The organism is Roseburia sp. AM23-20 (genome assembly GCF_003470905.1).
Classification (GTDB): Bacteria; Bacillota; Clostridia; order Lachnospirales; family Lachnospiraceae; genus Roseburia; species Roseburia rectibacter.
In genome coordinates, this window is sequence record NZ_QRHS01000016.1 from 1 (window position 1) to 57,671 (window position 57,671).

A 57,671-nucleotide genomic window follows, 5' to 3' on the forward strand; every position below is an offset into this window, starting at 1 on the left:
ATAGAAACTATGTGGTTTTCAGCCACTTTCACGGCTGTGCCGTGAATAATATAGGATTAGTATTCTTCTTCCTCTTCTTTTTCACTGATATCATTTACCGGGCGCTCTAAGCCTTCGATCCTGATACCATTCTTCTCTGCATAATCCCAGAGTGCTGCATGGATTGCTTCCTCTGCAAGCAGGGAACAGTGTACTTTTACTGGTGGAAGTCCGTCTAATGCTTCCATAACTGCTTTGTTGGTAACTTCAAGTGCTTCCTGGATTGTTTTTCCTTTTACAAGCTCAGTTGCCATGCTGCTGGTTGCAACGGCTGCGCCGCATCCGAAAGTTTTAAATTTTGCTTCTTTAATGATTCCATTATCATCAATATCAAGATACATTCGCATGATATCTCCGCATTTTGCATTACCAACGGTACCAACACCGCTTGGATTCTCCATCTCTCCAACGTTTCTCGGATGATTAAAATGATCCATTACTTTCTCACTGTACATATCTGATTTCTCCTTCTTTATCTCTCTACGCTCAATTTGTTTTTAATTATACAAATCCATTTTTTGCTCTTGCAATTTGTTTTCATTTTGCAAATTTAAATTTTTTACTCTTACAGATCTGCTCTGATTTTATTTATTCTGTTCTTTTACAAAATCCTCATATAATGGGGACATGCCGCGCAGACGCTCAATGATCTTCTTTAACTCATCTACTGTGTAGTCGATCTCTTCCATCGTGTTCTTCTCGGATAAAGTCAGACGCAGGGAACCATGTGCGATCTCATGCGGCAGACCGATTGCAAGAAGTACATGGGATGGATCTAATGATCCCGAAGTACATGCAGAACCACTGGAACCACAGATTCCTGCCTGGTCTAAGAGAATCAGCATGGACTCTCCCTCGATGAAACGGAAGCAGAAGTTTGCATTGTTCGGCAGACGGTCTGTACGGTGTCCGTTTAATCTGGTATAAGGAATTTCTTTTAATATACGCTCGATCAGATGATCTCTTAATGCGATCTCTTTTGCACTGCGTTCTTCCATATTTTCTTTTGCAAGTTTTGCAGCTGTACCGATTCCAACGATACCCGGAACATTATGTGTACCGGCACGACGTTTTCTCTCCTGTGCACCGCCGTGGATAAAGGAACGGATCTTAACACCTTTGCGGATATACATCACACCGATACCCTTTGGTCCGTTGATCTTATGACCACTTGCACTTAACATATCAATGTTCATCTCTTCCACGTCGATCGGGATATGTCCGAATGCCTGAACTGCATCTGTGTGGAATAATACACCATGATCATGTGCGATCTTTCCGATCTCTTTGATCGGCTGGATTGTTCCGATCTCATTATTTGCTGACATAATGGATATCAGGATCGTATCCGGGCGGATCGCTTTCTCTAATTCCTCAAGGCTGATCTTTCCGTCTTCATCGACATCCAGATAAGTTACTTCATAACCTTTCTGCTCTAAGTATGCGCAGGTATGAAGGATCGCATGATGCTCGATCTTGCTTGTGATGATATGTTTTCCTTTTGACTCATATGCCTCTGCAGTTGCCTTTAATGCCCAGTTGTCTGACTCACTGCCGCCGCCGGTAAAGTAGATATCCTCCGGTCTTGCATTGATCAGATCTGCAACATTTGCTCTTGCCTCATCAACTGCTTTTTTGCTCTCTCCTGCGAAAGAATAAATAGCGGAAGGGTTGCCATAATGCTCTGTAAAATATGGGAGCATTGCATCTAATACTTCCTGATATACCTGTGTGGTTGCTGCATTATCTAAATAAATTAATTTTGCCATGATATCGTTCCTTTCTTTGTCCTTATCTTATCCATTTTATACGGTACTCATACTCGCCAAAACCCATATATTCTGTATGTATCCATAATCAGCCCGTTTTATTTCCTAGTTTGTTGATATGATATAAGTATTATACATCATCAATTCCTATTGTCAAGATAGGAATTGCAATTTTTTGTGCAAAAACAAGAACAATCTGTTTCCACTAAAGCGAGTGACAACCTTCCTATATAATGCTATAATAAAGCGCTGAGTGCAACAGGTATCTTTATATTTTAATAGATAATTTTACTCAGGAAAGGTTTTACAAACAGAATTTATTTGATGCACAAAATGGTGCAGGAAATGAGGATTTTTATGAACCAGCTATTTTCACCGGAACTGATCCCGGATTATATGCACGCGCACCCGGAGTACGGGGTAAAGCGTATTTTAACTTATACTGTGTATCGTTTTTTATCTTTTGCCGGAGAAGAAGATGATACACTTGCAGCTTATTTAAAAGATACGCTGTTTCCAATGGACGAAACTCTCGATTTTTCCCTGATCGATGATTATCTGGATTTAGATCCTTATTTCTGCCCGGTACTAAAAGAGGGCAGCTTTGACGTATTTTTCTTATATACTGCGATCAGCATTTTAGAAAATGCCTTTGACGAATTTGCTTTAGGCGATGAACTTGCCATCATAGATGACCTGATCTTAACAAAATATCCGGTGCTTGGCTCCGTATCATTAGATGATGCAGGTATCCGCCTGGATGCACTGATCGGCAATGGAGCCGAATTTTACGCTGTTTTGTATCTTGCCCTGACAAGATATCCATCTGCCCTTGGCAGTCTGCTCCCACAATTTGGTGCAGCTTACCACGACAGCTACCAGTTCACCGGTGACGATACGGCACTTTACGATTTCATGGACGAATATTTTGAAACAAAAAACTGTCTGCTTCAGCCGTTTTTTGCAGAGCTTTCCAATACACTCGTTGCCGCGACACTCGGCTATTACAAAACAGACTTAGAAACACTCCTCGCAACAGAAATTCCTGGAATTTTAAACGGATCTGCTTCCCGCTTTGCCATACAGAAACGTTTTGGTGCACTCGGACTTACCAGACTGCCGGATCATGACAGTTGTCTTGCACTGTTGTCGGAGTCTTTCCGCTACGCAGCACTTTATGAACTGCGCAGCAACCTCTTTGACTATCATCTTGAGGAAGATCGACTGGTTACAGCAGATAACTGGAAAGATACGATCCGTTTTCATTTTGTACAGTACCAGCACATCTACGAACAGGCGCTTGACGGATTTTATGCGGCTGTCCTTTCACGTAAGCTGCTGCTTGCAGAATTTTCGGAGGAATTGAAAAAACTGGGGTTCTGATCCCCCAGTTTTTTTATTCTTTTCCTTCTTCCGATTCCGGTTCTCTCAGATCACGGATACGCACCTGTTCGATCCTCTTGCCGGACATCTCAGTCACTTCTATCTCAAGTTTAAATTCTTCATCCACATGAAAATCTCCGGCTTTCGGAATACATTCAAACTGTTCCATTACCCAGCCACTGACCGTCTGCACGTCAAATTCTGCCTCACGGTCCAGACATTCAAACAGTTTCTCAACTTTTGTTTTTCCGGCGACCAGATATTCATTGTCACTGATCCGCTCAATCTCAGTTTCCACCTTATCGTGCTCATCCCAGATCTCGCCGACAAGTTCTTCTAAGATGTCCTCTAACGTAATGATTCCTGCCGTTCCGCCATACTCATCCATCGCAACCGCAATGTGCAGTTTTTTCTGCTGAAGTTCCCGCAAAAGATCATCGATCTTTTTATTTTTTGTTGTAAAAATCACCGGCCGCACAGACTCACGAATTGTCACATCCGAGTGGTAAATAAAGTTGTAAAAATCTTTCTGATATAAAATACCAATGATCTGGTCAATATTTTCCTCATAAACCGGAAGTCTCGAATATCCCGTATCCGCAAATATTTTTGCAATCTCATCTTTTGGCATATCCACTGGAATTCCGACAATATCAATCCGTGGTGTATAAATATCCACCGCTTCAAGTTCATCAAATTCGATTGCACTGCGGATCAGCACACGCTCATCCTCTCCGATACCTCCGCCTGCCTGCGCCTCATCAACAATCGTAAGCAGTTCTTCCTCTGTGATTCCTGTCTCTTCCTCTGATTTAAAGATATGTGATAACAGTTTTTTCCACTGTGCAAACACAAAATTAAGCGGCGTCAGGATTTTTACCAGCACTGAAATGATCGGTGCAGAAAACAGAGCAAATTTGTCCGGCGATTCCTTTGCAATACTTTTCGGTGAAATTTCGCCAAAGATCAGGACAAGCACTGTTGTAACGATCGTTGAAACACTTGCTCCCTTTGCATCCCCAAGTATCTTTACAAACAAGATTGTTGCAAGTGAGGACGATAAAATATTTACGATATTGTTTCCGATCAGGATCGTTGACAAAAGATTGTCATATTTTTCTTCCAGTTCCAGTACCAGGGCTGCCCGTTTATTTCCTTTGTCCGCCATATTTTTCATGCGGATCCGGTTCAGAGATAAAAAGGCTGTCTCTGTCGCCGAAAAATAAGCTGACATGATAAGACATACCGCGATAATGATAAAAAACAATGAGTCACTTCCCATAAAAAAATAATTCCTCTCTTTCCACGCAAAAAAGCATAGCTGCAACTGTCTGCTTCTCCAGACGGCAGTTATGCTTTCTTATATTTATATATTGATATCATAAGTCTGTTATTCTGATTCGGGTAAGGATCCGCGTCCCCGTCCGCACTGTCTGACATAGTACTCTCCATTCCTGCATGTGAATAACTTTACCTTCACACGAATTTCATATAAATTGTGTTTTAGATGTATTATATCAAAATGCCTCTTACATAGCAAGGAATTTTTTTCCAGTTTCCATTTTTTAATTTTCCCTGTTTTCAGTCGGTTTTTCCTCTCCCAGATACATGAACGGTAAAAATAACGTTTTCAAAGATTCCGATTTTGACCAGTCAATTTTAGAAATAAAAGTTCCAAAGGATCTCATCGCATTCTGGTGATTTCGAATACTGAAAAAAGTTCCGACTGCAGCCTTATTCGCTTTATTGATTATTCTTCCAATTTTTGCATCCGAATCTTCATCTCTGTCTGTGACAACCATTAATGAAGATATGTCCTGCTCAATAAGCATATTATTTACACGATGTTGTTTCACAAAATGCGCAAATTTACCATTACCGCCAACCCCACATAAGACAAGCTGATTTCCATCTTTCGAAAGACTCTCAATGTGCTCATATTCATCAAGCGGGACTATCCCAAGTCTGTTACTTTTTTCGAATTTCCATTCATACACATAATACTTTTCTGTTTTCGTACACATATTTACCCGTAACATTCCGGGCAGCTATGTTACTGCCTTTATCTGAATCAACTTTTTTTAATATAATAACCTTAATTGGATCATTGATATCATGATTATTTTCATAATCACCATATCTTAATATTGCATCAATAGCTTCAATACTATGAGTTGCTATGAATAATTGAACGTTCAGTTTATTTGCAAGTGCAAATACAACGTGAAACAATGTATCGTAATATTTTTTATGCAGCCCCGTTTCTATTTCATCGATCATTAGTATCGAGTCTGCGGCATCAACCAATTTATTAAGAATATATAATATTTTTTTAATACCATCGCCATAAACAGAAAACGGCATATTTACACCATTCTTTGTGATAATGGACTCTAAATATGATCCATCATCTGCTTTTGTATAACAAATATCTGCAATCGAATCATCGAACTGTCTTAAAATATCAATGACAAGTTTCTTGTATTCTGTATTATCTACAATATTCTTTAGTAAATCATAACGCAAATGTCCAAAGGATGGGATATAATGAACCTCTCTTTTTATCATAGATCCTGTGATCCCAGTGTCCAAAGAAGTGCCGTTTACAACTTTTTCTACTGGCTTATTTTCGATTTTGGTAATAATGCTTCCTGTAAATAATTTCGCTGTTTCAGGGATAAAAGCTGACTGCCTTCGATACAGTGCCATCTGGCGGGGCGACCGCGTTGACTGTTGAAGCGCTTCATCACTGGAAATAGTTCGTTCATATCCTCTCAATTTAAACTCAAGCGGTCCACTATTACTGTCCGCATAAATATCAACGCCCAATTGTTCTTTGTTTTATTTAATCATCTCCCTCGATATCTTCAAAACATATTACCAGTCTTGTGTGCGTAGCCGATGCAATCTTTTGCAATGTTTCTATTCTGGGAACTACTTTACCATTTTGTATTTTGCTAATATTAGATTGGGACATATTCGTAATACGGCACAAATCCTCCTGTGTAAAATTATTTTCATCCAGCACTCTCTGTATTTCCTCCGATACTCCACTCAGAACTTCATGCAAAGTATCCTGTGAGTTATCTATCATTTCTTCTCTCGATTCAGAAACAGGTTTTTTTAAGTTGTTGATCTGTTCGAATATAGACTTCATATCTTCGTTACTCATAACAACAGCCTCCTTATATGTTAAGTACAACATATATTGTTAAAAATATCCATTAAATTGTTATACGTGACATATTTCAAACTTACCTTTCAATACCCCGAAAATACAAATAAAATTTGCTGTCAGCTCCGAATTATGGTATACTATAATAAATATATTTTAAGCGGGGCACATTTCCCCTGATAGGATTCCGTTTCCTGTCAGGGGATCATCCTATAGACAGAAAAGAGGTATTTTTATGCAGGTTAACGAATCATCTGAGAACTATTTAGAGACCATCCTGATCCTTAGCAAACGTAATCCGGTCGTACGTTCCGTTGATATCGCTGAAGAGCTTGGTTTTAAAAAATCAAGTGTCAGCGTTGCAATGAAAAACTTACGCGAGAAAAATAATATCACCGTTACCAAAGAAGGATATATTTATCTGACCGATTCGGGTCGTGAAATTGCAGAAATGATCTATGAACGTCATGAACTTTTAACAGACTGGCTGACACGTCTCGGTGTTGATCCAAAGATCGCAGCCGAAGATGCATGCCGCATGGAACATGTCATCAGTAAAGAAAGTTTTGATGCGATCAAAAAACATATCAAATAAATTGATACATAGTACTAAAAATAAGAGGTTCTCACCGGAACAACTTCCGGGAGCACCTCTTATTTTTATAACTTTTTTATTTCTGTGCTGTTTTTCGCACTATTTATATTGTCTGCGGAACTGTACCGGCGTCATCTCATACGCTTTTTTAAACAAACGGTTAAAATGTTCCACATTCTCATATCCAACGCTTGCTGCGATTGATTCCACCGTCTGATTTGACTCTTTTAAAAGTCTTCTTGCTTTTTTCATTCGCGCAGCTTTTACCGCATCCTGGAATGTCATACCGGACTTTTCCTTGATATACTTGGAAAGATACGGTTTGGAGAGTCCGAATTTTTCAGCAAGTACATCCATCGTCACATCCACATAATTATTCTGAATGTAATTCATGATCTCCATAATGCGCTCATCTCTGCCCTCAATGATATTTTCACTTTTCGCCATCTTATTTGTGGCAGAAACCAGTGCTGCAATAGAACTCTTGATGATATCTTCATCCACACCAACACCCCAGAAATGTTTTCCCTGGCAGATGATCTCCACGTAAGCTGCTGCCTTTGAGGAAGATCCCTCTGAAATCGCATGCTCCTGATAGGCTGCCAGCTCATAACTGATGCCAAAATACATCTTTATCGCATTGCTGACTGCATCGAGACGTCCATTTCCGGTTGTCTCGATTACTCTGCGCTCACCGTTCTGTTCAATCGTCACACTTGCAGCAATACCATCTTTCTGCTCGAAGTGACAATCAGGCACATCAAATACATCTTTGATGTTGATATAGTGTTCATTAAATATCTGATAGATCATATCCGGAGTCAGTTCCTCATGTCTGTGATCAGATACACCTTTGATCAGGTAACCAACTTCTTCTTTCATCTTATCCGGCAGCGACATACCAAAGTTCTGCTTTAATACGAACGCAACCCCGCCCTTACCGGACTGGCTGTTGATACGGATAACATCAGACTCATACTCTCTTCCAACATCCTTCGGATCGATCGGCAGATACGGAACATCCCAGCGTTCACCGCTCTTTCCTGCTTCTCTCCATGCCATACCTTTTGAGATCGCATCCTGATGGGAACCGGAAAATGCGGTAAATACAAGATCTCCTGCATATGGAGTACGTTCATAAACTCTCATTCTGGTAAAACGCTCATATTTTTCACGGATTGCTGCGATATTGGAAAAATCAAGTTTCGGATCTACACCATGACATACCATGTTCATTGCAAGTGTTACGATATCCACGTTTCCGGTACGCTCTCCGTTTCCAAACAAAGTACCCTCTACACGGTCAGCTCCTGCTAACACACCAAACTCAGCGTCACTGATACCGCAGCCTCTGTCGTTGTGCGGATGTACGCTTAAGATCACGTTGTCTCTGTATTTCAAGTGTTTATGGATATACTCGATCTGACATGCAAATACATGCGGCATTGCGATCTGTACCGTAGTCGGGATATTGATGATCGCCTTATGCTCTGCATCCGGTTTCCAGACATCCAGTACTGCATTGCAGACTTCCACCGCGTAATCAACCTCTGTTCCCGGGAAACTTTCCGGACTGTACTCAAATGTAAAGCTTCCATCTGTCTGTGCTGCAAGATCTCTTAACAGAATTGCTCCGTCCACTGCCAGTTTCTTTACTTCTTCCTTGCTCTTTTTAAACACCTGCTCTCTCTGTGCAACAGAGGTGGAATTATAAAGATGGATCACTGCATGCGGTGCACCTTTGACTGCTTCAAATGTTTTTTTGATGATATGTTCACGCGCCTGTGTTAAAACCTGTACGGTAACATCTTCCGGGATCATGTTACGCTCGATCAACGCACGCATAAAATTATACTCTGTCTCTGAAGCTGCCGGGAAACCAACCTCGATTTCCTTAAATCCGATATCTACAAGCATCTGGAAAAATTCGATCTTCTCCTCTAAGCTCATCGGCTCGATCAGAGCCTGATTACCATCACGCAGATCCACGCTGCACCAGATCGGCGGTTTTTCGATCGCATCCTTCTTTACCCAGTCATATGTAACTTCCGGCGGCATAAAATATGCCTTTCCATATTTTTCTGCAACATTAAAATTCATATTCATTCTCCTTATCCTGTTTTAACAATGATTCTATTTTCTGTGTGTCACTTTCTGTTTTCTGTCCGGAGAGCTTTTTGTGTAAGAAAAAATGTCATAATAATTTCTCATGATACAAAAAATCTCTGTATGCAAAACCTGTGTGGTTTTGTCATACAGAGACGCAAAATTTTCTTCACGCGGTACCACTCTGTTTCATGAATGACCTGTATCGTCATGCATGCACTCATCCGGCACTATCATGCCTTTTCCCTCTTACGGCGGGCGATCCGTCCAAGCCTACCCAATATCATCTGCTCATTCATAATGCATCCGATTCCTTCAGCCGGCAGCTCCAAGGCGAGTTCACAACTTCACTCTGACTGCCTCGCACCTTCCGGCAGTTCTCTGATTTCCATTCCGCTGTTACTATTCCTTTTCATTGCATTTCATTTTCTGTTCTACATAATAACATACCTTTTTCGAGTTCCGCAAGGTGTGATTTTATCAATTTTATTGATTTATTTTAATCTTCTATATTTTAAAACTGAAAATCTTCATAATCTTCCGGTGTAAAACGATGATAGATCAGATGGCAGCCCTCATCCGCGATGCAGTAACGGTAATCATCCGGCACCCCATCCTCAAAGTAAACCAGATAATCAAATTCTCCGTGTGTCGTCCGTTCTACATGTACATGATCCGAATATCTGTGAAACTGCTGTAAAAGCTCGTCTATCGTGCAGCCATGTTTTCCGATTGTTTCTATAAAACTGGAAATGAACTCACTTCCGTTCGTGTGTTCATGCACATAATCAACACCGCTCGGCGGAATTGCAATGCAGAAACGCTCACCTTTATTGGAGATTTCCACCCCGCCAAGTGTCTGCACCGTCTTTTTTGAAAATTCTGCAAGCAGTTCTGACATCTCTTTTTCTGCTACATCGGTATGGAAGAAACGGTTCAGCGAGGTAATCGGATAATATAACCGGATCAGTTCACTCCGGTAACCAAGTTTTATCTGTTCTTCCTGTATGACCTCGATGATATTTTTTTCAAGTCCCGTAAAATCCACTGCCTTTTCCATTTCTTTCTTCCTTATTATTTTACTCCCACTGTGTCAGACCGATAAATTCCGGCTTATTATTTTACTTCCACTGTGTCGGATCAATCCATTCCCACGCTTCTTATTTTCTCATAAAATTCAGATTACATACTCGCCGGCACGCTGTCTCTCGTAGTCCACTAAATCTGCGAGTGTGATACTGTCAACAACCTGGTTGATCGCCTCGTTCATTTTTTTCCACACCAGAACTGTTGCACAGTCATTCATCTTATCACAGGTGTCTTCATCCTCGACGCATGCCACCGGTGCAAGGCTTCCCTCTGTCAGGCGTAATATCATTCCGACGGTATATTCTTCCGGTCTTTTTGTCAGAATGTATCCTCCCTGTGCACCACGAATGCTCTTTACATATTTTGCCTTATTTAAAACGGAAATAATCTGCTCTAAATATTTATCTGAAATTTCCTGACGTCTCGCAATATCCTTTAAACTGATCGGCTCTCCGGTATTATTCAGTGCAAGATCCAGCATCAGGCGTAACGCATATCTTCCTTTTGTTGATATTCTCATATTTTCCTCATTTCTGCGCTGTTTTTCATATTTTAGGCTTGCGGATGCAGCGCAGCCGCAAACTTATGAATAAACGATTCTTTTATCATCGTATTAGAAGTATATCCGACTATTCATACCATGTCAATAGGAATTAAAGTATTCGTTAAAATATCTCTTTGCGCCACTGATATTTTGAGAGATCAACACATCCGTCTTTTACCTCTATGCCATCCGCTTCCAAAAGTCCGATCTGCCTGTTTTCGCCACCAAATGCAAAGGCCTCCGAAACTCTCCCCTCACGGTTTACTACCCGGTAACACGGGATTCCCTCCGGATCCGGATTTACATGCAGCGCATAGCCGACCACCCTGGCCCACCTTTTGTTGCCCGCAAGCGCTGCCACCTGTCCATAGGTTGCAACCGTACCGCGTGGAATCTGTTTTACAATGTCATATATTTTTTCGTAGGAATTTTTCTGTTCCATGCTGCTCCTTAAGTATAGACTATGATTCGCTCAGCAGTCTTATTATATCATGAAGCCCGGCTTCATGATCGTGATCTACACTCGCTCTGCTCGGCAGTCTTATTATACCATGGATTACTTTTTTGCGCCATTCACCTTGCAATCATGTTAAGAACATGCTAAAATTTTAATTTGTGTTTTTATAAATTTTTAATACTTTTTATACTTAGGAAAGAATTGGAGTACAAAAGACCTATGAACGAACTAAGACCAAAACTATTTGACGTAATGAAGGGATACACAAAAGAGCAGCTCATCAAAGATATCCTTTCCGGTATCATTGTGGCGATCATTGCTCTTCCACTTTCTATCGCACTTGCGATCGCTTCCGGTGTCGGTCCGGTACAGGGACTCTACACTGCGATCGTTGCCGGATTTTTTATTTCCTTTTTCGGAGGAAGCCGTGTACAGATTGGCGGACCAACTGCCGCATTTGTTGTTATCATCTATGGCATCGTGACCACTTACGGTACAGACGGACTGATTGTCGCAACAATCATGGCAGGTATCATTTTATGTATTATGGGTCTCTGCCATTTTGGTTCCCTGATTAAATATATTCCTTATACGATCACGACAGGTTTTACCTGTGGTATCGCAGTCACCCTGTTTGTCGGACAGATCAAAGATTTTCTTGGACTTGATATGGGTGCTGTTCCTTCTGAATTTATTGAAAAACTTGGCGCCTATGCTGCAAATATCACAACCATCAATCCGGTTACCGTCGCAATCGGTGCCGTTGCACTTGTGATTTTAATTCTGTGGCCGAAAGTAACTGACAAACTGCCGGGATCCCTGATCGCAATTATCGTGACAACTGCCATCGTTTATTTTGCTAAACTGCCGGTCAACACGATCGGAAGTGTTTACGGAGAACTTTCCTCCGAATTTCCGTCTTTCCACATGCCGGCATTCAGCTATAAACTGGTACAGGAACTGATCTCCCCGGCATTTACGATCGCGATTTTAGCCGGTATTGAATCCCTGCTTTCCGCAGTCGTATCTGATGGTATGATCGGTGACACCCACAAGTCAAATGCCGAACTGATCGGTCAGGGACTTGGAAATATTTTTTCCGGCCTGTTTGGCGGAATCCCTGCTACCGGAGCGATTGCCCGTACTGCTGCAAACGTAAGAAACGGCGGACGTACCCCGATCGCAGGTATCACACACTGTATCACTTTAAGCATTATTTTAGTTGTTTTAATGCCGCTTGCTTCCCTAATTCCTATGACAACATTAGCCGCAGTGCTTTTAGTCGTTGCATGGAACATGGCAGACTGGACTTCCTTTTTCCATCTGTGCAAAACTGCTCCAAAGAGTGATATGATCGTACTTGTTGCAACATTTTTCCTGACTGTATTTTTTGACCTTGTCGTTGCCATCGAAGTCGGTGTCGTACTTGCCGCACTTTTATTTATGAAACGTATGGCAGAAACTGCCGATGTCACTGCCTGGAAATATGCAGATGAGCCGGATGTGACCCCTGGCGAAGCCGAGAAAATGCGCGACATTCCACACTCAATCCGTGTATTTGAGATCAGTGGACCGCTGTTTTTCGCCGCAGCCGATGAAATTCTTACAATTACCAGTGACAAGTCAACCAAAGTCATCGTTATCCGTATGCGAAGTGTTCCGGCAATCGATGCGAGTGCAATGCGTTCCCTGCGTGACCTTGCTGCCCGTGCGAAGAAAAAACATATCACTTTGATCTTCTCACATGTCAACGAACAGCCGATGTCCGTTATGAAAAAAGATCACTTTATCGAGCTGATCGGGGAAGAACATTTCCTTCCGAATATTGTGGAAGCTCTCGATTATGCGGAAAATATGGTCGCAGATTCCGGTCATAAGGCTGCGAAATAACAGAATTTATTTATTCTTATGATGATATATCGGATTAGGATGGCTGCACACTTCCTTTTACTGTGTCAGCCATTCTATCTCCGCGTCCTCTGTCGATGTTTCCATCTCTGCCTGACCTTCCCCTTCTTTTAAAACGATGCAGTTGTGATTGTCATCCACCTGAACCTGATAAAAATATTTCAAATCGTCGCTGACACCATTACTGTACTGATATTCCACAAAATACTGCGCTTGTGCCGGTGTTTCGGCAGGTTCGAAACCAAACGACGTCTCTTTGATCTCACAATCCGAATCATATTGATCTAAATACTCCTGAAAAATTGGATCTGTGTATCCTCTTGCAATCTCACTTCGATCATACAGCTCCTGCATCACGGCATCTTCCTCTATACCGGCGGATCCGCTATTTGCTCCACATCCTGCCAAAAACATTCCCATGATAAGCAGCAAACCTGTTATTTTACTCCTGCGCATCGTATGTATACCTCCCCTGCAGAGTCTCATACTCTGCATGCCCGGTGCTCCAGGTTCCTCCTTCCACCAGAAGAGACACTGCCTTGGCATCATAGGCGTCCAGATAAGTATTGACTACGCTTCCAACTGTCGCGTACTCTCCTGCCGTTCCCATCTGATTTACATATTCCTCAAATGTTTTCGACAGATCAAGCGTTATGGTATCCTCTTCCTGTTTAAAATCAAGCACTTTCACATCCGACGGAACCACACCGGCATCGATCAGCGCAGCCATGATATTTTCAGGCGTAAGCGCATCGAGCGATACCGTTTCTGTGTCAAAACCATCTGCATTTTCATTGCTTTTATATATGGTAATATTATTGTCTTCTTTATCAGCATTTTCCCGCCTGCCACAGCCTGATGCTGTCATAAGAACTATCGCTGCTAAAATCAATGCCATTTTCCGTGTTACACTTGTTCGTTTCATATTTTGCCTCCTCTTTTCCATCATTTTTCCTTTCAATCACGATTCATTTTTACCTTTTGGGTATATATGAAAATTTTGCTCGGAAAATACCCATAATTTTCCCTTAAATCCGCGTTTTTTGAGGATTTTTTTGTGATAATGGACATACACAGATAGTTTTTCATGCTATATGCCTTATACTCGCTTCGCTCGGCAGTCTTATTATATCTTATCTCATTTTGTTTTTGTTAAACCTTCGTCTAAATTAAGAAAATCTTCCATATTTCCAACCATAAAATACACGTTCTGCGAACACTCTATGATTAAGTGAAACAGCAGTCTTCACAGTTCATCCATATCTCCCCCGCAGATGCGCACCGATATCTCCGTCACATACTCCTCCACCGTCTCCGCCATCAGCTGATCCACCGTGTAAACTTCCAGGAACTCTTCCGCCAGTGTAATCTGATGTTCATCTGCATAAGCAAGAAGTTTCCGGTAAGCCTCCCCGATGTTTCTCCAGTGCCCTTTAAAATAAGTTGTCAGATATTTCCCCGCAGGCATAAAATGGCAGGACATGCCGCCCGGCTTATGTTTCATCAGCAATATTACGTTGCTGTAATTTGCATAGATCTGCCGCCTGACATCTTTTGCATACTGGATGTAACCAATCTCATAACAGATGCTTTTGCTGTTGTTCTCATAAAAATTGATCAGTTCCGCTGTGCGCTCCGCAAATTCTGATTCCGAAACGTCTAAAAATGCATCCATCAGATAATATCTGCCCGGTTTTTCACAGACAAATATTTCATCTTTTTCTTTCTCTAAATATGCCCTGATTTTTTTACTTTTTTCTTCCATCCACTGCCTGCGATCCTTTAACAGCCGGATTTTTTCTGCCAGAATCTGTTCCTCTTTTTCAAACAGCTCCAATAATTTTTCCGGAGTCCGGTCACTTAAAAAGGTCTGGATCTCTTTTAAAGACATACCAAGTTCCTTTAGCATAATGATCGCTTCGAGCACTTCGATCTGATGGATCGAATAATAACGGTACTCGTTATCAAGCACGATCTCCGGCGAAAACAAGCCGATCTTATCATAATGAAATAAAGTGTTTTTGGTGACGTGCATGAGCTTTGCAAGCTCACCAGTTGTCAGATATTGACTTTTGTCCACTTTTAATCTCCCCTCACGAAAAAAGTTCTTGACTATATGGTAACAATATAGTTTATGATAGCATTTGTGTCTCAAAACCGCAATTTCCATCCGCGCTGACACAACATTTAAAAATATTTCAAAGGAGGAACCCATTATGGCACAGTCCATTGGTCAGAAATTCACACCTGTCACTTTATTAAAATTCGCATTACCATCCATGGTCATGATGGTACTCATGTCCTGTTATACAATCACGGACGGGATTTTTATCTCGCGCTTTCTTGGAGATAATGCGCTGTCCGCAGTCAATATCGTCTATCCGGTCATCAATATCGTACTCGCCATCGGCGTCATGCTCGCAACCGGAGGAAGCGCCGTCGTTGCAAAGAAAATGGGCGAAGGGAAAGACGATGAAGCAAAAGATAACTTTTCCATGCTCGTGTTTACCGGTGTTGTGGCGAGTGTTGTCATCCTGATACTGACGATTTTATTTTTAGAGCCAATCTGCCGCGCTCTCGGTGCAAATGATTCATTACTTGCAAACTGCAAGGCATATCTTTTTACCGTTGTTTTATTTGCCCCGGCGTGCATGCTGCAGAGCCTGTTCCAGACGTTCTTCGTGACAGCGGGAAAACCACACATTGGCATGACGTTAGTCATCAGTGCCGGTATCGCAAACGCCGTGTTGGACTATGTATTTTTATCTCCTCTTGGATTTGGCATTGAAGGAGCCGCCTTAGCCACCGGTATCGGTCAGCTCATACCTGCAGTCGTGGGACTCTTCTACTTTTTCTTTGTCAGGGGAGATCTTTATTTTACAAAATTTCATTTTCATGGAAGTGTCCTTTCTACTGCAAGTTTTAACGGTGCATCCGAGATGGTAACGAATATTGCAAACGCTGTGATTACTTATGCATTTAACAAAATCATGCTGCGCCTTGCCGGCGAAAACGGTGTTGCCGCAATCACGATACTGCTTTATTCCCAATTTTTATTTAATGCTCTTTTTCTTGGATTTTCCATGGGTGTTGCACCTGTGATCAGTTACAATTACGGTGCAAAAAATACAGGCGGACTGAAAAGCGTCTGCAAAATCTGCAGACGCTTCGTGATCGTTTCTTCTATTATAATTACTATTTGCTGTAACCTGCTCTCCGAGCCGATCGTACTTTTGTTTGTGGGTGGAAAAACAGCGACTTATGACCTTGCCGTCAGCGGTTTTTCGGTATTCTGTGTGACCTTTTTGTTCAGCGGTTATAACATTTTTTCATCCGCTCTCTTTACGGCACTCTCAGACGGTAAAACCTCGGCAATCATATCCTTTACAAGAACCTTTGTTTTTATCCTGCTGTCACTCCTCACACTGCCAGTCATTTGGGATGTGACCGGTGTGTGGCTCGCAATCCCGGTGGCAGAGTTTGTGACACTGTTTTTATCGATTTTTTATCAGCGCCGCAAACGGACGGTTTATCATTACGCCTGAGCAGCCGCTTTCTTTCCAAGGTATGCCAGAACATCTTTTCTGGTTACGATTCCGATAAATACCCTTTTATCATCTACAACAGGAACGAAGTTCTGGTTCATTACCTTGTCAAACAGATTCTCCATGGATTCATCGATCTTTACCGCCTGATTATCCCTTCTACGCTCAATCGACGTGATCGGCATATCCTCAAGCAGTTTCAGATCCGGGAAATTGCGGTCCTTTAAAAACCATAGTAAATCACCTTCTGTGATCGTACCGATATATTTTCCTTCCACGCTAAGCAGCGGAATAGCTGTATAACCATGATGTTCCATTTTCTCAAGCACCTGACGCATGGTGTCCGTTTCTTCCACATGTGCTACGTCTTCCTTCGGTGTCAGAAAAAATAAAATGTTCATATGTGTTGCCCCCATTTGTTTATTGATTTGTGTGTTTTGATTATACTACCATTTCGGGGGTTGGACAACAAGGGAGTTATAACCTTACTATTTTCATTCCTCATCCACTAAAATCATTTCAAATATTTCATCACTTACCCTAAGTTCATGCATACTCTGGTTCTTCGCCAGATATGGTAACACCATTAATTTCTGTTGCACTTTTCCTTTATTATCAATTTCAAAATCATACTCAGAAAGTTTTGATTCCAGGCAAGCCGCATAAAATTGTTGTGCAGACAATCTTGTTTTCACACCAGTCATATGTAAAAAGTTCATATCCCGAAATCCTACATTTACTGTCTTTATATCTTTCCTTTCCCGATATATGATTAGAAACTGTTTATCATTCAGTTTTTCTTCGTATTGCTTTACAGCTTCTATCATAATCTTTAAAGCTGCTTTCTTGTCATACTTTGCCATCCATACCCCATTAACTTGAAAAAGGCTGCCCTTTCGGACAACCTTTTCTCTTTTCTTTTAATGCTGATTTTCTGTTGTCTGCCAGCCTACGAACTGGCTAAAATGTCAGATTTTTAAGGTGTCAGCGCACCCAGACAGATTTATCTGTCTGGGTACTATTATTATATGAACACCGTCTTTTTATGTCAAACAAAGCAAATTCTTTTCTGAAAATTTTGTGCATAATTACAACATCTGCACTAGCTACCCCTAATACAAATAAAACCCCCGTATACTACCGTTTCCAGCAATATACGGGGACATTTTTCAATCGTTATTTAGCTGTAATCGGGACTTATCTGCTAATTGATTAGCAAACACCCTGAGCTAACATAGCGTCTACAACCTTCTCAAATCCGGCAATATTTGCACCGGCAACATAGTCAGTCTGTCCACCAACAGTTGCATTGTATCTCTTTGCAGCGTCAGAAATGTTAGCGTAGATCGTCTCCATGATTCCTTTGAGTTTTCCATCAACTTCTTCGAATGTCCAGGAAAGTCTCTCGGAGTTCTGGCTCATCTCAAGTGCAGATGTAGCAACACCACCGGCATTGGCAGCTTTACCACCTACAAAGAGAACACCTTTCTCCTGTAAGTATTTGGTAGCTTCCAGTGTTGTAGGCATGTTAGCACCCTCTGTTACGGAAGTAACACCGTTTGCAACTAACATCTTAGCATCCTCAAGGTCTAACTCGTTCTGTGTAGCACATGGAAGAGCTAAATCTACTTTGTACTGCCATACACCGTGCTCACCGTTTTCTTTTGCATGATACTCTGCAGATGATTTTGCAGCTGCGTACTCTGTCAGACGTGCACGTTTTACTTCTTTTACTTCTTTTAATAATGCAACATCGATTCCTTCCGGATCATAGATCCAGCCTGTAGAATCAGAACATGTTACAACTTTAACGCCTAACTGCTGTGCTTTCTCGATTGCGTAGATAGCTACGTTACCAGATCCGGAAACTGCAGCTGTCTTGCCTTCAAGGCTCATACTGTGATCTTTCCATAATGCGTTTGTCAGGTATAACAGACCATATCCTGTAGCCTGTGTACGGGCAAGTGATCCACCGTAAGTAAGTCCTTTTCCTGTAAGAACACCTTCGAAGGAACCACGGATTCTCTTATACTGTCCGAACATGAAACCGATCTCTCTTGCACCTGTTCCGATATCTCCGGCTGGTACGTCGACGTCTGCACCGATGTATTTTGAAAGCTCTGTCATAAAGCTCTGGCAGAATGCCATGATCTCTCTGTCTGATTTGCCCTTAGGATCGAAATCAGAACCACCTTTACCACCACCGATTGGAAGTGTTGTAAGTGAGTTTTTGAAAATCTGCTCAAAACCTAAGAATTTGATAATACCAAGGTTTACAGATGGATGAAGTCTTAAACCTCCCTTGTACGGTCCAATTGCATTGTTGAACTGTACACGGAATCCTCTGTTTACCTGAACCTGTCCATTGTCATCTACCCACGGAACGCGGAACATGATCTGACGATCCGGCTCTGTAATTCTCTCTAAGATTGCATTCTTTCTGTATAACTCTTCGTTTGCATCAATAACAGGTCTTAAGGAATCAAGAACCTCTGTTACTGCCTGTAAAAATTCAGGCTGATCTGCATTTTTTTTCTTTACTACTTCGAGTACTTCATCAACGTATCCCATTTTACAATCTCTCCTTACTTATAGTATATACTCCATACAATGCCATTTACACTGCATGATCCTAACGGTTCTCCCGCTGGTTTCGTTTTGACACACTTATTTTATTATAAAATGAATCCATGTGCAATATTTTTTTCTTTATTTCACTAAATTATTAAAGTTTCACAGTGTAACAAGCCATTTTTTGCAGGATTCCAGGTTCAATTATTCATTTTCCACAAAAAATTTTATATCATCTAAGTATCGTTTTCTTGTCTATTTTTTTGTTATTACGGTTTTTACGTCACTGTAAGCGCCTTTTATATTCTTTCCACCGGATTTTTTATAGGAACAGATTCTGACATAATATTTTTTACCGGCTTTCAGCTTTCCAATCTTCTTCGATGTCGTCCTGTTACTTGAAACTGTTGTGCTTTTCACATTCTTCTCAAAACGTTTATCGGTAGAATATTGTATGATATAGCCGGTCGCCTTCTTATCCTGTTTCCACTTTAACGCAAAACTGCCCTTTGCAGTCGATTTCAGCGAACCCGTTTTTGCTTTTACCGGCTTTACCGTCAGCGCGATCGTCTTTTCAGCCGCCTTATAATTACCACTTGCAGCTACACGGATCTTAATTTTTGTTTCTCCGTAATTTTTAAGTGTAACTACCCCGTTTTTACTTACGGTGGCGATTTTTTCGTCCGCAACCTTATACGTCATCTTCCCTTTTCCATTCGTTTTCGCATTGATGGAAAATGTTGTGGTGCTGAAGGTTTTTGTGATGTTTTTCGCCGTGATCTTCGATTCTTTCTGCTTTTCATCTGACTCCGCTGAACTGTTTACAGAAAAGAAATTCACTGTATAAGATACTTTCTGGTCAAGTCCTGTAATTTTTACCTCAAATGTATCTCCCGGCTGATAACTCAGATTTTCCGGACGGAAAATAATACATCCTTTCTGTCCATAATTACTGTTTTCCACGTTAAAATAGCCATCGGCTTTCTTTTCTGAAAAAGCCCATTTTTTCTGATCCGACTGCCTTATGAGAGTCACTTTCACAGCAAATTTGTCCACATCTTTCCCCATGCTGATGCTCCATGGATAACTGCTGCCAAAAAACTCTACCGGCATATTCTGGGCCGGCCATGCCACACCATAATAATCCGTCGGTTCATACCAGTTGTCAAATGCATACATCGCCGCATAAGTTCCATGTGATCCATATACCCAGCCAAATCCTGTTTTTTCCATCGGCGGATTTAAAATCCATCTTCTGTGTCCGACGCGGTCTATATTGTAATCATCACCATCATTCATCCATGCTTTTACCAGATGATACCCGAGTCCGCATTTCCAGCTTGCATAGGAAAGATTGCCACTGGATGCACCGGATGCCCCCAGTTTATAAAGGCTGTCGTCCATTCCTGCCGGTTTTGATGGAAAATGTGATAAGGTTCCATTTGCTGAGTTAACCAAAGCTGCCGCCTGTTCCATTTTGGTATAAGAAGAATCAAGCCCCACTGCATCAATTCCTGCAATATAACGGATCGCATTCATGGTATTTAATGCTGATTTCTGACTGCTCTCACTGATCGTACCCGCCTGATACGGCTTTACATCCGATGCCTTCTTACTGTAGGTCGTCTCTGCGTCAATATTTACCTTTTTACTTTTCAGGTAATCCTTAATTTCCTTCTGGCTGTGATAATTGACATTGATCCCCGTACTGGTGGCTGCATAACAGTTGACGGAACCAATGCAGAATATAACGATTGCCAGCATCACTGCATTCTTTAATAATAATTTTTTCACCCGAATTCCCCCCTTGTGATATTTTTTTACTATAACACAGTCCGTTTTGATGAACAATCATCTGGCATTAAAAAATGCAGGCGCCCCATCTGCACCTGCATTTTAAACTTTTATTTTTTATAAAAACCGATAAATAATAATTGCGATTAATACACCAATAATGCTTGCGATCGTAATCTTGATACTGAGTCCGAATGTAATGATCAGGATTCCAAGATCCAGCACGATTGGATTTGCAAATCCAAATGTCTGTCCATAATTAAGCCAGCTTAAAAACGGCACTCCCGCCGCAAGGCTCCCGATAAAACCTCCAAGTACGATCCCTGCCAGCAAAAGTAAAAACAATGCCCAGTTATTTTTTCCCGCAATTCCTCTGCTCATACCGTTCCTCCGTTTTCCTTCGTAATATGCCCTCTATTTTATCACGGAAGCCGGCTGCAAACAACTAATAATCATATACCTGTCCAAGCTCTGTAATATCAATCTCCGGATCTGACTGCGCACCTGGCGCTGCTTTCATGCCAGCTTTTCCGGATTTACGCGTAAGAATAATTAAGTAACGATATACCTCTCCCTTTGAATTTTCCGCATCAATTTTCACAGACGTGTACTCCTTCTGGATCTTTACAGAATCTCCATTTTTCATTTTTTTATCCTTGGTCATCGTATACCTTAAAGTTTTGGAATCCCGATAATGATCATTACTGAACATTTTTTTCAATTTCCATCCCTTTTTCAATTTATAACTTACTTTTACCTTGAATTTATCTGAGAAATAGCTGCAAATCTTGGCTGTGCCGCCCTTATATACATTTTTCCCATTTAATTTGACATAAGAAAACGGATCTGCTTTTTTTACTGTTATATTTTTGGATAATGTATAAGTTTTTCCACCCTGCTTTACTTTACAGCTTATCTTGCATTTTCCGGCTTTTAATGGTCTGCAGTCAATTCCCTGATTAACATTATGCATACCGGCATACTCAAGCACCGACGGATTTGAAAATTTAATATTTGTCACCTTTGCTTTTGATGAAACATTAACAAATTTGATCGAATCCACATAGCTATCCTCGTCCCCTACAAAAACAATCTGCTTTGTCTTGTCAAATGCAGGCACTTTTTTTGATGCTGCCATTGCATGCTCCTGTGGTACCACCAAAAGTAATGTACACAACAGTGCAAATACTAAAATTCCTGTCAACCAGCTCTTTTTTTCTCTTATCATAACTTTCCTCCCATGATGATATTTATTTGATAACAGCCTGCTCGCTTTGCAGGCAATTACAAAACCTGTTCTGCCATCTCTTTTAAGATCTGCGCTGATTTCCGGAGCTGTTTCTGCTCATCCTCATCTAAAGAAATCGGAACCTGTCTCTCAATTCCGTTTTTTCCAACGATCGCCGGCATACTTAAGACAACATCCTCCACACCATACATTCCATGGATCATACCGGAAACCGGAAGGATCGATTTTTCATCGCGCACGATTGCCTCGCAGATCCTCTTTACAGACATCGCAATTCCATAATAAGTTGCATTTTTCTTTGCAATGATCTCATAGGCACTGTTGCGCACATTTGCAGCAATGCGTTCCATCGAGTCATCATGATTGAAATGTCCGCGCATCTCGCAGAATGTATTTAGCGGGATTCCCGATACATTTGCACTGCTCCATGCAGCGATCTCACTGTCACCATGCTCCCCGATGATAAATGCATGCACGCTCCGGCTGTCCACACCAAGATGCTCTCCCAGCTCATATTTTAAACGTGCCGTGTCAAGCACCGTACCGGAACCGATCACGCGGTTTTCCGGCATTCCGCTCAGCTTGTGTGCGGTGTATGTAAGAATGTCGACCGGGTTTGATACGATAAGCAGGATTCCCTGATAATCTCTCTTTGCGATCTCCGGGATGATGCTCTTAAAAATGCCAACATTTTTCTGTACCAGATCCAGCCTCGTCTCGCCCGGTTTCTGGTTTGCACCGGCTGTCACAACGATGATTGCCGCATCCATGATATCGTCATAACCGCCCGCATAAATTTTCATCGGTCTTGCAAACGGGATTCCATGGGAAATATCCATCGCCTCCCCTTCCGCTTTCTCTGTATTTGCATCAATCAAAACCATCTCGGAAAACAATCCGCTCTGCATCAGTCCAAACGCTGATGTCGCTCCTACAAATCCGCATCCGATCACTGCCACTTTTCTGTTGTTTAATTCTAACTGTTTCATGAAAACCTCCATTCTTGCGCTGCTTTTGCGCATCTTAAGTTTGTGCGCAAGCACAAATCCTGCGTGTGAAAAATCTTATTTTTCACACTGATGTCCTTGTCTCTGGTATCATATTAATTTATTTCGGTCAGATTGTATGTTGTAATTACAACATTTATTTGAGAAAATATATCATGACTGTGTTATCAGAAAATTGAAAAGCACTATCTGCCCTGGCATTCTTCTATAAAGAAAAAGGATGCCTCCCGTTTCCGAAAAACATCCACAAATATCTATATAATATCCATAACTTTGTCCAAACCCTCTACGATTCTTCATTCTCCCCGTATACCTGCTGGAAAAAATCCACCAGTTTTGCCAGTGAATAGATCAGTACCGTTGTCTCCTGTGTGTTAAGTTCTCCCTTAATGTGGTCGATCATACGGTGATGAAACTCTTCATGATGCAGATAAGCTGCCTTTCCTTTTTCGGTCAGGCATACCCAGACAACACGCTTATCCTGCTTGCTGCGCTCCCTGACAACATATCCCTTATCGGTCAGACCGTCCATCGCCTTTGTCAGCGTTCCGGTCGTAACGTTCATCAGCTTTGCCACCGTGCTCATGCTCTTTGGCTCTGACATTCCAATCGCTTCTATTACATGAAAATCATTATAGGTAAGATCCTTAAATTCATCCGTGAGCAGCGATTTCCCCTCGATCTCCATAATGTCTTTAAACAATTTTACCAATAATTCATTTAATGTTTCATCTGCCGTCATTCAAATATACTCCTATTCATGGCAGTACAGATTGCCTTTCACATATATGTAAACTGCAGCCAGTCTGTTTGCTGCTGCCTTTACCATACCAAAACCGTCGCGCCCCATGTCAGCCCGGCTCCAAATCCTGCCAAAACTATTTTTTTACCTTCACATATCATACCACGTTTATTGATATTATCAAGCAAAATCGGCACGCTCGCCGCGGAAATATTGCCGCACTCTTCCAGATTGGTAGGAAACTTTTCCATCGGCTGATGCAGTCTTTTTGCAACAGACTCAATAATGCGCAGATTTGCCTGATGAAGTACGAACAGATCAATATCCTCCACTTCAAGTCCCGCTTTTTTCACTGCCTCTTCTATCACCTTTGGCACCGTTTTGACTGCAAATTTATATACTTCCTGACCATTCATCGACACATAGGAAAGTTTCGTATCGTTGACCGCAAACGGATTATTGACCGGACGGTTATCACAGCGGAGGACTTCCCCCCGCGCGCCGTCGGAACCCTGTACCATGCTTAGAATGCCGCTTTTGTTTGCTGCACCCGGCTGCTTTGCTTTACAATTTGTTTCGGAATCCACCTCAACGACCGCCGCCCCTGCACCGTCCCCAAACAATACACAGGTGCTTCTGTCATTCCAGTCCATGATCTTTGAAAGAGTTTCCGCTCCAATGACCAATGCATTTTTGTATACACCATTTTCCAGATACATCTGAACCGTATTTAACGCAAACAAAAATCCGGAGCAGGCAGCGTTTAAATCAAATGCAAATGCATTTTTTGCTCCAAGCGCACTCTGCACTTCACAGGATAAGTTCGGCAGAAACTTATCCGCCGTAACCGTTGCTGCAATGATAAGATCAAGTTCCTCCGCAGTCACTTCCGCATCTTTTAACGCTTCCTTTGCTGCTGCGACAGCAAGCCCTGTCGTCGTCTCCTCCACCGCAAGATGTCTTGCACCGATTCCGGTACGGCTTCTGATCCACTCGTCAGAGGTGTCCATCAGTTTACTTAAATCATCGTTTGTCACCCGAAGTTTTGGAACCGCACTTCCGGTTCCCTTGATTTTGATTTTCATACTTTTTCCTCATTCCAGAGTTTATTTTATTTCCATCTGCCCTCTGTAAAATAATCCAGTAACCTTTTTATCAGAACGCACGGAATCTCGCATAGCGCTCCTCGGCAAGCTGCTCTCCTGTCTTGCCATTCTGACGCTCTAAAAATTCTTTCATATGGCCTTTCATATATCTTGAGATTGACTCACATGCTTTTTCGTCTGCCGTGCCATACTCCGGGATTACCTGCTCCACAATATTTAACGCATACAGATCATGCGCCGTGATCTTCATGACCTCGCTGGCTTCTTTTGCACGTTTTCCATCTTTCCAGAGGATCGATGCAAATCCTTCCGGCGAAAGTACCGAATACGTTGCATTTTCAAGCATCCAGACTTCATTGCCGACCGACAGTGCAAGCGCACCGCCGCTTCCGCCTTCTCCGATCATCAGACAGAGGATCGGAACTTTGATGGCTGACATCTCATAGAGATTTCTTGCGATTGCTTCACCCTGTCCGCGTTCTTCCGCTTCTTTTCCGCAGAATGCACCGGATGTGTTCACAAATGTGATGATCGGACGGTTGAATTTTTCTGCCTGTTTCATCAGACGCAGTGCTTTTCTGTAACCTTCCGGTGACGGCATTCCGTAATTGTGACGCATGCAGTCTTTTAAATCTTTTCCTTTATGAATACCGATCACAGTGACCGGCTGGCCGTCAAGGTAGGCAACACCGCCCACAATCGCAGGATCATCCGCGAACTGTCTGTCTCCGTGAAATTCCATGAAGTCGTCAAAAATATTGTCGATATAATCCACCGATGCAAGCCGGTCTGCACGTCTTGCCGCACGCACTTTTTCCCATGCGGAAAGAGGCTGTGCCTTTGTGGCGCGCTCTTTCATGACCTCTGTCGGCTCGTAACAGTCATCGCTGCGCAGCGGATCAAAGTTTGCATATCCTTCCGTTTTCTGATGCATCTTTAAAATGCGGTAAAGTGTCATTTTTAAATCTTTACGCTCCACGATCGCATCCACAAAACCATGCTCTAACTGAAACTGCGCTCTCTGGAATCCCTCCGGCAGTTTCTCTCCGATCGTCTGCTCGATGACACGCGGCCCTGCAAATCCGATCAATGCTCCCGGTTCTGCAAGGATGATATCTCCTAACATTGCAAAACTTGCCGTCACACCTCCGGTCGTAGGATCGGTTAACACCGGCACATATAAAAGTCCTGCCTCGGAATGTTTCTTTAAAGCAGCTGCTGTCTTTGCCATCTGCATCAGGGAAACGATTCCCTCCTGCATTCTTGCACCACCGGAACAACAGAATAAAATAACCGGAAGAGAAAGTTCTGTCGCACGCTCCACCGCAAGTGCGATTTTTTCTCCCACAACATGCCCCATACTGCTCATCATAAACCGGGCATCACACACGCCGATCACCGTCTCAAGTCCATAGATCCTGCATTTTCCGACTGTGACTGCCTCATGCAGTCCTGTCTTTTCCTGTGCGGCTTTGATCTTCTCCGGATATCCCGGAAAATCAAGCGGATTTTTTGACTCCAATTCCTCAAACCACGGCTCAAAGGTATCCTTATCCGCAACCATGCGGATCCTGTTTTTGGTACGGACGCGGAAATAATTGCCGCACTCATAACAGACATATTTATTTTTTTCCGCAGTTTTCTTATTGATCTCTCTGCCACAAGCCGGACAGACGATCGTTGCCGGCGGCTCTGTATTAACTGTCTCTGCGTCTTTTTTTGCTGCCTCTGCCGTTTTCTGTGGTTCTTCCACTGTCTCTGTTACTTCTTTATTCTTTTTCCAAAAAAATGCTGCCATAGTTTCCCCTTTTTGCCTGTTTACAGTGATTTATCAAACCTATGCTGTTCCAGACTCTCTTAACTTCAACTGATCGCAAATGTGAGTTCCGCGATGCATGCAATACTGCCATCCACCTTCGCCGTGGCGCGGCCGACTCCGATCGGACCTTTTTGTTTTATGATCTCCGTTTCTAATGTCAAAACATCACCCGGCACTACTTTCCGTTTAAATTTTGCTGAATTGATTCCCGCAAAATATGCCGTTTTTCCACGATTTTCTTCCACCGAGAGAATTGCAACCGCTCCGGTCTGTGCCAGTGCTTCAATGATCAGCACGCCCGGCATGACCGGTTCATTCGGAAAATGTCCGCCAAAGAATGGCTCATTATAACTGACACATTTTTTTGCAACTGCACGCACGCCGGACTCTAATTCTTCCACTGTGTCGATCAGCAAAAATGGCTGGCGGTGCGGAATGATCTCCATAATCTGTTTCGTTGTTAAAACGGACATAATTTCCTCCCTGTTATTCACTGTATTTTTTCAGCAGGATACTTGCATTGTGTCCGCCAAAACCGAGTGAGTTGCTGAGTGCATACGGCACATCCATCTGTACCGCCTCTTTACAGTAATCAAGATCAAGTTCTTCATCCGGTGTTGTGTAACCAACGGTCGCATGTACAAAATTATCCTGCATTTCCTTGACACAAGTTACAAATTCGATGGCGCCTGCTGCACCGAGCAAATGTCCGACCATAGATTTCGTAGAATTGACCTTCATATCATACGCATGATCACCAAAAGCAAGTTTGATCGCGCGTGTCTCAAACAGATCGTTGTGATGTGTAGAAGTTCCATGTGCATTGATATAGGTAACTTCTTCCGGACGAATGCCCGCATCTTCCACCGCATTTGTCATGGCACGGGCAGCACCTGCACCATCCTCAGCAGGAGAAGTAATGTGATATGCATCGGATGATGTTCCGTATCCGACTACCTCTGCGTAGATTTTTGCTCCACGCGCTTTTGCATGTTCTAATTCTTCTAACACAACGATTGCCGCTCCTTCTCCCATCACAAAACCGCTGCGGTTTTTATCAAACGGAATGGAACATTTCGTAGGATCACTTTCAGAGGAAAGTGCCGTCAGAGATGTGAATCCTGCAATTCCAAGCGGGCAGATCGCGCCCTCTGTTCCACCGGCAACCATCACATCTGCTTCACCATACTGAATACTCCGGAATGCCTCACCGATACTGTTTGTTCCGGTTGCACATGCTGTTACCACATTGATACTCTTTCCTTTCAGTCCAAATGCAATGGAAACATTTCCGGCTGCCATGTTGGAAATGACAAGCGGTACGAACAGCGGATTCACTTTTGACGGTCCTTTTTCCAACAGTCTTTTGTGCTCACGCTCAATTCCCCCAAGACTTCCGACTCCGTTTCCGACTGATACGCCGACGCGGTAAGGATCTTCTTTTTCCATATCTAATGCTGCATCTGTGATCGCCTCTTTTGCAGCTGCCACCGCGTACTGGCAGAACAGTTCCATACGTCTTGCCGTCTTCGCATCCATATACTGTTTTGCATCGAAATCTTTTACTTCGGCTGCAAGATGACATTTATATCCTTCTGTATCAAATTTTGTGATCTCACCGAAACCGGTTTTTCCTTCTTTTACGGACTGCCAGAACTCCTCTACACTAAGTCCGATCGGAGTGATCGCGCCCATTCCTGTTACCACTACTCGTCTGCTCATAACTTTTCCTTTCCATTTTCAAGCCCCAAATTCAGGCTTTTCCTTTTTGATCCGACACAATACCATGCAGTCAAAATGTTTTTACTGCTTATATGCTCATACCGCCGTCCACGGAAATTACCTGTCCTGTGATGTAGGATGCTTTCTCCGAGGTTAAAAATGTCACTACCTCCGCAATATCATCCACTTTTCCGACTCTGCCGAGCGGGATCTGCGTTTTCACTGCTTCCTTTGCATTGTCTGTCATCTGCGCTGTCATTTCCGTATCAATGAATCCCGGCGCAACCGCATTGCAGGTAATCCCACGGGAAGAAAGTTCTCTCGCCACACTTTTGGTCAGTCCGATCACGCCCGCCTTGCTTGCACTGTAATTTGCCTGTCCTGCATTTCCAAGAATACCGGATACGGATGATAGATTGATGATCGTTCCGGAACGCTGCTTTAACAGATAGCGTGAAAAATGACGGATCGTGTTAAAAGTTCCCTTGAGGTTTGTCGCAATGACCGCGTCAAATGCTTCCTCGCTCATTTTCATCAAAAGATCATCCCGTGTGATACCGGCATTGTTGACCAGAATATCCAGATGACCGTATGTCTCCATGATGTCTTTTGCCATTTTTTCACAGGCACTATAATCAGATACATTGCAGCCGTAAACTGCCGCTTTGCCGCCATCCGCTGTGATTTCTGCCGCAACAGCATCGGCACGCTCTTTGGAACCGTTGTAATTGATGATGACAAATGCACCTTCTTTTGCAAGACTTTTTGCGATCGCAGCTCCGATGCCGCGGCTTGCACCGGTGACCAGTGCTGTTTTATTAGTTAACATAACTTCTCCTTTTTTCTGATAGCTGCCAAACTTTTTTCACATCAAAATATGTGGCATATCTTATTTATTTTTGCTCTCAGCAACAAATTTCTCAAAGTCTTCATATTTATCAATATTGACTGCAGCTACATCACGGTTGATCTTGCGCATGAATCCTGTCAAGGTTTTCCCCGGTCCGATCTCTACAAATTTGTCTGCTCCGTCTGCGATCAGACGCTCGATCGTCTGCTGCCAGCGGACAGATGAGGACACCTGTTTTTCCAGTAATGGTTTGATCTCCTCTTCTTTTGTCACATAGTCTGCTGTCACGTTTGCGACATACGGGATTGCCGGTGTATGGACTGTTACATGTTTTAATTCCTCGCCAAGTTTTTCTCCGGCACCCTTTAACATTGCTGAGTGGAACGGTCCGCTGACCTTTAACGGAACAACACGTTTTGCTCCGGCTTCTTTGCAGAGCTCTCCGGCTGCCGCTACGGCTTTTTCTTCTCCGGTAATGACGATCTGTCCCGGGCAGTTATAGTTTGCGATCGATACAATGCCCTCTGTTTTTTTACAGGCTTCCTCAATCTGCGCGGTATCCAGTGCCAGGACTGCTGCCATGGCTCCGCCCTCCGGCACCGCCTCCTGCATGTAGATCCCTCTTTTGCGCACCAGTGCAAATGCATCTTTTCTGCTCAGTGCTCCGCAGGCGATCAGTGCACCATATTCTCCCAGGCTTAAGCCTGCAGTCACATCTGCTTTATAGCCTTTTACCTCCAATGCACGCAGGATCGCAGCCTCGGCGGTCAGCATACAGATCTGTGTATACTCCGTGATATTGATCTTGTCGTTTTCCTCAAAGCATAACGCAGCGATATCAAGTGCTGACGCCTCGGATGCCTCCTCAAATACCTCCCTGCATTCCGGGATGGCATCGTAAAAATCCTTTGCCATTCCTATGTACTGTGCTCCCTGTCCCGGAAACATAAAAACCGTCTTTCCCATGTTAATCTCCATTCTTGCGCTGTCTTTTGCGCATCTCAAGTTTGTGCGTAAGCACAAATCTTGCGTGTGAAAAATCTTATTTTTCACACTAACCTCCGTTTTTTGCGCTTATTTTTGCACTATCTTCCAAGCAGTTTCTCTGCCTGTGTCACAACATCCTCAATGATCTCTTTACAGGTCTGCTCTTTTTTTACCATGCCCGCGCTCTGTCCTGCCATCAGGCTTCCGTTTACCACATCACCATCCATGACTGCCTTGCGCAGGGAACCAAGTGTAAGGTGCTCTAACTCTTCAAAGGATGCTCCCTCTTTTTCCAGTTTCAGATATTCGCGGCTCATCTGGTTGCGCAGCACGCGGATCGGATGTCCGGTACTCATACCTGTCACTTCCGAATCAATATCCTTTGCCTTAATGACACGCTCTTTGTAATTCGGATGCACGATGGATTCTTTCGCGACCACAAATCTGGTTCCCATCTGTACACCTTCGGCGCCGAGCATAAATGCTGCTGCCATGCCTCTGCCGTCTGCAATTCCCCCTGCGGCAATGACCGGTATCTGTACTGCATCTGCCACCTGCGGAACGAGTGTCATGGTCGTCTGTGCACCGATATGTCCGCCAGACTCCATTCCCTCTGCAATGACTGCATCTGCTCCGCCACGTTCCATCATTCTCGCCATTGCAACACTTGCAACAACCGGAATCACGACAACGCCTGCCTTTTTCCAGTCATCCATAAATTTTCCAGGGTTACCGGCACCTGTGGTCACTACTTTAACGCCCTCTTCAATGACGATCTGTGCAACCTCAGCCGCATTCGGATTTAATAACATGACATTCACGCCAAACGGCTTGTCCGTCAGCTTTTTTACTTCCCTGACCTGTTCTCTTACCACTTCAGGCGGTGCACTTGCAGCTCCGATGATTCCTAACCCTCCGGCATTTGAAACTGCCGCCGCAAGATGATATTCCGCAACCCATGCCATACCGCCCTGGATGACCGGATATTTTGTTCCCAGCAGTTTGCTTACCCTTGTCTCCATACTTAAGCCACACCTTTTCCTTTTAAGTACTCGACAACATCATTGACAGTTACGATAGAAGGTAAATCCTCAGATGGGATCTCCACGCCAAACTCTTCCTCAAGAGCCATGACAAGTTCAAATAAATCTAAGGAATCTGCTCCTAAGTCATCTTTGAAATTGGACTCTGCCTTGATTTCAGACTCATTCACATTTAACTGCTCTGCAATAATCGGGATCATTTTCTCTAACATATTTTTCTCCTTTTCTGCGCATACCTTATTATTTTTTCAGCGCCTTGCCCTTATTTCTATTGTGGGCTGATTTTCTTTTCTTATTTTCTGATTCATGTAATCATTTGCCTTTCAAATAGTTTGATAGTCAAATAATTAGCTTTTCAAAGTATATGTCTGATGGAAATATTTGTCAAGGTAATTTGATAAAATTTTGCAAAATGGTACTTAGGTATCAGGAACCATAAATAGAAAAAAAGAACAACCATAAACACTGTGTTTATAGCTGTTCTTACATTAATTCTTTTAAATTTTTTAATCTTTTATTTCCGAAAATAACAGGAGCAATCACTTTCTGACCGTCACAGTTTTCACCTTACTATAAGCTCCCTGCACTCTTTTCCCGCGGGAATTTTTATAAGAGCATACGCGGACATAGTATTTCTTTCCCGGCTTTAATTTTGTGATTTTTTTGGTAGTGGTTTTGTTTTTTGTGACAACAACTTTTTTTACATTCTTTTTGAATTTCTTATCCATGGAATACTGAACGATATAACCGGATGCTTTCTTGTCCTTTTTCCATTTTACTTCAAATGTCTTTGCCTTTTTGGATTTCAGAGAAGTAATCTGGTTCTTCACCGGTTTTACCGTTAAAGTAATCGTCTTTGTTGCTGCCTTATATTTTCCTTTTGCAGCCGCTTTGATTGTGATTTTTGTCTGTCCGTAACTCTTTAATTTGATTTTTCCGGTCTTACTTATGGCTGCGATCTTTTTATCTGCCACCTTGTAGGTCAGTTTTGCCCCACAACTTGATTTGGCACCTATGGCAAAAGTTTTTGTGCTGTAGGTCTTTGTAATATTTTTAGCTTTTATGGTCTGTTTCTTTTTCTGCTGTGTGGCATTACCGTTCTGGTCTGACGGCTTATCCGGCTGATTCGGAGTATCTGTCTGCCCCGGCTTTTCTGTCTGATCCGGCTTTTGTGTCTGCCCCGGTTCATCTGTCTGATCTGTTATTTTTTCTACATTTAACGTAACTATTTTCTTCGCTGCCGCACAGGTATCTGTCTCTGATGCCGAGATAATAATTTTTACTGTCCCGGAACCTAAAATATATCCTTTTCCATCTGCATCTATTTTTACGATTTTTTCGTTTTCTGACCGGTAAGATATCTTACCATCCCCATCCGACTTTGCGTCAAGATAGAAAATATTCAGATCCTTTTTATCTGCCTGATAAGAATACGTGATCTTTTGCACACGCTTTTGATCCGTTTCTTTATTTTTTATTGTAATATAAATTTCTGTCTGCGCCATTTTACAATTTTGCGTCGCAGATGCCGTGATCACAATATTGGTCGTACCTGCTCCGATGATCTTTACAGCTCCATTTTCAGATACCTGAATGATATCTTCGTTTCCCGAATAAAAACTTAGAGTTCCATCCCCGGTTGTTTTTGCAGTGATCTTAAAATCCGGATCTCCAACCTTTTTTTCAATGTTATCATTATCTGTCGTAATCGTCTGGGTTTTCCGTTCGTCAGCTACCTTACTTTTTATATTGTTATTTTTCGCATATTTTTTTGCAGCAGAACCTGAACTACAGTATATCGTTAAATTGCTGCAATACGAAAACGCATTGTCTGCTATTGTTTTTACCCCGTCCGGTATGGTAATACCGGTCAGATTTGTACAGCCACCAAACGCATTATCCGGAATATCCGAAATATTTTTGGAAATTGTTACTTCTGTTAACGCATCACAATACCGGAAAGCCCATGCCCCCAAATCTTTAACACTGTCCGGCAGATGTACCTGCTGCATGGAATCACACCTATAAAAGGCATAGTTTCCTATATCCGTAAGCTGATTTGAGAACCGGACTTTTATAAGCGAGGAACAGGATTTAAATGCATCTTCGCCAATGCTCTTTACGCTGTCCGGCATATCTACCGATGTGATCTTTTCACAGTTACTGAAGGAACCGTCAAGGATTCCCACCGTCCCCTCTAAGATCTTCACGTTCCCTTTTTTCCCGGCAGGACAATTAATCAACACGAGTCTGCCTTCCTCTGTGCCATACAATATGCCATCCTCTGATCTGTATATCGTATTCCCTGCCGCCACATTGATCGTCTCTAAGTGATCACAGCTGCCGAACACATTGTTTCCTATTTTTGTTGTCTTAGCCGGAATTGTGATCTGTTTTAAATTTTGGCAATAAAAAAATGCTTCTTTTCCGATCGACTCCAGATTCGCCGGAAGTATCATCGTCTCCATTCCGGTCGAAAAAAATGCCCGTTCTCCAATACTTTTTACACTATCAGGAAGTGTAACTTTCGTTGTAAGACAATCCCAGAATGCAAAATCTCCGATATGCTCTACTCCATCCGGCACATTCATATCAGTCTTACGGCCTGCCGGACAATAACAAACTGTTTTTCCATTCTTTTCATATAACACGTTATCTTTAACCTGATATCTCGTATTATTGCCTGAAACCTTTATCTCTGTCAGCGCAGCACAGGAACCTATGATATCACCATTAATATTATAAGTGCCCTCTGTAAAATCAATACTTGTCAGCCGATTGCAGCTTGTAAACACAAGTCTATCCATTTTGATTATGGATTTGGGAAGAACAACACTTTTCAAATGAGTTTCGGAAAATGTCTGCATACCAATCTCTTCTACACCTTCTGCCATTGTGACACTTTCCAGATTGCTGCATCCATAAAATGCCAGCATTTCAATTTTCCGTACATTTCCCGGAATGATTACGCTTTTGATGTATTTATTATTCTGAAATGCTGACTTGCCAATTCTACTGACATTTGAAGGGATTGTAACCGTCTCTGCTGTTCCGGTATATTTTGTCAACAGACCGTTGTTGATCGTAAATTCACCCGTATCTGCTGTTTTTGTATCTTCTTCAGTTTCAAACACCTGTTTTTCTGCATTTTCCGGCTCTGCTGCTTCTGTTTCCTCTATGTATTCTGTCGCAGCTATATATTCCATCACTCCTGCATTTTCTGCCGCCTGTACGGACAATAGATTTACGCCTGCAGCTAAAATAGCTGCTCCCAGCATTCCAGTCAGTATTCTTTTCATTTTCATAACGTTTCTCCATCCTTTACCACTTTTATGCCGATGCATATCACTTCAATTTTACACTTTTTACCGTACCATAACTTCCCTGTACTTTTTTTCCGTGAGAATTTTTATATGCACACACACGGACATAATATTTCTTTCCCGGTTTTAATTTCGTGATCTTTTTCGTAACGGTCTGGTTTTTTGTGACAACAGCTTTTTTCACATTCTTTTTGAATTTCTTATCTGTGGAGTACTGAATGATATAACCGGATGCCTTCTTATCCTTTTTCCACTTTACCTGTAACGTCTTTGCCTTTGGCTGCTTTACAGAGGTTACTTTTACCTTTACCGGTTTTACGGTTAATGTGATCGTCTTTGTTGCTGCCTTATATTTTCCTTTTGCGGCTGCTTTGATCGTAATTTTTGTCTGTCCACAATTTTTCAGTTTGATCTTTCCGGTCTTACTTATGGTCGCAATTTTTTTATCTGCCACCTTGTATGTTAATTTACCTCCACCATTTGTCTTTGCTCCGATGGAAAATGTTTTTGTACTGTATGTCTTTGTGATATTTTTTGCTTTTATGGTCTGTTTCTTCTTTGTCTGCTGACCATCTGTTGTCCCAGATGTATTGTTGCCGCCATCAGAAGGTTTTTTATCCTCTGTTGTCTGTGAATCATCCTTCGACACGTTATCCGATGGTTTTTTCCCCGGATCTGTATTGCTCTGTGTCTTTTTGGGCTTCACAGTTACTGTGACGATTGTCTCTGATGCATGATACAATTCCGTTTCTGATGCAAGAACAGTAATATGTGCTGTCCCCTGTTTTATTCCACAGACTTTTCCGGAAGCATCCACGCTTGCAACCGTTTTATCATCTGACACATAAGAAATTGTTCCGTCCCCATCCGTTGCAGCGTCTAATGCTACCGTATTTCCTTCATAGATACTGATAATATCCGCGACGGTGATCGTCTGCGATTTTTTCTTCACCACACCCCGGACACTGATATGGATCGTTTTCGATGCCCACTCGTAAGCGTCTGTTCTTGCAGCCGTGATCACGACATCTGTTGTTCCTGTTCCTTTGATCGTGACTTTTCCGTCAGCGCTTACCGTAACCACAGACTCATCCTTTACCTTATAAGTCAGCTTTCCATCTCCGTCTGTAGCTGCCTGAATATAAAATGACTCATCTCCATACATTTTTTCAAAGTCATTCGCTGTGATCGTCTGCCGTTTCTTCGCTGTGTTTCCATACGCATAAGAAATATCATTTTCTTTTGCGTAGCTTTCTGCACAGGTTCCCTCCTTACAGTAAATGAGCAGATCCCTGTCTCTCCGGCCGGTTTCAAATGCACCATCCTCTATGCTGGTTACGGACGCCGGAATGATCGCATACTGTAAATTATCACAGCCATCAAATGCCCTGTATTTTATACTGGTTACCCCTTCTGGAATCACGATATTTTCCAGAGACTCACACCCCGCAAACACTGCCTGATCAATGTCCGTTAATCTGGCTGGTAATTTGACACTCTTTAACGCTGTACAATCTTCAAATGCATACATTCCAATTTGCTCGATATTATCCGGCAGTTCAATTTTTTCCAGCGCACTGCATCCTTCAAAAGCACTGCTGTTGATTGTCTCTAAACTTTCCGGCAGTCTGACTTCTGTCACATATTTACAGTCATGAAATGCCTCCGTACCAATCTCATGCATTCCGTCTGCAACCGTAACAATTCCCTGTTTCATCGCAGGACATACCATCATTCTCATGTATTTCTTCTTTTCATATAAAATACCGTCCACACTTTTAAAATATGTGTTTTCCGGTACAACTATAATCTCTTCTAATGCCTTACAGTCCCTAAATACATAACTTCCAACACTTGAAATTTTCGAAGTCAGCTCCAGTTTCTTTATCTTCTCACATCCCCACAGTGCCATATCATCAATCTTCCATAAGGTCTGTGGCAAGGTTATATTTTCAATATTTTTGCAGTTATAAAAAGCTGCTTTTTCAATAACCTCAACGCCCTCCGGCAGTATGACCTGCGTTTTGCTGCTTCCCTGCGGAAAATAGTATAAATCTTCAACTGATTTATCATACAATATGTTATCCTGGACTTTGTATTTTGTACTGCCGGTGGCTTTTACTGTATTCACATTGGGCAGATCTACAATACGGTTAGAGATAACTGCCGTAGAAGTCGTTATATCCAGTTCCGTAATTAAATCACTTCCGCCAAAAGTAAAATCTTTCATCTCCGTAACGCTGCCCGGTATCATTACCGTTCCTTTTTTCGCAGAGGTACCGGAAACTGTTATGCTTTCTAAATTTTCACAACTTCTGAATGCATATGATGCGATCGTCTGTAAGGTCTTTGGCAGTTCCACAGACTTTAATTTCGTACAGTGATAAAATGCTCTATATCCTAATGCAGTAACCCCATCCGGAACTTTGACGCTCTCAATATCTTTTCCCTCAAATGCCGACTCACCGATGGAAGTTACCCCTGCCGGAATCGCAATCTCTGTTTCATACCCTCTGTAATCTGTTAAAACTCCATTTTCAATTACAAAACCATTTTTATCTTCTAGTGCATTGCCCACAGAAAATACATGCTCTGTCTCCGCCGCATCCTCCTCTGCTTCCATGATTTCTGTCACGTCCCTGTCTGCGTACAGATTCTGTGCCAACACAGGGGAAGCACTTATCTCTCCTGATAGCATCACTGCCGCTAATACTCCTAATAACATTTTCTTACTCACGCAATACTCCTCCAGCTGCCTGCTGCAACCTCATTTTCTTTTAAAAAAATCATTTTTCACAATATTTTTATCTTATCGTATCATTAACATTTATGTCAATTGACGGTCTAGTCCTCTGGTACCATAAAACAAAAAATAAGTGTGAAAAAATTTTCTTCCACACTTATTTTTGTCTATGATTTTATTTTTATGATTCGATCACAAGCTCTTCTTTTGTGACCTCTCCTTTTTCGATATGGAAAGAATTAAGTACAAGTTCCTCCGGATTCATCAGCGAAAGGATAAGATAGTTCATCTTCGGATCATACGCTAAGCGGATGTCTTCCTGGGACGGGCGTGACGGCGATTCCGGATGCGAGTGGAAATTACCGAGAAGCACGCCTTTTTTCTGGCGGATATCTTTGATCGCTGCTAGCTGCTCTGCCGGGTCCATGGAAAAATGTTCCCTGCTCTCGTCTACATTGCGAAGCAGATACACGTCTGTTACCACACGTTTTTCCCCTTCCACATAGCCGCCAAGCAGTCCGCATGCTTCATTCGGGAGTCCGTTTTTTGCGTGATCTACGATCTTATTGTAATCTTCCTGTTTTAAAATCAGCATATGCGCCTCCTAAATTAAATACCATCTGTGCAGACAACCTGCTCATAATCGATCAGTTCTGTGATTGTCGGATGCTTTCCACATACTGCACAGCCATCTGTATTGGATGGCAGTTTCACTTTATGAAATTCCTGGTTGATCGCATCGTAGGTCAATAAATAACCGGTCAAAAGTTTTCCTACACCAAGAATGTATTTGATAGCTTCCATTGCCTGTAAACTTCCAATCACACCGCCCATGGCACCGATGACACCTGCCTGTTTACAGGTCGGCACTGCATCCTTTGGTGGTGGATTTTTGAATACACAGCGGTAACATGGTCCCTCTCCCGGAACATAAGTCATAAGCTGTCCTTTAAAGCGGATGATTCCTGCATGGGAAAATGGTTTTTTCGCCATAACACAGGCATCATTGATCAAAAATTTTGCCGGGAAATTATCAGTTCCGTCGATAATAAAATCATAATCTGCGATCAGATCCATAATGTTTTCGCTTGTCACAAACTGACGATATGTTTTTACCGTTACATCCGGGTTCATTGCATTAATCGTCTCTTTTGCGGATTTTACTTTTGCTTTTCCAATATCGGCTGTGCCATGGATGATCTGACGCTGTAAATTAGAAAGATCGACCTCATCTGCATCTACGATACCAATGGTTCCCACACCTGCTGCACCAAGATACATTGCTGCCGGTGCTCCAAGTCCGCCTGCTCCGATAATCAGAACTTTTGCATTCAAAAGTTTTTTCTGTCCCTTTGCGCCGACTTCTTTTAAAATAATATGTCTTGAGTAACGCTCAATCTGCTCATCTGTTAATGCCATAGCTGCCTCCTCCCATGAAATATAAAAATTCTACGTTGTCACCATCTTTTAATACCGTTGACTGCACCTGGTCAGATGGAACAAATTCCTCATTGATGGAAACGGTAACATACTCTGGTGTCTCCACCTGCTCTAACTCAAACAGTTCTGTTAACTTCAAATCATCTTTTACTTCTTTTTTGTTTCCTGCCACTGTGATCTGCATATTTCTCCTCTTTTCCGCGGAAATTTTTTTCTACCCGCTATTTTTCTCATCTTTATTTTGCATTATTTTTCTGCGTATGCAAAAAAATCTAAACTGCTTTTTAACGCCATCAATGTAAAGTTTATGCGTTCAATGCTTCATCAATCCAGGCTTCAATGTCAGCTTTTCCTGCTGCACCGGCTCTCTCTGCTTTGACTTCGCCCTGCACAAACAAACGCAGTGCCGGTACACCCATGACATCATACTTTTCTGCAAGCTCCATGTCATAATTGACATTGACTTTGTATACGGAAAGTGTGTCTTCGCGTTCGTCCTCAATATCCCCAAGCACCGGTGATAACTGCTTGCACGGAATACAGCTGTCTGAATAAAAATCAACCAGAACAGGCAGCGGATTTTTCAGGACTTTTTCTTCAAAATTGTCTTTGTTGATTCGCTGTGCCATGTTTCCTCCTATCCCTCTACCTTACGGACGATCAGATTATAAGTTCCGTCTTCGTTGTCTACCAGTTTTAAGATCTGATGCCCTTCTTCTTTGACGCTGCGCGGTACATTCTGTACCGGTTCACCATCATTCATACGGATGGCAATGACTTCACCGTCATCTAATTCTTCCAACGCTACTTTTGCTTTTACAAAAGTGAGCGGACATACTTTATCGGTAATATCGACTGTCTCGTCGATTGCAATTCCTGCGATTTCCATTTCTTCCCTCCTGTTTCTTCTTATTATATATGCTGCATTTTTGATTGCTCCAGATTGTTTTCTGTATGCATGCTTTTGCTGCATCTATTTGTTTACATGCTTATTTGTTCTTGCATGCATATTTTTTTGTGACATATCTATTTGTTTTTATATACAATTTTTTCCTGCATGCATGTTTTTCTGCCCGAAATCCTTACTTTCCCTCGTAGGCTTCTTTGATCTTCTTGCGGAACTCTTCCTCGCCGACGCGCTGTAACGTCAGGCGGAAACGCTCGCCCGGATTTGCATGGTCTCTGAAAAAGTCGATTGCCGCATCCGTGACACGGAACAATGTTTCTTTGTCATGTACGATCGGTAAAAGCTGTTCGCCTTTATAGATCTGATTGCCGAACAATCCACCGAAAGAAACCAGATATCCGCTGTTTCCTTCCCACGCATCGGTCGGGCAGGATTTTACGCAGCGTCCGCAGTAATTACACCTATCACGGTTGATCGTCACTTTATTTCCTTCACATTTGATCGCACCCTGACGGCATGCCTTTTCACAGACTCCACAGCCGATACATTTATCCTCTGCCCAGGTAACCTCCATACCGCCTTTGATTCCGATATCATTTTCCTCTGCCTTTAAGCAGTTATTCTGGCATCCGGTCACACCAAATTTAAATTTGTGAGGAAGCTCACGTCCAAAATAATGTTCATCTAATTCCTGTGCCAGTGAGTAGGTATCAATACATCCGCTTGGACAGATCTCTGATCCCTGACAGGCTGTAACGGTACGGACTCTCGGCCCACAGACACCCGGTTTCACACCGCCTTTTGCAAGTTCTGCCTTTACTTCCTCGATATTTTCAAAATTGACAAATGGAATCTCGATTCCCTGTCTTGAGGTCATATGTACATAACCTTTGCCATACTTTTCTGCAACCTCAGCCACAGTCTTAATATTTTCTGCTGTCAGATTACCTCCGACTACCTGGATTCTGAGTGAGAAAAATCCTTTCTGCTTCTGTCTCATGAATCCACCTTTTTTTAATGCTGCATAATCGACTCCCGCCATCTTTACACTCCTTATCTTTTCTGTTTTATATCCTAGTATTTTACTGTGCTTTTCTATTGTAACACATTAAAGTGCCCGTTTTAAAGTGTTACTGTAAAATTCGATATATTTTTCAGGAAAGGCTCTCAATCGCCTGTTTAAAATCCCAGATCAGATCATCTATATCCTCGATTCCGACGCTGATGCGCACCAGATCATCAAATACACCGCCTACCCGCTTTTCTTCCTCTGTACTGTGTACGCTGATGGTCGATTCCGGATGAATGACAAGCGATTTGGTATCACCGATGTTCGATACCTTAAGCGGATATTTTAATGCATTGATAAATGCAAATGCCCGCTCCTTGCTGCCAAGCCTTAAGGTAAAGATGCCGCCGTAGTGACCGTCAAACTGGCTTGCTGCAATTTCATGCCAGCTGCTTGATTTCAGTCCTGCATAATTTACTGTGATATCTTTATAATTTTCTTCGATATAAGCCGCAAGCTGCATTGCATTGTCGCAGATACGCTCCATGCGAAGTCCCAATGTCTCAAGCCCAATGCTGTTTAAAAATGCATTTTGCGGCGAAAGACAGGCTCCGGTGTTGCGGAACAGTCCGTTTCTGAGCTTTGCTGTATATGCAAACGGTCCGAATTTTACAAAATCACGCATGCCTGGATATTTTTCCGTATCCCACTTAAAGGTTCCGCCGTCTGTGATCACTCCACTGATGGAATTGCTGTTTCCATTGATATATTTCGAAGAAGAGTTCACAACAATGTCTGCTCCCAGAGAAAGCGGTTTTACCAGATACGCAGTGGCTGCCGTGTTGTCGATGATCAGCGGTACGCCATTTTCATGTGCCAGCTTTGCAAGTGCCTTAATATCTGTCACATCCAGTCTTGGATTTCCGAGTGTCTCCGCAAAATAAAGTCTTGTGTGTGCATTGGTTGTCTTGCAGAATGCATCAAGATCGTTATTCTCCACATAATGTGTTTTGATGCCAAATGCTTCCAGATCCCGGAAAAGATCAATGCTTCCACCATAAAGGCTCGCGCTTGATACGATCTCATCGCCTGCCTGTAAAATATTTGCAAATGCATTAAACATTGCAGCCATTCCGGATGCACAGGCAACGCTTGATTTACCGCCCTCTAACACAGTCATCCTTTTCTCAAATGCCTCAACGGTCGGATTATTGATCCTCGTATAGGAAAATCCCGGAGCCTGATTATGAAATATCTTTTCCAGATGCTCCGCCGATTCCTGTTCAAATGCACTCGACTGATAAATTGGTGTTAATGTTGCTCCCGTCTGCGGGTCCCCCCGAAAAGCACCGTGCAGCAAAGATGTATTAAATTTCACTGTATCGCTCCTTTCATTTCCTACTTGTCGTATAGGAATAATATGTTTTAACTGAGTATAGCAGTAAAGATAATAAATTGCAAGAAGTTTTTTCCACATTTTTCTATTTTTGCGGATTGGATGACTGGAAGCGGTGTCGGACATTACGAATGATATGATTCATGGGCAGGATTGAAATTGTATGCATTCGTTCTATTGAATGATATAATGAAGAGAATAAAATGGAAGTTGTGGGAATAAAAAATATGGAATTAAGACTATTGCGCTATTTTTTGACAGTGGCAAAAGAACAGAGCTTTACAAAAGCAGCAGAAATGAAGCCTGGTGACTGTATCAATATTCCGGCAGAAGTGAAACACTGGCATGGTGCCGCACCGGATGAATGGTTTTCTCATCTGGCAATTGAAGTACCTGGTGAAGAGATATCGAATGAATGGTGTGAGCCGGTTGCCTATGAAATATATAAATTGCTCCGATAACTTCAAGTTTGCCAGATTCATATCTAACAGGTAGAACAGATTTTTTTATGGATAAGATGATGCTGGGGCAAATAAAGTTTTTTATCGTTCTATCATTGATAGTACCTTGAAAAATTGCACAAAGATCGGACTTTTTTTGTGACTTTGGGAGAAAATCAGAAAATCTTAGTATGCCTGTTAATTTAAAAAATTCTGAATAATAACTTCCTGAATAATAACTTCCTCTGCTTCTTCCTCTGTAAGTCCAAGTGTACGAAGTTTCAGAAGCTGTTCATCTATAATGGCATAATGTTAATGGCTTACCGCCAATGTTTGTTAGTGATTTCCCGCACAGCCATGCTTGTCCTCGCCACAATGATGCTCTCCGCATGAATGACCATCCTCATGATCGTGGTGTGTACAGTGAACATCCGGATTGTATGTCAGATTGCCTTCAAGATATGCTTTTACAGCTTCGTCTGCATCACCTGATACTCCACCGAACAGTTTTATTCCCGCAGCAGCAAGTGCAGCCTGTGCTCCTCCACCGATGCCACCACAGATCAGAACATCTATATCTGTTGAATTAAGAAATCCTGCAAGTGCACCATGTCCCTGTCCGTTTGTGTCCACAACCTGTGTGTTAACAATTTTGTTGTCCTCAAGATCGTACACTTTAAACTGCTCTGTGTGTCCGAAATGCTGAAAAATCTGTCCGTTTTCGTATGTCACTGCTATTCTCATTTTATCCTGTCTCCTTTATGATTTCTGTTTTACTGCTTATTATTATAGTTACATATCACAATCCTATCTGTGATAGTCACATTTCTGGCACTGTTTCATCTCATTTTCCACATCTTCCTTATAGAAAATATCTGACCACCGGCAGATACTCTGCAATATCGGAACAACCGAATTTCCTTTTTCCGTAAGTGAATACTCAACTCTCGGCGGTATCTCATCATATGATTTCCGGTCGACAATACCATCGGCTATGAGATCTTTTAACGTTGCTGCTAAAACTGCGTCTGTGATGTTATACATTTCTTTCCGTATCTCGCTGTAACGCAGTTTTTTATCGGCGGAAAGCACACATATAATACGCGATTTCCATTTGCCACCAAAGACCGCAAGACCGTATTCAAGCGGGCAACGGATATCAGCCTCTAATTTTTTTCTGTATTTTGCCATAAAAAACACCATTTTTCGCATATCAAGTTTATGTGTAAGCACAAATCTTGCGTGTGAAAAATGTTATTTTTCACACTAATCACCTGCAGGTTTTTCGTAACTGCTCAGAATCTCTGAGCCAATTACATGTATTATAACCTAAAGGTAATCTTTTTTGAAGTAACTATGAAATTTATTAGTGACCTTAACATTTAAATGAAAACCAACCCATTGCGCATTTCCCCTGCCTGTGATACCATAATGAGCAAATTTGCCATCTTTTTTTAACCAATACAAAAGACTTTTGCAGGAAGGAATCCCCTATGAAAAAGCACAAAAGCATTACCATCCTTCTGATGTGTATGTTACTCCTCGTGTCTGTCTGCGCAGGCATTTTATTTGGAAGCGTGAATATTGCATTCAAAGATATCTTACATTGTCTGACCGGGGCAGACCACAGTTCTACTTCTTATATTTTAATCACTACCGTGCGCATCCCACGCGTGCTCGGCGGACTTTTTGCCGGAATCGGTCTATCCTGTTCGGGCGTGATCTTACAGGGTGTGATGAACAATTCGCTGGCAAGTCCAAGCACGATCGGTGTCAATTCCGGCTCCGGTTTTGCAGTCATGCTCGCCATGATCTTTTTCCCGGCAAACTCATTTGCACTTCCGGTCTTTGCGTTTTGCGGCGCCCTGCTCACCACACTGCTGATCTTCTTTCTGGCTGCGCTCTCAGACAGTTCAAGGACTACGATCATTCTTGCCGGTATTACAGTCTCCAGTTTTTTAAGTGCAGGCATCAACACGATCAAACTTTTAAATACGGATATTACGGTGAACCTGACGTCTTTTCTGATCGGTTCCCTCTCCGGGCTTACCCTAAGCAGGCTGATCCTGCCGTGCCTCTGTATTGCTATTGCATTCTTTGTTTCCTTGTTTCTCGCACATCCGTTAAATCTGCTCGGGCTTGGGGATGACATCGCGCGCTCCCTTGGACTGCGCGTTTCACTCACCCGTTTTTTGCTTTTGTCCCTTGCGAGCATCCTTGCCGGATGTGTTGTCAGTTTCGCCGGTCTGCTCGGTTTTATCGGACTGATCATCCCGCATATCTGCAGGCGGCTTTTTGGCAGCGATGCACGTTTTCTTTTGCCTTGTTCTGCACTTTTGGGCAGCAGTTTTGTACTGTTATGTGACCTGCTCGGACGGATGATCTTCTCTCCATTTGAGCTGCCCGCCGGGATTATCATGTCGTTCGTCGGCGGACCGTTTTTCCTGTATCTGTTACTGAAAAAGAAAGGAGGGCGAAGAGTCCATGCTTGAATTTCGCAACGTTTCCGTTTCCTGTCAGCACACGCCGATCTTAAACGACATCTCATTAACTTTCCGTGACGGGGAGATCACCACAATCCTTGGCCCGAACGGTTGTGGCAAGACCACTCTGGTCCAGTGCTTAAACGGTGCTTCCACAGTGACCGCCGGACAGATATTCTTAAACGGACAGGATTTTCTTAAAATTTCCCCGAAAGAACGTGCAAGAGAAGTTTCCCTGCTCCCGCAGGTCCGCACGATCATTCCTGCTATTCCGGTTAAAATGCTTGTGGAACACGGGCGCTTTCCTTACCTTGGATTTTCCCGCCGGAAATCAAAGGAGGACACTGAAATTGTAAACCGTGCCATGGAATTTACCCACATCAGCCAGTATGCCGACCAGTATGTCGACACGCTCTCCGGCGGTATCCGACAGCGCGTGTTTTTTGCCATGGTGTTAGCGCAGGATTGTGATTACATCGTGTTAGACGAGCCGACCACTTACCTGGATCTGACCGGTCAGCGCGAATTTTACGCCATGATAAAGGAATTAAAAAAACAGGAAAAAACGATTATTCTGATCTTACATGATCTGAGTCAGGCGGTGCGCATCTCAGATACGCTAGTTGTCATGAACCGCAATATTGCCATGGTGGGCACGCCCAATGAGTGCCTGCAGTCGCATGTGATCGAGAATGTGTTTCAGACAAGCTGGAAAAGGTTCACGGATGAAGATGGAGAGTATTACTTTTTTGAGTAATACTCTTTTTTGCATTAATTTTTTCTTGACATATAGATTAAAATGATGTATTTTTATTTTACATTTGATTGTGTGCAATTTAATTGTTTTAAATCATTCATTTTAAAAAAAGACTTTAGTGTGAAAAATAAGATTTTTCACACGCAAGATTTGTGCTTACACACAAACTTGAGATGCGCAAAAAACAGCGCAAGAAAGGAGATTACTATGAATTTTTATGATTATGAAGCAGAGGATGCAAGATGCAATGTTGTGAAAATGGATGACTACAAGGGGGAAGGTCGTTCTTGTTGTAAACACGGCTACCCGCTGTGGATTTACCCCGTAGTACGATGATCTGCAGGATCTGTATGAAAAATATCAGGATGCAGGATTTGATCCAAACCACCCTCTCACCCCGCTGCTCGAAAGTGGATTATACCGTACCCAGCCGGATTTCCGTAACACCCCTGATATCAAGTGGAACTTTACAAAGTTTCTGATCGACCGGGATGGAAATGTGGTAGAACGGTTTGAACCTACCACTGATATGGCTGTTGTGGAAGAACGGGTTGCAGAATTGCTGTAAATTCTCCGGTTTTATGTTATACTTACCGCATGAGAGATAACATTATTTTGAACCAAAAATCCATGGATTATGCAAATAACCGTGTGGTAACACTTGGGGATCTGACACCGGAATGGCAGATGAGTCCGAGAAAGAAAAACTTTTAACATCACTGCTCGCTCACTATGGCATTGAAGCAAAAGCTTTCAATCCGGTTCATCTCGCCAACACTTTGATCTACAAGATCCCTGCCGTAAGTTACACCGCAAAACGCAGGGTTAATGACAGAGTTTACCCAACTGCATGTAACAACTGTTCTACTTTCCTTTTAAATTCATAAAACAGGTCAATATATTGTTCCACGATCGTTTTGCAATAATGCTTGACAATTTCACAATCGTAGTCATGCGCAAGCTGATTCCTTACCTTTAACATTTCCATCCATGCATCATCTGAAATTAGCTCCGCTTTATAGGATGTTTTGAGCACTTCACGCGGCGAACCCGCAATAAAGCCTGTCATCGCATAATATTCTATCAGTATATCTTTCATAACTTTCCATGACAGATCAAATGTGATGCTAAATTTTGCACTGGTTCCACTCAATACAAAAGAATCCGAAAGATCCCGCTGTTTTGCTTCTTCAAGTGCATCCAGTGAATTACAAAAAGATCTATAGCGTTTTTCAAATTTTTCGTCCATATTGTCTGATATCCTCCAACAATAACTGATTCTTACAGGTATCCATATTTACCAGATCTATACTGTACAGTGTCGGCAATTCTTCTATTTGTTCTGCAAGTGCATCAAAATCCTTCACACCGGACACGGCAACATCAATGTCACTTCTCTCCCGTGCTGTTCCTTTCGCTCTGGAGCCAAATAAGATCACCTCCACCGCCGAAAAATGCCTGCAAAGTTCTGCAACCGCCTGTATTACTTCTTCTGCCCTCACAAATACTACCTGCCTTTTTCTCATATTGAAATCATTTTAGCAGACGTTGCCGGCAATAGCAACGATTGCCTTTGACGTGTATTTATGGTTTAATATGAACAAATACATTCACAAAAAAGGAACCCGACATGAACAAACAGGAAATTTACACCTGCCTGAAAGATCACAACATCTGGCACGAGATCACGGAAACACAGTTCATGTTGTTTCCATCTAATCAGATAATATACAAAGAGGAAGCACACTCTGCTTTAAATGTGATCCATTCACTGCAGTATGCTTCCTCTTTTTTTTAATTACAACTCCATTCCTGCCGTCTCCCCGATCACAATAACCGCCGGAGACTGCATCCCGGATTCTTTTACTTTTTCTCCAATATCAAAAAGTGTTCCTCGCACACTTACCGTTTTTCCATCAAAATTTCCCTGCACCACTGCTGCCGGTGTTTCCGGAGATTTTCCATACTCCATCAGCCGTCCGGCCAGTTTTGAAAGCTGGTGCATTCCCATCAGAAATACAAGCGTACCTTCCACTGCCACAAGTTCTTTTAATCCTTCCGGCAGACTGTCGGCAGTACCTTTCGTATGTGCCGTCACCACATGAAAACTGCGGCTTTTTCCACGGTGTGTTACCGGGATTCCTGCTGCCGCCGGAACCGCAATGGCAGATGTGATTCCCGGCACTTCTGTCACCGGGATTCCTCTCGCCTTTAACGCTTCCATTTCCTCACTGCCTCTGCCGAAAACAAACGGATCTCCGCCTTTTAAGCGCACCACGCGTTTGCCTTTCTTCGCATGTTCGATCAGGATCGCATTGATTTCTTCCTGTTCCCTGCTATGTACACCGATCCGTTTCCCGACATAAATTCTTTCACAGCTCTCCGAAGCGTGGTCTAACAGACGCGTATCGATCAGATCGTCATAGACAAGCACCTCGGCTCTCCGTATTGCATTTAAACCGCGCAGTGTGATCAGGTCATACGCACCGCAGCCCGCACCGACGAGCGTTACCATGCCTAGACTAACAATTTTTTCCAATCCAGTCTGTTCCGCACTCTGGCAATAATCTCTGATCCGCTGCATCGTTTCTTTCTCATCCGGCACACGGTTTTCATCCATGCAAAGCTGTGCCGTCTCTTTTAAAAATCTTGCTCTGATCTTGTCATCTGCAATCAATTTTTTTGCAGGTTCACGGATCGATTCTAAATAATCAAGGATCTCTTCCATCTGATTCGGCAGTTCTCTCGCTATGTGGCTTCTTAATTCTGCCGCAATCTGCGGGCTGGCTCCTGCAGTGGAGATTCCAGCGGTCAGTTTTCCCTCTTTCACAAGGGATGGAAATAGAAAAACGCAGTAATCTTTGTCATCCACCACATTGATTAAAATCCCTTTTTCCTGACACAATGCACTGATCCTGTGGTTTAATTCTCTGTCATCGGTTGCCGCAATGACAAATGCACAGCCCTCGATGTCTTCCGGCACAAATGCACGCTCCTCGCACAAAAATACCGGATCCTGTTTTAATTTTTCCATGATATCAGGTGCTATTATGATAATCTTTGCACCGAACGGCTTCATCTTTTCTGCCTTGTGTGCTGCAATCCTGCCGCCGCCCACGATCAGACCTTTTTTATTTTCTATATCAATAAAAAACGGAAAATATGCCATTTTCAAACCGAACCTTTCTTACTTCATCTCCGGGTATAAAATATCTGCCAGCTGCTTATAAGCCTCTCCCCATTTTGCATTCGGTTTTAAGTTAAATAAGCGCTTATCAAGGATATAATAATGATCGTTTTTCACGGCAGTCAAAGATGCCCATGCCGGATTAGAGGTCAGAAGTTCTTCTACATTTTTCATAGCGGCATCACTGTCATTTCCCTGAATCGTCACAAAAATATACTGCGGATCAGCCGCAATGATCGCCTCCATGCTAAGATCATCCAACAGACTCTCGTCACTGTCTGCAATATTCACACAGCCAAGGTCTGCTAACATTTCTCCGCAGACATTTCCGTCACTGCCCTTTGCCTTTACATTGCTTGATGCTGCCCGAAGGAATAATACAGTCGGATTACTGCCGTCCGCTCTCTGCTTCATTTCTTCCACTTCTTTCTGCACATCCAGACCATTTTTCTGATAGAGATCATCTCTGCCGGTAATCTGTGTACAGATGGAAAGCATGTTTAAATAATCATCAAAATTCGCGACGTCAAAATAGGCAACGGTAATTCCTGCCTTTGTCAGTGTTTCCTCCAATGCAACATCCGCATCCGTATTTGCACTTGCGATCACAAGATCCGGCTCCGCTGCAATGAGCTGCTCGACATCCGGCTCCAAAATGCTTCCAAGATTTACCACACTCTCATCAAGTTCTAAACCAAGGCTCTCCCAGGAATCATTTGCTGCTGCAACAACATTTCCGCCTGCTAACATCCATACATCTGTGAAACTACCGATCAGCGCTGCCACACGATCTGCAGATTTCACTGTCACCTCACGTCCAAGATCATCGGTGAACGTATAACCCTGTGTCTGCGCCTCAATATTTGTTTCTAATGCCCCGGTATCTGCTTCCAATGTCTCTGTATACAATTCCGTCTGCTCTGCATCCGCTGTGCTTTCTGTTTTCTGCCCAACAGCCTGCACATCCCCTGCCGTTTCATTTGCGGAAGTTTCCTTTGCTCCCCCGCAGCCAGCTGAAAGAAGCAGTGCTGCAAGCACGCCTGTCAGTGCCAGTTTCTGATAAATTTTTTTCATGTCTTTCATCCTCCGCAAGTTGTTTCTACATTTTTGACATTATATTTTTTGTTGCTTTTTTTGTCAACATTTGACTTTTTCATCATTAATTGCTATAGTGTGAAACGTTCCATACAAATGCTAGGGGTGCTATTTATACCACATGGTATCTACAACGTGCTGAGAGATGATTTCATCGACCCTTATTACTTGACCCGGATAATACCGGCGTAAGAAAGCGTTTTCATTTACTTTATTCTGGTAAGAAACAATCCCCCGTGTTTGTATACAATAGAATGTACGCTCCGCGAACATTCTATTATCATGAATTAGGATTCTGGTGTCAAAAGGTGGCTCACAACTTAGCGATTGTCAAATTGCACAAAGTTGGGACTCGTTTTGTGACTTTGGGAGAAAATTAGAAAATCTTAGTATGCCTGTTAATGCATAGTGTTTTGCTGCCATGGATGGCAGCAAAAGTCTTAACGTCCCATGGACGGGACGTTTAAGACGTACACGTCACTCCTGGAAAATCTAAATCAGGCATACTTAGTTTTTCTTATTTTCGGACAACGGAACAAAATAGATCCGACTTTGTGCAACTTGACAGCCAAAAATTGAAAACCACCTTTTGATACCAGAATCAAACAAGGAGGATTTATGAATAACTTTTTTGCTACACCGGAAGGCGCCTGGGGAGACGGCTCCGTACACCTTACTGTGACCGGAATCGTAATCGTCGTCGTAATCATCGCATTACTGCTCATCGTTGCAGCGTTTGTGCGTCAGAAAAATGCAAGCCGCAAGGCAGCCTTAACAACCAAACAGCTCGTTTACTCTGCCGTTGCCATCGCACTTGCCGTGGTATGTTCCATGATCAAACTGTTTGAAATGCCGATGGGCGGCTCTGTCACATTACTTTCCATGCTTTTTATTGTTTTGATCGCATACTGGTACGGTCCTTATGTCGGGATCATGACAGCCGTGGCATACGGTCTGGTACAGTTTGTCACCGAACCGATTTTTTATACCATTCCACAAATGCTGCTTGACTACCCGCTTGCATTTGGTGCACTTGGTCTTGCAGGATTTTTCAATAAGAAAAAATGGGGACTTCAGATCGGATATATCGTCGGTGTGATCGGACGCTTTATATTCGCTACGATCTCAGGTGTTGTATTTTTCGCATCCTATGCACCAGAAGGTATGAACCCGGTACTTTATTCATTGGGATATCAGGCTTCTTACTTAGTACCGGAGGCAGTCATTACCTTAATCATCATCAGTATCCCGCCGGTTGCAAAAGCAATGGCACGCGTAAAACAGAATGCCGTGGAATCGTAACATTGTTTTATTTTGTTCCACAACAACTACTTTTTTGCCTGCGTGTACGAAATGCAATATATACACATTTCGTACACGCAGGCTTTTTCTTTTATCAACGAAAGTTATGCTCCCGCACCGTCATTTTATTTTTCCTTCTGCGCACATATCATCTCCCATGCTTCATCATCAATCTCTTCGTCATGAAACAATTTTCTTTTATCCTCTTCTGTTATTTTACGGATAACACGGCATGGATTTCCCGCGGCGATCGACCAGTCCGGGATATCTTTTGTAACAACACTTCCTGCACCAATTACCACATTATCTCCAATATGTACTCCCGGACAGACGACTGTATTTCCTCCCAGCCAGACATTGTCCCCGATGGTAACTTCTTTTCCATATTCAAAAGCAGAATTGCAGGTATCAGGATAAATTGGATGCCCCGCCGTATAAATAGCTACATTCGGCGCCATCTGACAGTTATCACCTATTTTTACCTTTGCCACATCTATAATCGTACAGTTATAATTTGCAAAGAAATTTTTACCTACCTCGATATGTGAACCATAATCACAATAAAAAGGCGGATTGATCCATGCACCATCTGATTTTCCCAGAAGTTCTTTTACAGTTTTTGCAATTTCATCAAAATCGGAACGATCTGCAAAGTTAAGTTTTTGCAGGATTTTTCTGCATTTTACCTGTTCCTCCATAACAGCCTCATCTGAAATATATGCAAGCTGCATATATCAAAAAAGGACAGCTGTCAAGCTATCCTGATTTTCGTGCTGTCAGCCACTGGCATGACGATCTTGAATTTATTCTGATTTTGGATGGACAAATGGCTTATGATATCAATGGGCAGAAAATTTCATTACAGACCGGAGAGGGAATTTTCATCAACAGCCGCTGCTTCCATTATGGTTATTCCGATACCCATGCAGAGTGTCTCTTTATCTGTATTCTGCTCTCTCCACAGCTTCTTTCTGTAAATACTTATTTTATACAAAATTATTTAGATCCTCTGATACAAAACAGCCATTTCCCTTATCAGAAATTGAATCCGTCTATTCAATGGCAAAACACTATTCTTCATGATCTTAAAATTCTCTATGAAAATAATATAACTAAGATTCAACCATTTATTATTCTGGAAAAGTCTGTTCATATTTTCCGGCTGCTTTCTGAAAATATGAACTTCTTCCCAGACTACGATAAAAATACAGAGGATATACTGGCTCTGACTGCGATGATCGGATATGTGCAAAAAAACTATCCGGAAAAACTTCTGCTGAAAGATATTTCCTCTGCCGGAAACTGCTGTAAAACAAAATGCACTTCTCTATTTCAAAGGTATTTAAATACTTCCCCTATGATATATCTAAACCGTTATCGTTTAGAAAAATCTATTTTTCTTCTCCGGAACACGTCAATGTCCGTTACCGAAATAGCATATATGTGTGGGTTTTCAAATACCAGTTATTTTTGTGAACTTTTTCATAAGTATTACCATACCACACCAGGGAAATTCCGAAGCCAGAATAAATAATATGTAATTATTTATATATTAATCCAACAGCATCTGCACACATCCATACATTCCGGCATCATTACCAAGTCCTGCAATTACAAACTTTGTATTGCGGCAGGCATGGAAGGATGTCTCCACAAAATGCTTCTGGATGCTCTCGATCAGGATACTTCCTGCTTTGGAAACACCGCCACCGATAACAACAACTTCCGGATTAACCACACATGCAATATTAGATAAGGTAGATCCTAAGATTCCGCAGACTTCATCCACTAAACCAAGTGCCACTGCATCTCCGCTCTTAGCCTCATCAAACACATCTTTTGCAGTCAGTTCCGGGAAGTTTCTAAGGCTTGTCTCATCGTTGGTCTTAGCAAGTTTTCTCTTTGCCACGCGAACGATACCGGTTGCGGAAGTATACTGCTCTAAACAGCCGTACTGTCCACAGGTACATGCCTCGATCTCATCATGATTTACGGTGATATGTCCGATCTCACCGCCTGCACCATTAAATCCTGCAACGACTTTTCCATCTACGATGATACCGCCGCCGACACCGGTTCCAAGTGTTACCATGATAACGTCTTTACAGCCTTTTGCTGCACCCTGCCACATCTCTCCTAAAGCTGCAACGTTCGCATCATTTCCTGCTTTGACTTTCAGACCTGTCAGATTTCCGAGCTCTTCCTCAACGTTAACAATGCCCCAGCCTAAGTTTACACAGCGGTTTACCACACCATTACTCTTAACCGGTCCTGGAACACCGATTCCAACACCCTGTACATCATCTTTACTGATGCCTTCCTGCGCCAGTTTATTATCCACTGCCTGTGCAATATCAGACAGGATCGCTGCTCCGTTATTTTCAGTATTGGTCTTGATCTCCCATTTATCGATCAGCTTTCCGCTTGTCTCAAAAAATCCAATCTTACAGGTAGTTCCCCCAACATCAATTCCAAATGCATACTTTTTCATTTTCAATCCTCCAGTATTTTCGCAGCAAAACGCCTGCCACGCTATTGTTTTTGCTCATATTAAGCTAATGATAACGTTTCCAATTTTGTATGTCAAGCCTTCATCAAGGGTTTCTTGTATCCATATTTACTCCTCTTTTTATATTCCGACGGAGACATCTCCATGACCTTGCGGAATACCTTGGAAAAGTACTTTTCATCCCGGAATCCCACCTTGTAAGCGATCTCATAAGTTTTGAAAAAATTCTGTTCCAGATAGACACAGGCATGGTCGATCCGCACCTCATTCAGATAATCGATCAGCGTGATACCCGCCTGCTGTGAAAACAGGCTCGAAAGGTATGCCGGACTGATTCCGATTTTTCCTGCAATATCGTTTAACGACAGGTTTTCAAAATAATGTTCATCCATATATTCTTTTGCCAGTTCTACCAGCTGGTTTTTCTGGATGATCACAGGCGGTTCCTCATTTTCCGGTCCAAATACATCATCCGCCAGTTCATTGATCTTTTTTAAAATATCAGAAGAACGGCTCGGCTTTAACATATACTCACGCGCCCCGAACCGCACCGCCTGCTGCGCATAACGAAATTCATCATAACCGCTTAAAATAATCGTGTTTGGCAAAATTCCCCCGCGGTGTGCCGCCTGCATGACTTCTATGCCATTCATCACTGGCATCTGTACATCAAGCAGCATAATGTCCGGTCGGTAACGAAAAATAAAGTCCAGTGCTTCCTGTCCGTTTTTTGCACCATAAATTTTTTCATAGCGGTCGGTATGAAGCTGGATATATTTTGTAATGCCATTTCTCACAACATCTTCATCATCTGCGATCAGTAATTTAATTCCCATTACAAAACCTCCGTTCTTTCGTATTTTTCTCACTGTGGAATCAGATATTCCATGGAATCTTTATCGTCACACAGGTTCCTTTTCCCTGTTTGCTCTCAATTTCCAATACAAAATTTGAATGATACATCAGATCCAATCTTTCTTTTACATTGCGGATCGCATAACGCCCGATCCTCTGGCCTGCATAGCGCTTTTCATCCGGTACTTCCCAGATTTCCTTTAACTGTGTCTCTGTCATACCGGTTCCGTCGTCACTGATCTTAAATATAAGCCAGTTGTCCTCATGCCATCCCATCACACTGACCAGACAGCGTTCTCCGGTCTTTTCGTATCCATGTACCACTGCATTTTCCACAAACGGCTGTAAGATCAGCTTTGGTATTTTTCGTTCCAGGATTTCATCTGACATCCCAACTTTGTATTCCAGATTATCGGAAAAACGCATTTTCTGAAGATGCAGATACTGCTCGACCAATGATTTTTCATTTTCAACACTGATGATTCCTCTTCCCTGACCAAGCACCAGACGAAACAGATTTGACAACGCTATAATGTCATCCGCAATCCCTTCATCTCCTTCATTCACTGCCTGCCAGTACAGCGAATCTAAAGTATTATAAAGAAAATGCGGATTGATCTGTGCCTGCAGGGCATTTAATTCACTTTCCTTTTCTTTTAATGCCATAACATAATTGGTATTGATCAGCTCATGGATTGCTTCAACCATCTGGTTAAAGCAGGCTGCCGCCTCTCCGACTTCGTCTCCGGTCATCACTTCCACTTTCTGTGAGAAATCCCCCTGCTCAAAGGACTCCATTGCTTTGCAGAGTTTCTTTAATGGTTTTGATACAATATCAGAAACCAGGGCAAGGATCGGATACAGCCCTAAAAAGAAACCGGCAAGCAGTGCGAGCGGCCCTGCTGCAATATCCCAAATCTGACTTCTCACATCATCTTTATGGATCATCTCATAGACGGTTGTTCCGGTTTCTTTACTTTTATACGTATAAATAAAATGATCTTCCACATTTTCAGGCGTACATTTTTCTTCCATGACATCACGCAGAGCATCTTCATCAATATTTCCGGCCCGCAACAGTTCCACTCCTTCTTCATTGACTACAACAAGCCCTGCCGACTTGATCGGCAGGGAATTTTCGCATAACTGCGTATATTTTTGTTTATCTGCACCGACCACCAGATAACCTAACGGTTTTGTTTTTGAAAGGTTATAGATTTCCCGGTACATGACGATTTTTTCAGTACGGTTTGCCTGATAAGTATCGCTGCTTCCTTTTCCGACAGACCGGAAAAACATTTTTCCGCGTTTTTTTAGTGCCGTCTGATAGGTATCCTGTAACCGTACTGTTCCAATATCATCAAGATATGCCGTTGCATCCATACAACGCAGATATGGTCTGACTCCGTTTTCCGGATAAATTGCCAGTGTCTTGATCTGTCCGCTCAATGCGATCATATCCTCAATGGTACGCATCGGTGCCTCATGGACCCATAACTGGGAATCCATGTTTAATTTCCCGGAATCCTGTTCTGCGAGAATATCCAGAATATCCTGATTGATACAGATATATGTTCCGAGTTCTGACAGACCATTTAACATAGTGTCAATCCCTTCGGAAAGATTTTCGACACTTTTTAGGTACTGCTCCTGTTCCTCTTTTACATTTTTTCTGTAATTTCTGACAAACATGATACTGCTGATCAGAAGGAGGATGGGTGTGATAATGAGGTAACTGTAAAATACCAGTTTTTTCCGGATATTCATATTTCGAATTTTCTGTCTCATATCACACTCATTCCTTCCACATGATAATCTTCATTTGCGTCTGCATATCAGCCTTTTACAGCTCCCATTGCAACACCTTTTGTGATGTGTTTATTTAAAATAATGTAAACAATAACTGCCGGTGCCGCGGTAAGTGCCATTACTGCAAACTGTACCGCATAATTTGAAGAATACTGTCCGGTAAACTCTAATACGGAGAACGGAAGTGTCTTCCATGTAGGTTTGCTTAAATAAGTACTTGCCATGATAAATTCATTCCAGTTATTTAAAAACGTCATGATCGCAACGGTTGCGATCGATGGTTTTAACATCGGCGTAATGATCTGGAACACGATACGGTAAATGCTGCAGCCATCCATGACTGCTGCTTCCTCTAACTCCCACGGGATTGAATCAATAAACCCGGTCATTAAGAACAGTCCCTGCGGCAGCGAAAAAGCCACATATGGGATCAGAAGCGCCCAGATCGTATCGGTAAGTCCGACTGCGTTATAAATCTTATAGTTCGGAAGCAGTGTCGCATGGATCGGGATCATCATACCGAGCAGTAAAAGTGTTTTTACAAATCCGCTCAGTTTCCAGCGCATTCTGCGGATCGCATATGCAGCCATAATGGAAATGATGATTACCAGCAATACTGCAAGAGTGTTGATCACAATACTGTTTTTTAAGTAGAGCAGGAAATGTCCGTCTACAAATGCTGTTACATAATTTCCCCACTGTATTTTTTCCGGAATGATCAAAAGACCGTTCGTAAACATCTCCGTACTGCTCGCAAGTGAAAAATCCAAAAGCCATATCAAAGGGAATATCTGAATGACTGCCACAAATATTAAAATGGCCCAGAGCAGTACCTTGCCTATTTTCTGACTAACTTTCATCATGCACCTCCTAATCCGTATTCTTGTCACGGAAAATCGTATTAAGCCCAACAGTT

Annotated in this window: 57 protein-coding genes, 4 pseudogenes, 1 riboswitch and 1 other annotated feature (1 of these 63 running past the window's edge); of the genes and pseudogenes, 11 read left to right on the forward strand and 50 right to left on the reverse strand. The window is 42.5% G+C overall.

Annotated elements, in window-relative coordinates; genetic code table 11:
- Positions 1–56: 56 nt before the first annotated feature.
- Together nifU and nifS are read right to left on the reverse strand one after the other, a co-directional pair.
- Positions 57–494, reverse strand: a complete 438-nt coding sequence (gene nifU / locus DW650_RS12385; protein WP_118210091.1) for a Fe-S cluster assembly scaffold protein NifU — start codon at positions 492–494, stop codon at positions 57–59.
- 129 nt (positions 495–623) lie between these two features.
- Entirely contained in the window at positions 624–1,808 is a 1,185-nt protein-coding gene (nifS, locus tag DW650_RS12390; RefSeq protein WP_118210092.1) for a cysteine desulfurase NifS, read from the reverse strand.
- A gap of 357 nt (positions 1,809–2,165) precedes the next feature.
- Here nifS and DW650_RS12395 point away from each other — a divergent pair, with 357 nt between their 5' ends.
- Entirely contained in the window at positions 2,166–3,191 is a 1,026-nt protein-coding gene (locus DW650_RS12395) for a hypothetical protein (protein ID WP_243102953.1), read from the forward strand.
- A gap of 13 nt (positions 3,192–3,204) precedes the next feature.
- Here DW650_RS12395 and DW650_RS12400 read toward each other — a convergent pair whose 3' ends face one another.
- The 4 genes from DW650_RS12400 to DW650_RS12415 form a co-directional block, all read right to left on the reverse strand.
- Complete coding sequence (locus tag DW650_RS12400; RefSeq protein ID WP_118210130.1) at positions 3,205–4,473, reverse strand: HlyC/CorC family transporter; 1,269 nt, start codon at positions 4,471–4,473, stop codon at positions 3,205–3,207.
- 283 nt (positions 4,474–4,756) lie between these two features.
- A complete protein-coding gene (locus DW650_RS12405; RefSeq protein ID WP_147403016.1) occupies positions 4,757–5,230 on the reverse strand; it encodes a hypothetical protein in 474 nt (157 codons plus the stop codon).
- On the reverse strand, positions 5,181–6,020 hold the full coding sequence (locus DW650_RS12410) for an AAA family ATPase (RefSeq protein ID WP_118210094.1): 840 nt from the start codon (positions 6,018–6,020) through the stop codon (positions 5,181–5,183). The genes DW650_RS12405 and DW650_RS12410 overlap by 50 nt, the downstream gene beginning before the upstream one ends.
- Before the next feature lie 16 nt (positions 6,021–6,036).
- Entirely contained in the window at positions 6,037–6,363 is a 327-nt protein-coding gene (locus DW650_RS12415; RefSeq protein WP_243006905.1) for a helix-turn-helix domain-containing protein, read from the reverse strand.
- 238 nt (positions 6,364–6,601) lie between these two features.
- Between DW650_RS12415 and DW650_RS12420 the strand changes: the two genes are divergently transcribed.
- Positions 6,602–6,961 carry a metal-dependent transcriptional regulator gene (locus DW650_RS12420; RefSeq protein WP_117922073.1) on the forward strand — a complete coding sequence of 120 codons (360 nt, stop codon included), beginning with the start codon at positions 6,602–6,604 and terminating at the stop codon, positions 6,959–6,961.
- A gap of 99 nt (positions 6,962–7,060) precedes the next feature.
- Here DW650_RS12420 and DW650_RS12425 read toward each other — a convergent pair whose 3' ends face one another.
- The 4 genes from DW650_RS12425 to DW650_RS12440 all read right to left on the reverse strand — a co-directional run bounded on the left by DW650_RS12425 (position 7,061) and on the right by DW650_RS12440 (position 11,142).
- A complete protein-coding gene (locus DW650_RS12425; protein ID WP_118210095.1) occupies positions 7,061–9,067 on the reverse strand; it encodes a 2-isopropylmalate synthase in 2,007 nt (668 codons plus the stop codon).
- A 148-nt stretch (positions 9,068–9,215) separates the two neighbouring features.
- Positions 9,216–9,492 (reverse strand) — a binding site (T-box leader).
- Positions 9,493–9,581: 89 nt separating this feature from the next.
- Positions 9,582–10,127, reverse strand: a complete 546-nt coding sequence (locus DW650_RS12430; RefSeq protein WP_118210096.1) for a DUF3877 family protein — start codon at positions 10,125–10,127, stop codon at positions 9,582–9,584.
- A gap of 117 nt (positions 10,128–10,244) precedes the next feature.
- Positions 10,245–10,676 (reverse strand): RrF2 family transcriptional regulator, encoded by a 432-nt coding sequence (locus tag DW650_RS12435; protein WP_015522474.1) that lies wholly within the window; start codon positions 10,674–10,676, stop codon positions 10,245–10,247.
- Between the two features lie 145 nt (positions 10,677–10,821).
- Positions 10,822–11,142: an MGMT family protein gene (locus DW650_RS12440; RefSeq protein ID WP_006858879.1), complete on the reverse strand. Its 321-nt coding sequence runs from the start codon at positions 11,140–11,142 to the stop codon at positions 10,822–10,824.
- 234 nt (positions 11,143–11,376) lie between these two features.
- Here DW650_RS12440 and DW650_RS12445 point away from each other — a divergent pair, with 234 nt between their 5' ends.
- The gene (locus DW650_RS12445; protein WP_055195921.1) at positions 11,377–13,047 is read left to right on the forward strand and encodes a SulP family inorganic anion transporter; all 1,671 of its coding nucleotides are present in this window, start codon (positions 11,377–11,379) and stop codon (positions 13,045–13,047) included.
- A 57-nt stretch (positions 13,048–13,104) separates the two neighbouring features.
- Here DW650_RS12445 and DW650_RS12450 read toward each other — a convergent pair whose 3' ends face one another.
- From DW650_RS12450 to DW650_RS12460, 3 genes are all read right to left on the reverse strand, one after another.
- Complete coding sequence (locus DW650_RS12450) at positions 13,105–13,521, reverse strand: hypothetical protein (protein WP_006858881.1); 417 nt, start codon at positions 13,519–13,521, stop codon at positions 13,105–13,107.
- Positions 13,508–13,990: a GerMN domain-containing protein gene (locus DW650_RS12455; RefSeq protein ID WP_241070799.1), complete on the reverse strand. Its 483-nt coding sequence runs from the start codon at positions 13,988–13,990 to the stop codon at positions 13,508–13,510. The genes DW650_RS12450 and DW650_RS12455 overlap by 14 nt, the downstream gene beginning before the upstream one ends.
- 321 nt (positions 13,991–14,311) lie before the next feature.
- Positions 14,312–15,145 (reverse strand): MerR family transcriptional regulator, encoded by an 834-nt coding sequence (locus DW650_RS12460; RefSeq protein ID WP_158576226.1) that lies wholly within the window; start codon positions 15,143–15,145, stop codon positions 14,312–14,314.
- A 136-nt stretch (positions 15,146–15,281) separates the two neighbouring features.
- Here DW650_RS12460 and DW650_RS12465 point away from each other — a divergent pair, with 136 nt between their 5' ends.
- The gene (locus DW650_RS12465) at positions 15,282–16,610 is read left to right on the forward strand and encodes an MATE family efflux transporter (protein ID WP_022112594.1); all 1,329 of its coding nucleotides are present in this window, start codon (positions 15,282–15,284) and stop codon (positions 16,608–16,610) included.
- On the opposite strand, the gene DW650_RS12470 is transcribed toward DW650_RS12465, so the two are convergent.
- The 25 genes from DW650_RS12470 to DW650_RS12595 all read right to left on the reverse strand — a co-directional run bounded on the left by DW650_RS12470 (position 16,601) and on the right by DW650_RS12595 (position 42,300).
- On the reverse strand, positions 16,601–17,011 hold the full coding sequence (locus DW650_RS12470) for a CBS domain-containing protein (protein ID WP_022112593.1): 411 nt from the start codon (positions 17,009–17,011) through the stop codon (positions 16,601–16,603). The genes DW650_RS12465 and DW650_RS12470 overlap by 10 nt on opposite strands.
- 93 nt (positions 17,012–17,104) lie before the next feature.
- Positions 17,105–17,473 (reverse strand): PBECR4 domain-containing protein, encoded by a 369-nt coding sequence (locus DW650_RS12475; RefSeq protein WP_015522467.1) that lies wholly within the window; start codon positions 17,471–17,473, stop codon positions 17,105–17,107.
- Positions 17,474–17,822: 349 nt separating this feature from the next.
- Positions 17,823–19,181, reverse strand: a complete 1,359-nt coding sequence (gene gdhA, locus DW650_RS12480) for an NADP-specific glutamate dehydrogenase (RefSeq protein ID WP_118210099.1) — start codon at positions 19,179–19,181, stop codon at positions 17,823–17,825.
- 255 nt (positions 19,182–19,436) lie between these two features.
- Positions 19,437–20,975, reverse strand: coding sequence for a CAP domain-containing protein (locus DW650_RS12485; protein WP_243102954.1), 1,539 nt, complete (start codon positions 20,973–20,975; stop codon positions 19,437–19,439).
- A gap of 117 nt (positions 20,976–21,092) precedes the next feature.
- Positions 21,093–21,356 carry a DUF4321 domain-containing protein gene (locus tag DW650_RS12490; protein WP_118210100.1) on the reverse strand — a complete coding sequence of 88 codons (264 nt, stop codon included), beginning with the start codon at positions 21,354–21,356 and terminating at the stop codon, positions 21,093–21,095.
- 64 nt (positions 21,357–21,420) lie between these two features.
- Positions 21,421–22,203 carry a hypothetical protein gene (locus DW650_RS12495; protein WP_118210101.1) on the reverse strand — a complete coding sequence of 261 codons (783 nt, stop codon included), beginning with the start codon at positions 22,201–22,203 and terminating at the stop codon, positions 21,421–21,423.
- A 56-nt stretch (positions 22,204–22,259) separates the two neighbouring features.
- On the reverse strand, positions 22,260–23,213 hold the full coding sequence (locus tag DW650_RS12500; RefSeq protein WP_044998470.1) for an L-lactate dehydrogenase: 954 nt from the start codon (positions 23,211–23,213) through the stop codon (positions 22,260–22,262).
- Between the two features lie 304 nt (positions 23,214–23,517).
- Positions 23,518–23,973: a MarR family winged helix-turn-helix transcriptional regulator gene (locus DW650_RS12510; protein ID WP_118210102.1), complete on the reverse strand. Its 456-nt coding sequence runs from the start codon at positions 23,971–23,973 to the stop codon at positions 23,518–23,520.
- Positions 23,974–24,053: 80 nt separating this feature from the next.
- Positions 24,054–25,058 (reverse strand): beta-ketoacyl-ACP synthase III, encoded by a 1,005-nt coding sequence (locus tag DW650_RS12515; RefSeq protein WP_118210103.1) that lies wholly within the window; start codon positions 25,056–25,058, stop codon positions 24,054–24,056.
- A 70-nt stretch (positions 25,059–25,128) separates the two neighbouring features.
- On the reverse strand, positions 25,129–26,877 hold the full coding sequence (locus DW650_RS12520) for an acetyl-CoA carboxylase carboxyltransferase subunit alpha (RefSeq protein WP_118210104.1): 1,749 nt from the start codon (positions 26,875–26,877) through the stop codon (positions 25,129–25,131).
- 65 nt (positions 26,878–26,942) lie between these two features.
- Positions 26,943–27,371: a 3-hydroxyacyl-ACP dehydratase FabZ gene (fabZ, locus tag DW650_RS12525; protein WP_118210105.1), complete on the reverse strand. Its 429-nt coding sequence runs from the start codon at positions 27,369–27,371 to the stop codon at positions 26,943–26,945.
- A gap of 13 nt (positions 27,372–27,384) precedes the next feature.
- Entirely contained in the window at positions 27,385–28,620 is a 1,236-nt protein-coding gene (gene fabF, locus DW650_RS12530; protein WP_118210106.1) for a beta-ketoacyl-ACP synthase II, read from the reverse strand.
- A gap of 88 nt (positions 28,621–28,708) precedes the next feature.
- The gene (fabG, locus tag DW650_RS12535) at positions 28,709–29,449 is read right to left on the reverse strand and encodes a 3-oxoacyl-[acyl-carrier-protein] reductase (RefSeq protein WP_118210107.1); all 741 of its coding nucleotides are present in this window, start codon (positions 29,447–29,449) and stop codon (positions 28,709–28,711) included.
- Between the two features lie 60 nt (positions 29,450–29,509).
- Complete coding sequence (gene fabD / locus DW650_RS12540; protein WP_199654274.1) at positions 29,510–30,436, reverse strand: ACP S-malonyltransferase; 927 nt, start codon at positions 30,434–30,436, stop codon at positions 29,510–29,512.
- A gap of 119 nt (positions 30,437–30,555) precedes the next feature.
- On the reverse strand, positions 30,556–31,479 hold the full coding sequence (gene fabK / locus DW650_RS12545; RefSeq protein WP_118210108.1) for an enoyl-[acyl-carrier-protein] reductase FabK: 924 nt from the start codon (positions 31,477–31,479) through the stop codon (positions 30,556–30,558).
- Between the two features lie 2 nt (positions 31,480–31,481).
- Complete coding sequence (gene acpP / locus DW650_RS12550) at positions 31,482–31,712, reverse strand: acyl carrier protein (RefSeq protein WP_015559405.1); 231 nt, start codon at positions 31,710–31,712, stop codon at positions 31,482–31,484.
- Positions 31,713–32,039: 327 nt separating this feature from the next.
- Positions 32,040–34,805 carry a leucine-rich repeat domain-containing protein gene (locus tag DW650_RS12555; protein ID WP_158576227.1) on the reverse strand — a complete coding sequence of 922 codons (2,766 nt, stop codon included), beginning with the start codon at positions 34,803–34,805 and terminating at the stop codon, positions 32,040–32,042.
- Between the two features lie 40 nt (positions 34,806–34,845).
- A complete protein-coding gene (locus DW650_RS12560) occupies positions 34,846–37,560 on the reverse strand; it encodes a leucine-rich repeat protein (RefSeq protein WP_118210110.1) in 2,715 nt (904 codons plus the stop codon).
- A gap of 187 nt (positions 37,561–37,747) precedes the next feature.
- On the reverse strand, positions 37,748–38,161 hold the full coding sequence (locus tag DW650_RS12565; RefSeq protein WP_118210111.1) for a M67 family metallopeptidase: 414 nt from the start codon (positions 38,159–38,161) through the stop codon (positions 37,748–37,750).
- Between the two features lie 14 nt (positions 38,162–38,175).
- The gene (locus tag DW650_RS12570) at positions 38,176–38,985 is read right to left on the reverse strand and encodes a HesA/MoeB/ThiF family protein (RefSeq protein ID WP_006855308.1); all 810 of its coding nucleotides are present in this window, start codon (positions 38,983–38,985) and stop codon (positions 38,176–38,178) included.
- Positions 38,969–39,190, reverse strand: coding sequence for a sulfur carrier protein ThiS (gene thiS, locus DW650_RS12575; RefSeq protein ID WP_117922037.1), 222 nt, complete (start codon positions 39,188–39,190; stop codon positions 38,969–38,971). The genes DW650_RS12570 and thiS overlap by 17 nt, the downstream gene beginning before the upstream one ends.
- A 121-nt stretch (positions 39,191–39,311) precedes the next feature.
- Positions 39,312–39,635 (reverse strand): thioredoxin family protein, encoded by a 324-nt coding sequence (locus DW650_RS12580; protein WP_117921210.1) that lies wholly within the window; start codon positions 39,633–39,635, stop codon positions 39,312–39,314.
- A gap of 8 nt (positions 39,636–39,643) precedes the next feature.
- Entirely contained in the window at positions 39,644–39,895 is a 252-nt protein-coding gene (locus DW650_RS12585; protein WP_022111933.1) for a sulfurtransferase TusA family protein, read from the reverse strand.
- A 193-nt stretch (positions 39,896–40,088) separates the two neighbouring features.
- The gene (locus DW650_RS12590; protein WP_118210112.1) at positions 40,089–40,955 is read right to left on the reverse strand and encodes a 4Fe-4S binding protein; all 867 of its coding nucleotides are present in this window, start codon (positions 40,953–40,955) and stop codon (positions 40,089–40,091) included.
- 112 nt (positions 40,956–41,067) lie between these two features.
- The gene (locus tag DW650_RS12595; RefSeq protein ID WP_118210132.1) at positions 41,068–42,300 is read right to left on the reverse strand and encodes an O-acetylhomoserine aminocarboxypropyltransferase/cysteine synthase family protein; all 1,233 of its coding nucleotides are present in this window, start codon (positions 42,298–42,300) and stop codon (positions 41,068–41,070) included.
- A 245-nt stretch (positions 42,301–42,545) separates the two neighbouring features.
- Here DW650_RS12595 and DW650_RS20645 point away from each other — a divergent pair.
- Together DW650_RS20645 and DW650_RS12600 are read left to right on the forward strand one after the other, a co-directional pair.
- A pseudogene (locus DW650_RS20645) lies at positions 42,546–42,614 on the forward strand (LysR family transcriptional regulator); the annotation flags it as partial.
- Positions 42,606–42,779, forward strand: a pseudogene (locus DW650_RS12600) (carboxymuconolactone decarboxylase family protein); the annotation flags it as partial. The pseudogenes DW650_RS20645 and DW650_RS12600, both read left to right, overlap by 9 nt.
- 315 nt (positions 42,780–43,094) lie before the next feature.
- On the opposite strand, the pseudogene DW650_RS12605 reads toward DW650_RS12600, so the two are convergent.
- Together DW650_RS12605 and DW650_RS12610 are read right to left on the reverse strand one after the other, a co-directional pair.
- A pseudogene (locus tag DW650_RS12605) lies at positions 43,095–43,502 on the reverse strand (NifB/NifX family molybdenum-iron cluster-binding protein); the annotation flags it as partial.
- 63 nt (positions 43,503–43,565) lie between these two features.
- Positions 43,566–43,949: a winged helix-turn-helix transcriptional regulator gene (locus tag DW650_RS12610; RefSeq protein WP_117921215.1), complete on the reverse strand. Its 384-nt coding sequence runs from the start codon at positions 43,947–43,949 to the stop codon at positions 43,566–43,568.
- A gap of 302 nt (positions 43,950–44,251) precedes the next feature.
- On the opposite strand from DW650_RS12610, the gene DW650_RS12615 reads away from it, so the two are divergent.
- From DW650_RS12615 to DW650_RS20650, 3 genes and pseudogenes are all read left to right on the forward strand, one after another.
- Positions 44,252–45,250, forward strand: coding sequence for a FecCD family ABC transporter permease (locus DW650_RS12615; RefSeq protein ID WP_117921207.1), 999 nt, complete (start codon positions 44,252–44,254; stop codon positions 45,248–45,250).
- Positions 45,243–45,998 carry an ABC transporter ATP-binding protein gene (locus DW650_RS12620; protein ID WP_117921206.1) on the forward strand — a complete coding sequence of 252 codons (756 nt, stop codon included), beginning with the start codon at positions 45,243–45,245 and terminating at the stop codon, positions 45,996–45,998. Before DW650_RS12615 ends, DW650_RS12620 begins: the two co-directional genes overlap by 8 nt.
- A gap of 207 nt (positions 45,999–46,205) precedes the next feature.
- Positions 46,206–46,566 (forward strand): annotated as a pseudogene (locus tag DW650_RS20650) (glutathione peroxidase).
- 270 nt (positions 46,567–46,836) lie between these two features.
- On the opposite strand, the gene DW650_RS12630 reads toward DW650_RS20650, so the two are convergent.
- From DW650_RS12630 to DW650_RS12645, 4 genes are all read right to left on the reverse strand, one after another.
- Entirely contained in the window at positions 46,837–47,247 is a 411-nt protein-coding gene (locus tag DW650_RS12630; protein ID WP_117921205.1) for an HI0074 family nucleotidyltransferase substrate-binding subunit, read from the reverse strand.
- Positions 47,231–47,500 (reverse strand): nucleotidyltransferase family protein, encoded by a 270-nt coding sequence (locus DW650_RS12635; protein WP_117921204.1) that lies wholly within the window; start codon positions 47,498–47,500, stop codon positions 47,231–47,233. The genes DW650_RS12630 and DW650_RS12635 overlap by 17 nt, the downstream gene beginning before the upstream one ends.
- 296 nt (positions 47,501–47,796) lie before the next feature.
- Positions 47,797–49,167, reverse strand: coding sequence for a siroheme synthase CysG (cysG, locus tag DW650_RS12640; protein WP_117921203.1), 1,371 nt, complete (start codon positions 49,165–49,167; stop codon positions 47,797–47,799).
- An 18-nt stretch (positions 49,168–49,185) separates the two neighbouring features.
- Positions 49,186–50,259 (reverse strand): ABC transporter substrate-binding protein, encoded by a 1,074-nt coding sequence (locus DW650_RS12645; RefSeq protein ID WP_186899265.1) that lies wholly within the window; start codon positions 50,257–50,259, stop codon positions 49,186–49,188.
- A 112-nt stretch (positions 50,260–50,371) separates the two neighbouring features.
- Positions 50,372–50,492, forward strand: a riboswitch (TPP riboswitch).
- Positions 50,493–50,898: 406 nt separating this feature from the next.
- Here DW650_RS12645 and thiT point away from each other — a divergent pair.
- Positions 50,899–51,582, forward strand: coding sequence for an energy-coupled thiamine transporter ThiT (gene thiT / locus DW650_RS12650; RefSeq protein ID WP_117921201.1), 684 nt, complete (start codon positions 50,899–50,901; stop codon positions 51,580–51,582).
- A 125-nt stretch (positions 51,583–51,707) separates the two neighbouring features.
- On the opposite strand, the gene DW650_RS12655 is transcribed toward thiT, so the two are convergent.
- Positions 51,708–52,280: a sugar O-acetyltransferase gene (locus DW650_RS12655; protein ID WP_279216782.1), complete on the reverse strand. Its 573-nt coding sequence runs from the start codon at positions 52,278–52,280 to the stop codon at positions 51,708–51,710.
- Between the two features lie 20 nt (positions 52,281–52,300).
- Here DW650_RS12655 and DW650_RS20775 point away from each other — a divergent pair, with 20 nt between their 5' ends.
- Positions 52,301–53,116, forward strand: a complete 816-nt coding sequence (locus DW650_RS20775; protein WP_118210114.1) for a helix-turn-helix transcriptional regulator — start codon at positions 52,301–52,303, stop codon at positions 53,114–53,116.
- An 18-nt stretch (positions 53,117–53,134) separates the two neighbouring features.
- Here DW650_RS20775 and DW650_RS12665 read toward each other — a convergent pair whose 3' ends face one another.
- The 5 genes from DW650_RS12665 to DW650_RS12685 form a co-directional block, all read right to left on the reverse strand.
- On the reverse strand, positions 53,135–54,073 hold the full coding sequence (locus tag DW650_RS12665; RefSeq protein WP_118210115.1) for an ROK family glucokinase: 939 nt from the start codon (positions 54,071–54,073) through the stop codon (positions 53,135–53,137).
- Between the two features lie 92 nt (positions 54,074–54,165).
- Entirely contained in the window at positions 54,166–54,927 is a 762-nt protein-coding gene (locus DW650_RS12670) for a response regulator transcription factor (protein WP_117921193.1), read from the reverse strand.
- Positions 54,928–54,967: 40 nt separating this feature from the next.
- Positions 54,968–56,734 carry a sensor histidine kinase gene (locus DW650_RS12675; RefSeq protein WP_118210116.1) on the reverse strand — a complete coding sequence of 589 codons (1,767 nt, stop codon included), beginning with the start codon at positions 56,732–56,734 and terminating at the stop codon, positions 54,968–54,970.
- A 47-nt stretch (positions 56,735–56,781) separates the two neighbouring features.
- Positions 56,782–57,615, reverse strand: coding sequence for a carbohydrate ABC transporter permease (locus DW650_RS12680; protein WP_330414646.1), 834 nt, complete (start codon positions 57,613–57,615; stop codon positions 56,782–56,784).
- Between the two features lie 10 nt (positions 57,616–57,625).
- Positions 57,626–57,671, reverse strand: the final stretch of a protein-coding gene (locus DW650_RS12685; protein WP_117921190.1) for a carbohydrate ABC transporter permease. 830 nt of this gene lie beyond the right edge of the window; only the last 46 of its 876 coding nucleotides appear in the window; the start codon falls outside the window, past its right edge; the stop codon is at positions 57,626–57,628.

Excerpts from the sequence above, each read along its gene's own strand:
- nifU (WP_118210091.1), bottom strand. The coding sequence starts at position 494 with ATGTACAGTGAGAAAGTAATGGATCATTTTAATCATCCGAGAAACGTT.
- nifS (WP_118210092.1), bottom strand. The coding sequence starts at position 1,808 with ATGGCAAAATTAATTTATTTAGATAATGCAGCAACCACACAGGTATAT.
- DW650_RS12395 (WP_243102953.1), top strand. The coding sequence starts at position 2,166 with ATGAACCAGCTATTTTCACCGGAACTGATCCCGGATTATATGCACGCG.
- DW650_RS12400 (WP_118210130.1), bottom strand. The coding sequence starts at position 4,473 with ATGGGAAGTGACTCATTGTTTTTTATCATTATCGCGGTATGTCTTATC.
- DW650_RS12405 (WP_147403016.1), bottom strand. The coding sequence starts at position 5,230 with ATGTTACGGGTAAATATGTGTACGAAAACAGAAAAGTATTATGTGTAT.
- DW650_RS12415 (WP_243006905.1), bottom strand. The coding sequence starts at position 6,363 with ATGAGTAACGAAGATATGAAGTCTATATTCGAACAGATCAACAACTTA.
- DW650_RS12420 (WP_117922073.1), top strand. The coding sequence starts at position 6,602 with ATGCAGGTTAACGAATCATCTGAGAACTATTTAGAGACCATCCTGATC.
- DW650_RS12425 (WP_118210095.1), bottom strand. The coding sequence starts at position 9,067 with ATGAATATGAATTTTAATGTTGCAGAAAAATATGGAAAGGCATATTTT.
- DW650_RS12430 (WP_118210096.1), bottom strand. The coding sequence starts at position 10,127 with ATGGAAAAGGCAGTGGATTTTACGGGACTTGAAAAAAATATCATCGAG.
- DW650_RS12435 (WP_015522474.1), bottom strand. The coding sequence starts at position 10,676 with ATGAGAATATCAACAAAAGGAAGATATGCGTTACGCCTGATGCTGGAT.
- DW650_RS12440 (WP_006858879.1), bottom strand. The coding sequence starts at position 11,142 with ATGGAACAGAAAAATTCCTACGAAAAAATATATGACATTGTAAAACAG.
- DW650_RS12445 (WP_055195921.1), top strand. The coding sequence starts at position 11,377 with ATGAACGAACTAAGACCAAAACTATTTGACGTAATGAAGGGATACACA.
- DW650_RS12450 (WP_006858881.1), bottom strand. The coding sequence starts at position 13,521 with ATGCGCAGGAGTAAAATAACAGGTTTGCTGCTTATCATGGGAATGTTT.
- DW650_RS12455 (WP_241070799.1), bottom strand. The coding sequence starts at position 13,990 with ATGAAACGAACAAGTGTAACACGGAAAATGGCATTGATTTTAGCAGCG.
- DW650_RS12465 (WP_022112594.1), top strand. The coding sequence starts at position 15,282 with ATGGCACAGTCCATTGGTCAGAAATTCACACCTGTCACTTTATTAAAA.
- DW650_RS12470 (WP_022112593.1), bottom strand. The coding sequence starts at position 17,011 with ATGAACATTTTATTTTTTCTGACACCGAAGGAAGACGTAGCACATGTG.
- DW650_RS12475 (WP_015522467.1), bottom strand. The coding sequence starts at position 17,473 with ATGGCAAAGTATGACAAGAAAGCAGCTTTAAAGATTATGATAGAAGCT.
- gdhA (WP_118210099.1), bottom strand. The coding sequence starts at position 19,181 with ATGGGATACGTTGATGAAGTACTCGAAGTAGTAAAGAAAAAAAATGCA.
- DW650_RS12490 (WP_118210100.1), bottom strand. The coding sequence starts at position 21,356 with ATGAGCAGAGGAATTGCGGGAAAAAATAACTGGGCATTGTTTTTACTT.
- DW650_RS12495 (WP_118210101.1), bottom strand. The coding sequence starts at position 22,203 with ATGATAAGAGAAAAAAAGAGCTGGTTGACAGGAATTTTAGTATTTGCA.
- DW650_RS12500 (WP_044998470.1), bottom strand. The coding sequence starts at position 23,213 with ATGAAACAGTTAGAATTAAACAACAGAAAAGTGGCAGTGATCGGATGC.
- DW650_RS12510 (WP_118210102.1), bottom strand. The coding sequence starts at position 23,973 with ATGACGGCAGATGAAACATTAAATGAATTATTGGTAAAATTGTTTAAA.
- DW650_RS12515 (WP_118210103.1), bottom strand. The coding sequence starts at position 25,058 with ATGAAAATCAAAATCAAGGGAACCGGAAGTGCGGTTCCAAAACTTCGG.
- DW650_RS12520 (WP_118210104.1), bottom strand. The coding sequence starts at position 26,877 with ATGGCAGCATTTTTTTGGAAAAAGAATAAAGAAGTAACAGAGACAGTG.
- fabZ (WP_118210105.1), bottom strand. The coding sequence starts at position 27,371 with ATGTCCGTTTTAACAACGAAACAGATTATGGAGATCATTCCGCACCGC.
- fabF (WP_118210106.1), bottom strand. The coding sequence starts at position 28,620 with ATGAGCAGACGAGTAGTGGTAACAGGAATGGGCGCGATCACTCCGATC.
- fabG (WP_118210107.1), bottom strand. The coding sequence starts at position 29,449 with ATGTTAACTAATAAAACAGCACTGGTCACCGGTGCAAGCCGCGGCATC.
- fabD (WP_199654274.1), bottom strand. The coding sequence starts at position 30,436 with ATGGGAAAGACGGTTTTTATGTTTCCGGGACAGGGAGCACAGTACATA.
- fabK (WP_118210108.1), bottom strand. The coding sequence starts at position 31,479 with ATGGAGACAAGGGTAAGCAAACTGCTGGGAACAAAATATCCGGTCATC.
- acpP (WP_015559405.1), bottom strand. The coding sequence starts at position 31,712 with ATGTTAGAGAAAATGATCCCGATTATTGCAGAGCAGTTAAATGTGAAT.
- DW650_RS12555 (WP_158576227.1), bottom strand. The coding sequence starts at position 34,805 with ATGAAAATGAAAAGAATACTGACTGGAATGCTGGGAGCAGCTATTTTA.
- DW650_RS12565 (WP_118210111.1), bottom strand. The coding sequence starts at position 38,161 with ATGCTGATTTTAAAACAGGAAGATTACAATAAGATCGTAGATCACGCA.
- DW650_RS12570 (WP_006855308.1), bottom strand. The coding sequence starts at position 38,985 with ATGGCATTAACAGATGAGCAGATTGAGCGTTACTCAAGACATATTATT.
- thiS (WP_117922037.1), bottom strand. The coding sequence starts at position 39,190 with ATGCAGATCACAGTGGCAGGAAACAAAAAAGAAGTAAAAGATGATTTG.
- DW650_RS12580 (WP_117921210.1), bottom strand. The coding sequence starts at position 39,635 with ATGGCACAGCGAATCAACAAAGACAATTTTGAAGAAAAAGTCCTGAAA.
- DW650_RS12585 (WP_022111933.1), bottom strand. The coding sequence starts at position 39,895 with ATGGAAATCGCAGGAATTGCAATCGACGAGACAGTCGATATTACCGAT.
- DW650_RS12590 (WP_118210112.1), bottom strand. The coding sequence starts at position 40,955 with ATGGCGGGAGTCGATTATGCAGCATTAAAAAAAGGTGGATTCATGAGA.
- DW650_RS12610 (WP_117921215.1), bottom strand. The coding sequence starts at position 43,949 with ATGGCAAAATACAGAAAAAAATTAGAGGCTGATATCCGTTGCCCGCTT.
- DW650_RS12615 (WP_117921207.1), top strand. The coding sequence starts at position 44,252 with ATGAAAAAGCACAAAAGCATTACCATCCTTCTGATGTGTATGTTACTC.
- DW650_RS12620 (WP_117921206.1), top strand. The coding sequence starts at position 45,243 with ATGCTTGAATTTCGCAACGTTTCCGTTTCCTGTCAGCACACGCCGATC.
- DW650_RS12630 (WP_117921205.1), bottom strand. The coding sequence starts at position 47,247 with ATGGACGAAAAATTTGAAAAACGCTATAGATCTTTTTGTAATTCACTG.
- cysG (WP_117921203.1), bottom strand. The coding sequence starts at position 49,167 with ATGGCATATTTTCCGTTTTTTATTGATATAGAAAATAAAAAAGGTCTG.
- DW650_RS12645 (WP_186899265.1), bottom strand. The coding sequence starts at position 50,259 with ATGAAAAAAATTTATCAGAAACTGGCACTGACAGGCGTGCTTGCAGCA.
- thiT (WP_117921201.1), top strand. The coding sequence starts at position 50,899 with ATGAATAACTTTTTTGCTACACCGGAAGGCGCCTGGGGAGACGGCTCC.
- DW650_RS12655 (WP_279216782.1), bottom strand. The coding sequence starts at position 52,280 with ATGGAGGAACAGGTAAAATGCAGAAAAATCCTGCAAAAACTTAACTTT.
- DW650_RS20775 (WP_118210114.1), top strand. The coding sequence starts at position 52,301 with ATGCAAGCTGCATATATCAAAAAAGGACAGCTGTCAAGCTATCCTGAT.
- DW650_RS12665 (WP_118210115.1), bottom strand. The coding sequence starts at position 54,073 with ATGAAAAAGTATGCATTTGGAATTGATGTTGGGGGAACTACCTGTAAG.
- DW650_RS12670 (WP_117921193.1), bottom strand. The coding sequence starts at position 54,927 with ATGGGAATTAAATTACTGATCGCAGATGATGAAGATGTTGTGAGAAAT.
- DW650_RS12675 (WP_118210116.1), bottom strand. The coding sequence starts at position 56,734 with ATGAGACAGAAAATTCGAAATATGAATATCCGGAAAAAACTGGTATTT.
- DW650_RS12680 (WP_330414646.1), bottom strand. The coding sequence starts at position 57,615 with ATGAAAGTTAGTCAGAAAATAGGCAAGGTACTGCTCTGGGCCATTTTA.